Genomic DNA, 56,680 nt, shown 5'->3' on the forward strand with positions numbered 1-56,680 from the left:
CCTGCTGCTCGGACTGCCGTGCCTCCGCCAGCCCCGCGTACCGCTCGGCGTCGTAGTGCCACGGCCGACCGGTGGCCACCCAGCCACCCCGGACGCGCTGGACCGCGCCGTCGACGTCGAGGACCTTGAGCACCATCTCGAGCCGGTTGCGGCCGAGGTCGACGGCGGGTTCGAGCGCCTGCGTGCTCTGCGGTCGGTCGGGCTCCAGCGCGTCGAGGACCCGCCGCACCACCTCCTCGGGCGGGAACGCCAGGGAGGCGAAGTGATTCCAGATCGCGCGGTCCTCGGGCCCGGGCAGCAGGACCACCTCGGCGCGGTCGGCGGCACGCCCGGCGCGGCCGATCTGCTGGTAATAGGAGATGGGGGAGGGTGGGGCACCCAGGTGGACCACGAAGCCCAGGTCCGGCTTGTCGAAGCCCATGCCCAGCGCGGAGGTGGCGACCAGGGCCTTGACCTCGTTGTCGATCAGCGCGCGCTCCAGCTCCTCGCGTTCACCGGCGTCGGTGCGGCCGGTGTAGGAGCTGACACGGTGCCCGGCCGAGGTGAGTAGTTCGGCCATGTCCTCGGCCGCCGCGACGGTGAGGCTGTAGATGATGCCGCTGCCCGGCATCGACTCGAGGTTCTCCACGAGCCAGGCGGCGCGCTTCTCCGAGTCGTCGATAGCCACCACCGACAGCCGCAGCGACTCGCGGTCCAGTCCGCCTCGCAGGACGAGGGTGTCCTCCGAGGCGGACTCACCGACCCCGAGCTGCTGCGCGACATCGCGGACCACCCGGTCGTTGGCCGTGGCCGTGGTGGCCAGGACCGGCACGCCGTGGGGCAGATCGGCGAGCAGGGTGCGGATACGCCGGTAGTCCGGCCGGAAGTCGTGACCCCAGTCCGAGACGCAGTGGGCCTCGTCCACCACCACGAGGCCGGCGTCCGCTGCGAGCGCGGGCAGGACCGTGTCCCGGAAGTCGGGGTTGTTGAGACGCTCCGGGCTCACCAGCAGCACGTCGACCTCACCGGCCCGGACCGCCGAGCGGACCTCGTCCCACTCGGTCATGTTGGCCGAGTTGATGGTGGCCGCCCGCACCCCGGCCCGGGCGGCGGACTCGACCTGGTTCCGCATGAGTGCGAGCAACGGCGAGACGATCACGGTGGGGCCCGACCCCAGCTCGCGGAGCAACCGGGCGGCGATGAAGTACACCGCCGACTTGCCCCAGCCGGTGCGCTGGACCACCAGCGCGCGTCGCCGGTCCGCCACCAGGGCCTCGATGGCGACCCACTGGTCCTCGCGCAGGACGGCGCCCGGGCCGGCGAGGGCGCTGAGCAGTTCGTCGGCGCGGGCCCGGAGGGCGGCCCGGTCCCCGGTGGCCGGGTCGTCGGAAGTGGGACGGTCCGCTGTCGAGGTCATGGGCCCATCGTGCCCCACCGCTCCGACAGCTCACCTGCGGAGCGGAGCCCGGGAGCGTTTACTCGGCCCCGTGACCAGTGGTGGGCAGGGAATCGCGGGGCAGGTCGAGCGGGCGACGGACCGAGTGTCGCGGCGGCGGGTCGGGGTCGTGATGGCTGCCGGGCCACCGGGCGGCGTCCACACCGCTGCACGCGGGGACACCGGTCGGGGCGCCACGCCGGACGCCCACACGCTCTTCGAGATCGGCTCCGTCACGAAGGTGTTCACCGCCCTGTTGCTGGCCGACGGTGTCGTCCGGGGGCAGTGGCGCTTGGACACCCCGGTCCGGGACCTGCTCCCCACCGGCACGGACCTGCCGGGTGGCGACGACGACCCGATCACGTTGCAGCACCTCGCGACCCACACCTCCGGGCTCCCCAGGACGCCCGGCCGGCTGGGGCTCCGGGAGAACCTCGCCTACGTGCGCACGGGTGCGGATCCCTATGTGGACCTCACGGAATCGGACGTCCTCGCCGGACTCCGTGGCCTCCGCCCGCGTCGGCACCCGGGGCAGGACACGCCGAGGTATTCGAATCTCGGCTTCGGCCTTCTCGGCATCGCGATGACCAGCGCGACCGGGGCCGACTTCGGGGCGCTCGTCCGCGACCGGATCTGCGGACCACTGGGCATGCCCGACACCGTGACCGAGGATCAGATGACCGACGAGCAGCGGCGGCGAACGGCCCTCGGGCACCGCAGCCGCCGCCGCGGCGCCGAACCGTGGCCGCTGCGCGGAATGCCGGGCGCGGGAGCGCTGCGCTCCACGGCGGCCGACATGACGCGGTTCCTCGCCGCGCACCTCGATCCGTCGACCACCGACCTCGAGGACGCCGTCCGACTCACGCAGGCCACGCCGCCGTCCGGGCCCGAACGGATGGGGCTCGGGTGGCATCGCGCCGGCCCGGGCACCCTGTGGCACAACGGCGGCACCGGCGGGTTCCGGTCGATCGCCGTCGTCGACACCGTCGGCGGGACCCTTGCGGTCACCCTCGTCAACCAGACCAGGGGAGCCGATCTGCCCACCTTCCGCCTCCTCCGCGCCATCGGCCCGTGACCGCCGCGTTCCGCCGGCCCGGCGGCGGCCGCCCTCGTCGTCGTCGTCCTCCGCGACGTATGTCGCTCCCTGCGGCCATACTGGGCCGCATGGCTCAGACATGGAAGCAGATCGTGGAGGCAGACCCCGAGCACTCCCGGCGGTACGCCCGACGGTGGGACGACATGGTGGCCGAGGGAGTGGACATCGACGGCGAGGCGCGGCTGATCGACGCGATGGTCCCGCGCGGTGCCCGGATCCTCGACGTGGGTTGTGGTCAGGGGCGCACCGGCGCCTACCTGCACTCGCGTGGTCACCGTGTCACCGGCGTCGACCTCGACCCCCACCTGATTGAGCGGGCGCGGGAGCTGTGCCCGGAGGCATCGTGGGAGGTCGCGGACCTGGCGGACGAGGGCTGGCCCCGCGGGCCGTTCGATCTCGCCGTGTCGGCGGGCAACGTCCTGGCCTTCGTCGACCCCGCCGACCGCGGCACCGTGCTGACCAACCTCGCCGCGCGGCTCGCCACGGCGGACGAGGGCACCGAGGGTAGGGCCGGCCGCCTGGTCGTGGGCTTCGGGCTCGACCGGGGCTGGACCCGGGAGGAGTTCGACCGCGACGCCGACCGCGCCGGGCTGCGGGTGCAGCAGCGCTGGTCGACGTGGGATCTGTTGCCGTTCGACGACGACAGCGGCTTCATGGTCACCGTCCTCGTGCGCAGCGACGGGGCCGCCTCGTGAGCTCCGCGGCGTGGACCGTCGACGACCTGCCCGACCTGACCGGGAAGACCATCGTGGTCACGGGCGGCACCAGCGGCATCGGGAAGGAAGCCGCGCGTGAACTCGCGCGCCGGGGCGCCCACGTCGTGCTCCCGTCCATCACCCGCGCCGAGGGGGAGGCGGCGGCCGGGGAGATCGGCGGCTCCACCGAGGTCCACGAGCTGGACCTGAGTGACCTGCACGCCGTATGGGAGTTCGCGAGCTCGTACACGGACCCCGTCGACATCTTGTTGGACAACGCCGGACTGATGAGCAAGACCCGGCGGGAGACCGCCGACGGCTTCGAGCTGCACCTGGGGGTCAACGTCCTCGCGCCGTTCCTGCTCACCGAACTCCTGCTGCCCCGGATCCGGGAGCGGGTGGTGATCACGGCCTCGATGGCCCACGCCAAGGGGCGGATCGACTTCGACGACCCCCACTTCCGACAGCGCCCCTACTCGATGGCGGCGGCGTACGCCCAGTCGAAGCTGGCGTGCATGCTCTGGGGACTCGACCTGCAGACCCGTCTCGCCGCCGCGGGCTCCGCGGTGGACGTCCAGCTCGCGCACCCCGGGTTCGCCGCCACCTCGATCCTCGACCCGACCCCGTTCCCGCCGGTCAACGCCGTGCTCAACCTGCTCGGCCGGCGGATCGTGCCCACGGCCGCCGATGGGGCACGCCCGCTGCTGTTCGCGGCGACGGAGGATCTGCCGCCGGCGTCGTACATCGGACCGACGGGCTTCCGACAGATCGCGGGCCCGCCCGGACCCGGTGAGCGATCGGGCCCTGCCGGCGACCCGGACCTGGCCCGCCGATTCCGGGAGTTCGCCGTGCGCGAGACCGGAGCCGTCCCGACGGTCTGACTCGTCGGAGGTGGCTCCGCCGGCCGCATCGGTAAGCTGGAACGTATGACAGCCAGCCACCTCGACGCTTCCGACCTCACTGGCCAGACGGACGCCGGGCCCGCCGCGGACCCGACCCGCGACGCCGTCCACGACGCCGCCCGCCGGGCCCGGTCCGCCTCGCGCGAGCTGGCCCTGCTCACCGCGGACCGCAAGAACGCACTGCTGCAGGCCGCCGCCGACGCCCTCGTGGTGGCGGAGTCGACGATCCTCGAGGCCAACGCCCGGGACCTCGCCGAGCAGTCCGAGGCCGGAATGGGCGAGGCCATGCTCGACCGGCTGCGGCTCACCGCCGAGCGGATCGAGGGCATCGCCGGCGGTCTGCGCCAGGTGGCCGGCCTGGCGGACCCGGTCGGCACCGTCACACGTGGCTCGACCCGCCCCAACGGGCTGCAGTTGCGACAGGTCCGGGTCCCGCTCGGCGTGGTCGGGATGATCTACGAAGGTCGCCCCAACGTCACCGTCGACGCGTTCGGGCTCGCCTTCAAATCGGGCAACGCCGCACTGCTGCGGGGGTCGCGCTCGGCCCGCAACTCCAATGAGGCGCTGGTCGAGGTGCTCCGCGGTGTCCTCGCGGAGCACGGCCTGCCCGTCGATGCGGTCCAGCTCCTGCCGTCCGAGGACCGGTCGTCGGTCACCCACCTCATCCAGGCGCGCGGTCTGGTGGATGTCGTCATACCCCGCGGTGGTGCGGGGCTGATCCAGGCCGTGGTGGAGAACGCCAAGGTCCCGGCCATCGAGACCGGCACCGGCAACTGTCACCTCTACATCCACGGAGACGCGGACCTGGACGAGGCCATCAGCCTGCTGCTCAACGGGAAGACCCGTCGCTGCAGCGTCTGCAACGCCACCGAGACGGTGTTGCTCGACTCCGCTCTCGGCGACGCGGCCGTGGACCGCGTCGTGGGGGCGTTGAGGTCGGCCGGCGTCACCGTCCACGGCGACCGCGAGGGCCTCGTCCCCGCCGACGACGTCGACTGGGGCGAGGAGTACCTCAGCATGGACATCGCGCTCAAGGTGGTTGACGGGGTGGACGAGGCGATCGAGCACATCGACCGCTGGTCCTCGGGCCACACCGAGGCCATCTCCACCCGCAGCATCGACGTGGCCGACCGGTTCTGCGCCCGCGTCGACGCGGCGGCGGTGATGGTCAACGCCTCCACCGCCTGGACCGACGGGGAGATGTTCGGCTTCGGCGCCGAGATCGGTATCTCCACCCAGAAACTCCACGCCCGCGGCCCGATGGGGCTCGAGGAACTGACCAGCACGAAGTGGATCGCCCACGGCAAGGGGCACGTGCGGCCGTAGAGCACGCGCGCCCGGGCCACCCGCCGGCCCGCCACCGACGACCCCGAACCGAAAAGGACCCACCCGATGGACCGAGCCCGCACCGCCCAGCGACCCGCATTCGAGAGCATCGACCACGTCATCGAGGCCCTCGGTGGACAGGGGTACCTGGCCGACCGGTCGACCGCGACGGTGGTCTACCTCGCCGACCGGTTGGGCAAGCCGCTGCTCATCGAGGGCCCGGCCGGTGTCGGCAAGACGGAGCTGTCGAAGGCCGTCGCCGCCGCCACGGAGGCCGAACTCATCCGCCTGCAGTGCTACGAGGGCGTGGACGAGGCCCGTGCGCTCTACGAGTGGAACCACGCCAAGCAGATCCTGCGGATCCAGGCCGGTCAGGGCGAGGGGTGGGACTCCACGCGCGACGACGTGTTCGCCGAGGAGTTCCTGCTCTCCCGGCCGTTGCTCACCGCCATCCGGCGCAGTGAGCCCACCGTCCTGCTCGTCGACGAGGTGGACAAGGCCGACATCGAGATCGAGGGGCTGCTGCTGGAGGTCCTCAGCGACTTCGCGGTGACCATCCCCGAGCTCGGGACCATCGAGGCCTCCCGACGCCCGTTCGTGGTGCTCACCTCCAACGCGGCCCGCGAGCTGTCCGAGGCGCTCAAGCGGCGGTGCCTCTACCTGCACCTGGACTTCCCGACGCCCGAGCTCGAGCGCAAGATCCTGGCCTCGAGGGTGCCCGAGCTGGACGACCGGCTGGCCGAGCAGCTCGTGCGCGTGGTGGGCGTCCTGCGCGCGATGGCGCTGAAGAAGGTGCCGAGCGTGTCGGAGACGATCGACTGGGGTCGCACGCTCGTGGCGCTGGGCCTGGACACCATCGACGACGAGGTCGTCCTGCAGACGCTCGGCGTGGTGCTCAAGCACCAGTCCGACCAGCTGCGCGCGGCCGCCGAGCTCCGGCTCAACTAGGGCCGTGGGTGACAGGGAGGTGGGTGGAATGACCGACAGGGCCCCGGGCGGGATGTCCGGTCACCTCGTCGACTTCGTCGACGCATTGCGCCGCAAGGGCATCCCCGTCGGCCCGAGCGAGGCCGTGGACGCCGCCGCGGCGATGGTGCACGTCGACCTGCTCGACCGCGCCGCGCTGCGCGAGGCGCTGGCCTCGACGATCCTGCACAAGTCCACGCACCGTGGGGTGTTCGACCAGCTCTTCGACCTGTGGTTCCCGGCCGCCGTGGGGTCCCACACCGCGGGCGACGCGGTGACGCTCGAGGTGGAGATCCCGACCGACGACGACGGCAAGGTGGATCCGGACGCTCTGAACGAGCTCATCGCGTCGCTCCTGCTCGAGGACACCGTGGAGTCGCGGGCCAAGGCCCGGGCGTTGGCGGAACTCCTGGTCGAGCAGCTGGGCTCGTACGACTCGGTGAACGGACCGCGCTACTCCGCCTACCAGGCACTGAGCCCGCTCGACACCAACTCGATCATGAAGCGGATCCTGGACGGGCTGCTCGGCGCCGACCCCTTCGACCCGGACGGTTCCCAGCGGCACGCCGAGAAGACCGCGGCCGCCAATTCGGCCGCCGACCTGGTCCGTGGCTTCCTGCGGGAGGTCGCCGACGAGACCCGCCGCCGCACCGCCGAGACCGTGGGCCGCGACCGCGTCGCGCAGTACGCGGTGGGGCCCGCGGCCGAACAGGTCGACTTCCTGCGGGCCAACGACCAGGACCTGCAGGCACTGCGCCGCAGGGTGGGTCCGCTGGCCAGGCAACTGGGCAGCCGACTTGCGGCCCGCCGGCGTCGTCACCGGCACGGTGCGATCGACATGCGCAAGACCATGCGCCGGTCCATGTCCACCGGCGGCGTCCCCGTGGAACTGGTGCTGCGCAAGCCCCGCCCGGCCCGTCCGGAGCTGGTCGTGTTGTGCGACGTGTCCGGCTCGGTGGCCGGGTTCAGCCACTTCACCCTCCAGCTGGTGCACTCGCTCCGGGAGCAGTTCTCCCGGGTACGGGTGTTCGCGTTCGTCGACACCACCGACGAGGTGACCTCGTTCTTCGAGACCGGGTCGGACCTCGGATCCGCGATGAGCCGGATGGTCCGCGAGGCCGAGATCGTCACCTACGACGGTCACTCCGACTACGGCCACGCACTGGCGGGCTTCGCGGACAGGTACGCCCACACCCTGACCAGGACGGGGTCGCTGCTCATCCTGGGAGACGGCCGCAACAACTACCGGGATCCGTCCGTCGAGGCACTCGAGTTCGTCAGCGAGCGGGTCGGACACACCCACTGGCTCAACCCGGAGCCCAAGCGGCAGTGGGGGACCGGCGATTCGGCCGCCAGGCTGTACTCCCAGTACGTCCCCATGCACGAGTGCCGCAACGTCGAACAGCTCACGACGGTCGTCGCGAGCCTGCTCCCCGTGTGAGCGATAGCGGCGACGGGGCGCGGCAGACGACTGGGCGTCACCCCCGACCGATAGACTCACCGACCATGACCACGACGGGGACCTCCGACGGCGCTCGGCGCCGCATCGGAGTGATGGGCGGGACCTTCGACCCCATCCATCACGGTCACCTCGTCGCGGCCAGCGAGGTCGCCCACCGGTTCGGTCTCGACGACGTGGTGTTCGTCCCCACCGGCGAGCCGTGGCAGAAACGGGGCCGGGCGGTGTCACCGGCCGAGGACCGCTACCTGATGACGGTCATCGCCACGGCCTCCAACCCGCGCTTCTCGGTCAGCCGCGTCGACATCGACCGCGACGGGCCGACCTACACGCTCGACACGCTCAAGGACCTGCTGCGCCAGCACCCGGACACCGATCTGTACTTCATCACGGGCGCCGATGCGCTGGAGAAGATCCTCACGTGGCGCGGGTGGGAGGAGATGTTCGACTTCGCCACGTTCGTCGGGGTCTCCCGGCCCGGGTTCGAACTGTCCGACACACACCTCGCCGAGATCAGGGACGGGCGCGTCTACTTGCTCGAGATCCCTGCGCTGGCCATCTCGTCCACGGAGTGCCGCCGCCGGGCGGCCGAGGACGCGCCCGTGTGGTATCTCGTGCCGGACGGTGTCGTGCAGTACATCGCGAAACGCAATCTCTACCGGCCCGAGGGCTCGACCCGCCTGGACGGCACCCCCGCAGCGACGGCCCCGGTACACCGGGTGCCCGTCCCCACCGATCCCCACCCCGAGGAGAATTCCCAGTGACCGCAAGCCCCGAGGCCCTTGAGATGGCCGCCATCGCGGCCCGCGCCGCCGACGACAAACTGGCGACCGACATCGTCGTCATCGACGTCTCCGGCCAGCTCATCATCACCGACTGTTTCGTCCTGGCGTCCGCCGACACGGAGCGGCAGGTCAACTCCGTCGTCGACGAGATCGAGGACAAGCTGCGCGAGGCCGGCCGCAAGCCGCTGCGTCGCGAGGGCACCCGTGAGGGGCGGTGGGCACTGCTCGACTACAACGAGCTGGTCGTGCACGTCCAGCACGTCGACGAGCGTGACTACTACTCGCTCGACCGCCTGTGGAAGGACTGCCCGGTCGTCGAGATCGAGGGCGTCGAGACGTCGCGACGGTCCGCTGACGACGCCGGCAACGCCGACGACTCGCTCGCGCCGGAGGAGCCACAGCGGGATCAGGAGCTCTGAACCACCCGGTGACCCGACGTCTCATCCTCCTGCGTCACGGCCAGACGCACTACAACGCCTCGTTGCGGATGCAGGGACAGCTGGACACCGAGCTCAGTGAGCTGGGTGTGCGGCAGGCCCACGCCGTGGGCCGTGTGCTGGCGCCGCGTCGCCCGTGGACGATCCTGTCCTCGGACCTGCAGCGGGCGCACGAGACGGCGAAGGCGTTGGCCACCGAGGTGGGATTGGACGTCCGCACCGACCCGCGGCTGCGGGAGACGCACCTGGGCACGTGGCAGGGCATGAGCCACTCGGAGGTCGACGGGCAGTGGCCCGACGCCCGGGTCCGGTGGCGCAGCAGCCCGCGGTGGTCCCCGCCGGAGGGCGAGAGCCGTCTGGACGTGGCGCGGCGGACCCGAGAGGTCGTCGACGAGCTGGTCGAGTCGTCGCCGGATTGGAGCGAGCACCCCGCCGTGATCGTCGCCCACGGCGGCGCGATCGCGGCCCTGACCGCGTCGCTGCTCGAGCTGCCGGTGGAGCAGTACTCGGTGTTCAACGGACTGGGCAACACCTGCTGGGTGCAGCTGTCGGCGCACGTCCGCCCCGAGGGCACGGCCGCGCAGCCTCCCGAGTCCGAGGTCGGCCCCACCAGCGAGGCCGCCCGAGGTGTTCTGTGGCGCCTGGACCAGTGGAACGCCGGCATCACGCCTCCGGTGGGCTCGTCATGACGATCCGCCTGGTCACCGACTCGAGTGCCGACCTGCCGGCCGAGTGGGTCCGCGGGTTCGGCATCACGGTGGTGGGTCTGCACGTCGTGGAGGAGAACGACCGCGCGGTGTCCACGGCCGCGGTCACGCCCGACGAATTGGCGGAGATCTACGGAGAACTGCTCGCGGATCCCGACTGCACCGGCGTGGTGTCGGTGCACCTGTCCCGCGAGCTCTCGCGAACGTGGCAGTCGGCGGCCGACGCCGCGACCAGGTTCGGGGGCCGGGTCCTGGTCTCGGACTCCCGCGGAGCGGGCATGGCGTTCGGGGCCGCCGTCGCGCAGTGCGCGTGGGCGGCGGGGAACGGGCTCGGCCTGTCCGCGACCTACGAACTGGCCGAGCGACTCTGCCGGGGCGCCTCTACGTACGCCGCACTGGAGTCACTCGAGAACCTGCGCAGAGGCGGCCGGATCAGTGCGCTCGCCGCGCTCTTCGGTAGTGCCCTGGCCATGCGCCCGGTGATCGTGTTACGCAATGGATCGGTGGACCTGGCGGCCAAGGCCCGCACCACCACCAAGGCGCATGCGCGGCTGCGGTCCCTGCTGCGCGACGACGTGGCGCGCGGTGACGTGCTGGTGGTGGTCCACCACCACCAGGCGCGCGAGCGGGCCGAGGAGATGGCCACCGAGATCCGCAAGGAGACCCAGTTTCCGGAGCGGGTCATGATCGTCGAATTCGACGAGGTCCTCGCATGGCACCTGGGGCCGGGAACAGTGGGTGTCTCGGTGACGGACCTGGTCGACACCGAATTCCCCATCCTTCCCCCCTCTCCACAGCCGGCGGACTGACGGCCGCGATCGGGGCCACCGCGGAGGATGTGCCGGGCTAGCTTCGCGCCATGCGAACCGAGACCCCGGCACGATCCGGCGGCCCCGTCGACTCCCACCGGGACCCTGCGCGGGCGGCCGCCCTGCACCGACTCGCCAGCGCACTCTCGCCACCGGACGCCGACCGTCCTGCCGCGGTCGATCATCGTCCGGCCCCGGGCGACGCCCCTCCGGCAACCGGTGGTGAGCCCGGCCGGCTGGCCGCGGTGCCGTGGGCCGACCTCGACCCCGCGGGTGACCGGCCGGAGCGGATCCCGCCGCAGTACCCGGATGCGACCGCCTGGGCCGACCCGCCGTGGTGGGGTCGCATCCGGTGGGCGCCCGACCGGCTCGCCGGGATCGCCCTGGTGATGCTCGTGCTGGGTCTCGGCGCGTTCTCCGTGCACCGTCTGATCTCGTCCGTCCCCGAGGGGCCTGCGGTGCCCGACCTCCCGTTGGCGCAGGTGGGGGAGCCTGTCGCCGATCCCGCCGACGCGGCCACTGACGAGGGGGGCGCCGCGCTCCGGCCCGCCCCGCCGTCCCCGGGGTCGGTGGGCGGGGAACCGGTTCCCGCCGGGGAACCGCTCGTCGTCTCCGTCGTGGGGCTGGTCGGCCGCAGCGGACTGGTCACCCTCGCGCCCGGCGCGCGGGTCGCCGACGCGCTCGACAGCGCGGGGGGTGTCCTGGAGGGCGGGGACCGGGACGGGCTCAACCTGGCGCGTAAGGTCTCCGACGGCGAACAGATCCTCGTCGGGTCGGCCCCCGGCCCGGACGGGTCGGGAGGCCCGCGCAGCGACATCATCGGACCGGGCCCCGGCCCGGGGCCGGGTTCTGGTGCGGGGCCGGGAACGGCGGGGACCGGCGCGCCAGCGGGCGGCCCACCGGATCCGGGAGGAGGTGGGGGTCTGGTCGATCTCAACGCCGCCGACGCGGCGGCACTCGAGTCGTTGCCCGGCGTGGGGCCGGTGACCGCGTCGTCGATCCTGGCGTGGCGGGCCGCGAACGGGTCGTTTACCAGCGTCGATCAGCTGGTGGAGGTCGACGGTATCGGGCCGGCGACCCTGGCACGGCTCCGGCCGCTGGTCACGGTGTGAGCGACCCGGTCGACTCGTCACGGCGCCGGATTCCTGCGGCGCGGGATCTGCGGCTGGTCGTGCCGACGCTCGCGGTGTTCGCGGCCACGGCCGCGACGGGCGTGGTCCGCCCGGCTCTCGCCGCCGCCGTCGCGGTGGTGTTGGCGGCGGCCGCGGTGTTCGCCGCGCTGTGGTCCGTCGGCGGGTCGACCGGTTCCGGGCACGGGGTGCGTGAGCGACTCGACCGCGCCGCGCTGGGCGTCCTCGCGGTGGTGTGCGCGACGGGCGCGGTCGCGGCGGGGGTGCAGGCCGCGCGGGTGCACGCCCTGTCCGCGCACCCGCTGACCGAACTGGTGGGCGCGCGGACAGGGGTACAGGCGGTGGTGACCGGTTTCGACCGGCCGATCCGCGGCGGCGGGGTGATGGTGCCGGTCCGGGTGGAGTCCACCGGGTCGGGGAGCTCGGCGCGCGAGGCCGAACTCGACGTGGTGCTGCTGGCCCGCGACGGCTGGCGGGGGCTCCCGCCGGGAACCCGGGTGGAGGCATCGGTGGCAGTGGTGGAGCCGCGATCCGCGGGAGAACCACCCGCACTCCGGGCGCTGTCCCCGCCCCGCGTGACGGGCCCACCCGGATGGTCCGGACGGATCCCGGCGGCGGTGCGGGAGCGGCTCCGGCAGGTCTCCGGCCGCGCGCTCGAGGGAGAGGCCGCGGGGCTGCTCCCCTCCTTCGTCCTGGGCGACGAGGGAGGGGTCTCCGCCCGGACCCGGGACGAGTTCCGGGCGGCGGGGCTGGCGCATCTCGTCGCGGTCTCGGGCGCCAACACCACCTACGTCGTGGGGGCGGTCCTGCTCGCCGCGGCGGCCCTCGGGGTGGGGCGGCGCGGGCGGATCGTGGCGGCAGGACTCGCCCTGGCCGGGTTCGTGGCCGTGGTCGGCCCGGAGCCGGCGGTTCTGCGGGCCGCCGGCACCGGGGCCATCGGTCTGGCGGCGCTGGGCGCCCACCGCACCGGTCGCCCGCTGGCCGCCCTGGCGGCGGTGGTCCTCGTCGTCGCCCTCCTGGATCCCGCCACCGCCACCGGGACGGGCTTCGTCCTATCCGTCACCGCGACCGCCGCTCTCGTTCTGGCGGCGAGGCCGGTGGCCCAGCGGATCCGTCGACCGTGGATGCCCGGGCCGGTCGCCGACATCCTGGCGGTCTGCGTCGTCGCCCACCTGGCGACGCTTCCGGTGCTCGTGGCCTCGGGGCTGGGCCAGGGGCCGTGGGCCATGCCCGCGAACATCGCCGTCGCCCCGGCCGTTCCGTTGGTCACCGTGCTCGGTACGGCGGCGGCCGCGCTCGGTCCGGTGTGGGAGGGCGGTGCGGTCCTGCTCGCCGCGGCCTGCGCGCCCGCACTGTGGTGGCTCGAGACCGTCGCCGGAATCGCTGCCGGGCTGCCGGGCTCGCCACCCGTCATGCCCGGGTGAGAAGCTCCTGGTCGCGCACCAGGTCGAGCGACAGCGTCCGGTAGCCCTGTTCTTCGAAGAACACGGTGAGCCGGTCGTCGTCGACGCTCATGACGATCCCGGATCCCCACTCGCGGTGCACGACCGCGGACTGCAGGGGGAAGTCCGCCGCGTCGTGGGTGAGGTCGACCGCGGTGCCGGCGTCGCAGTTATCGCAGTTCCCGCACGGGTCCGCGAGCTCCTCGCCGAAGTAGCCGAGCAGGAACTGGCGGCGGCATCCGTCGGTCTCGGCGTATCCGCGCATCATCCCGATCCGCGAGCGATCGATCCGCTCGAACATCTCCGAGGTCTCCTCGGCCCGGCGGACCGCCTCCTTCGGCCGCACGTCCTCGACGAGTTCCAGTCCCTTCCGACCGGACTCAACGAGGGCCGCCGCCTCGAGCAGGTTGACCGCGCCCGTGACACGCCTCGGGCCGAAGTCGAGGGACTTCTTCAACCGGCTCAGCCGTACCGGGCCGTCGGCGCGACGCAGGTGCTTGATGACCGCGCGGATGACCTCCTCGTCGGCACTGTGCGACGAGAAGAAGCTGCGCAGGCCGAGGTCCTCGCTGCGGTAGTGGAGTTCGATCGTCGCCGGCTCGCGGTCGCGTCCGGCCCGTCCCGCCTCCTGGTAGTACGTGTCGACCGAGTCGGGGATGTCGGCGTGCAGGACGAACCGCACGTCCTCCTTGTCGATCCCCATCCCGAACGCGCTCGTCGCCACCACCACGTCGAGGTCACCGTCGAGGAAGGAGCCCAGCGTCTCCTCACGGTCGGCCGACTTCTGCCCGGCGTGGTAGGCACGGACCCTCAGTGGGCGATCCGAGTCGGCCGCTCGTGAAGCGATCCGCTCGGCGTACTCCTCGGTGGAGCGGCGGGTGGCGGTGTAGACCAGGCCGGGGCCGGCGAGTTCGACGGCCCGGTCCACGACCGCGTCCTTCTTGCCGTCGTCCTCGACGTGCCTTCTCACCGCGAGGTGCAGTTCCGACCGGTCGAACCCGCCGGCCAGCACCAGGGCGTCGGTCATGGCGAGTCGGTCGACGATCTCCTCGCGGACCGGGGTCGAGGCGGTGGCGGTGAGCGCGATGACGGTGGGTGACCCCATCCGGTGGCGGGCGGCGTCCAGCCGCAGGTAGTCGGGGCGGAAGTCGTGGCCCCAGGCGGAGACGCAGTGCGCCTCGTCGACCACGAGGAAGCTCGGCCCGGCCTCACGCAGCCGGTCGAGGACCTCGCGTTTGGCCAGCTGCTCGGGGGTGAGGAACACGAAGTGGACGCGACCGGCGACGACCTCGTCCCAGGCCTCGGCCTGCTGGCGTGCACCCATCGAGGAGTTGATCGCCAGCGACCGGGTGGGCGCGGAGTCCGCGACCGAATTCAGGCCCTCGCACTGATCGCTCTGCAACGCGATGAGCGGAGAGACCACCACACACGGCCCGTCCGCCATGATCCCGGCGAGCTGGTAGATGGCCGATTTGCCGTAGCCGGTGGGCAGCACCGCCAGCACGTCGCGACCACCCACCGCCGCCTCGATCGCCTCGGCCTGCAGCGGACGCAGGTCGTCCCAGCCGAACACGTGGTGCGCCACCTCGTGGGGATCGGTGGCCTCGGCCCGGGTCGTCGTCACGTGTGCGTCCTCTCGAGTCGCGGTCGGGCTGCCCGCGGTGGGATGGTCCCGGATCGTCGAGCGTAAGCGCACCAGGCGGGGTGCTCCCACCGGACGGGCCCCGGCCGGTCATGGTCGCACCCACCGGCCGCTCAACCGTCCCGGGGTGGGCCGTCGGGGGCATCCAGGTCGCCGGGGTGGTCGATGTCGCGCGGTGACCCGGTGTCGTCGCACGGCACATCGGTCACGAGGTGGGGGTGTGCCCGCAGGTAGTGGCGGGCGCCCGCGTCTCCGGCCGCCGTGGCGATGATCCCGGGGAGGTGTGGCGCACCGAGGAGGACCGGGTGCGCACGGGTCCCGCCGTAGGTGGCGACCGCCAGTGACGCCTCGGCGGCGAGGACCCGGCGGACCGACTCCGGTCCCAGCCACGGCATGTCGACGGGGACCACCACCACGTCCTCGTCCCCGACCGCGGTGAGCCCGACGCGCAGGGAGGAGCCCATGCCGGTGTCCCAGTCCGGGTTGTGCACCACCTCGGCGCCGGGCACCTCCAGCTCGACCGCGCCACTAACCACCAGCACGCGGTCGCATCCGCCCGCGCGGAGAAGGCCCACCGCGCGGTCCACCAGGCGGACACCGCGGAAGTCGACGAGGGCCTTGGGGCCGCCGAACCGTCTGCCGGCGCCCGCGGCCAGGACGAGGCCGGTCATCGGGGCACGGTCGCGTCGAGGCCGGTACCGGGCCCACCGTCCCGGGGCCGACGGCTCACGACCTCGAGCAGCGGACTCACGCCACCAGTATCCCCCGACGGCTAGGGCGTCGGCATGCCGCCGGTCACCGCGAGCGTCTCGCCGATCACGTAGCTGGACTCGGGCGAGGCGAGGAACACGTAGGCGGGTGCCAACTCGGTGGGCTGCCCGGCACGGCCGAGCGGGGTGGAGTGCCCGAACTCGGGCAGCTCGTCCTTGGGTTGCCCGTCCGACACCTGTAGAGGTGTCCAGATGGGGCCGGGTGCCACGGCGTTCACCCGGATGCCCTTGGGGGCGAGCTGCTGGGCCAGCCCCTTGGTGAAGTTGTTGATCGCGGCCTTGGTGGACGCGTAGTCCAGCAGGTTCGGCGGCGCCATGTAGGCGACCACGGAGGTCGTGTTGATGATCGTGGACCCGGGCTCCAGATGGCGCAACGCGGCCCTGGTCACCCGGAACATCCCCACGATGTTGACCTCGAAGGTGTCGGTGAGCTGCTCGTCGGGCAGGTCCTCGAGCGCGGGTGCGACGACCTGCTTGCCGGCGTTGTTGACGAGGATGTCGAGGCCTCCGAGCCGCTTGACGGCGGTGTCGGCGAGGCTCTCGCAGAACGCGCGGTCGGTGAGGTCGCCGGGGATGAGCGCGGCGGTGCGGCCCTCGCGTTCGATGATCTCGGCGACGGCACGGGCGTCGGGTTCCTCGTCGGGCAGGTGGTGGATGGCCACGTCGGCGCCCTCGCGGGCGAAGGCGATCGCCACCGCGGCCCCGATGCCCGAGTCGCCGCCGGTGATGAGCGCCCTGCGGCCGGTGAGCCGGCCGGTGCCGCGGTAGGAGTGCTCGCCGAGGTCCGCCTTGGGTTCGAGCCGCGCGTCGAGTCCCGGCTCGTCCTGGTGCTGGACCGGCGGTTCGATGGAGGGGTAGCGAGTCGCCGGGTTCTGGAACGTCAGCTGGTCGGTCGTCTCGGTGTCGGCGTCTTGGTTCTCGCTCATGTCATTCCCTTCGATCCTCGGACACCGCGCATGGTGGCGCTCCGCGTCGGCGTCGCTCGGTCGGACTGGCTCGTGGCCCCGAAAATACGTCGGGGAGCGGGCGGGGTCGACCGGTCGGGGCGCGGTGGTGGTGCGGGCCTGTCGGCGCGGCGTGGCACGATGACTGGGATAGACGACGACGAAGACGACGACGAGGAGCGCAGATGGCATCGGGGTCCGCACCGGCTGTGTTGCACCTGGTGTTGGGCGAGGACGAGTTCCTCACCGAACGCGCCACCACGGGCGTCGTCTCGACGGTGCGTGCGACGACCCCGGCCGGGCAGGACCCGCCGGTGGTCTCGAGGCTCGGTGGGCCCGAGGTCACCGCCCCGCAGTTGTTCGAACTGCTCTCGCCGTCCTTGTTCGGCGAGGCCCGCATCGTGGTGATCACCGGCGCGGCGGAGCTGGGCAAGGACGCCCAGTCCGCGGTGCTCGGCGCGGCCCGTGATCTGCCCCCCGAGACGGTTCTGGTCGTCCAGCACACCGGTGGCGGCCGCGCCAAGGCCCTGGTGGCGGACCTGCGCAAGGCGGGGGCCGAGGAACATGCGGCCGGCAAGCTCACCCGGCACATGGACGTGGTCGGCTTCGTCCGGTCCGAGTTCCGGACACTCGACGTGAGGGTCGCGCCCGAGGCCTGCGAGGCCCTGGTGGAGGCGGTGGGCACGGACCTGCGGCAGTTGGCGTCGGCGTGCGGTCAGCTCGTGGCCGACACCGGCGGCAAGGTCGACGTGGAGGCGGTGCGGCGCTACCACTCGGGGGTCGTGGGGGTCAGCGGGTTCACCGTGGCCGAACGCGCGGTCACGGGGGATGTGGCCGGCGCGATCGAGGCACTCGAGTGGGCCATGCACACCGGCGTCCCGCACGTCGTGCTCGCGGATGCCCTGGCCGACGCGGTGAACTCCATCGCCCTGGTCGGTACCCAGCGGGGCGTGCCGTCGGCCGACCTGGCCCGGCAGGGCCTGCCGCCGTGGAAGGTCAAGAAGGTCACCGCCCAGACCCGGTACTGGTCCATCGAGACCCTGGGCAGCGCGCTGCAGGTCGTCGCGACCCTCAACGGCGAGGTCAAGGGCGGGGCGGAGGACACGTCCTTCGCCCTCGAGCGCGCCGTCCGCGCGGTCGGAACGCTCGCGTCCGCCGGCTGACCGGGCCCGCACAGCGGGGACGTGAGCGGACCCGAATCGGGGACACGCCGGCCACGCACACGCCGGCCCCACACACGATAGCCACCCATACGACGAGGGCCCACCTCACGCACGTGGTGCGGGGTGGGCCCTCGGAGCCTCGTCACGTCAGGCGAGCAGACGTGGGGCTGGGTGCCTCCCGGTCAGGGGAGGGACCGGGGTGCTCAGAGGCTGTTGACAGCCTTGGTGAGCGCCGACTTCTTGTTGGCGGCCTGGTTCGGGTGGATGACACCCTTGCTGGCGGCCTTGTCGAGCTGACGGGAGGTGGCGACGAGCAGGGCGCCGGCCTTCTCCTTGTCACCGGCCGCGGTGGCCTCACGCAGGCTGCGGATGGCGGTACGCAGGCCCGACTTGGTCGACTGGTTGCGGAGGCGGTTGCGCTCGTTGGTGAGGTTCCGCTTGATCTGGGACTTGATGTTGGCCACTCGTCACACCTTTTTGTCGTGTGTCGACGGCTCCACGAGGGGATCCCGCCGATCGGATGTCTTGTCGTCTCGTCCGCGCGGACACGTGCACAACGTGCTCCGGTGGACACCGACGGCCCACTTTACCAGCGGGGGTGTCACCGGCCAAAACGTGCGACGACGCCTCCGTTGATCCCCGGGCCCGGAGGGCCGCTCGTGCTCAGCGCCAGCCGTAGTCCGCGCGGAGCCGCTCGGCGACAGCCTCGAACCTCGGCCGCGGGCAGATCGCGCCCTCGCGGCGGATGCCCTGTTCGGGAACGTCCAGCACCCGGTCGAGGCGCACCCAGCTCGGTCGGCCCTCGGGGTCCCAGGGGCCCGATCCGAGCCCGAGCCACCCCTCGTCGTCGTCCCTGGAGTCCTGGGACGAGAGCTGGAGGCCGAGCAGGCGGTCCCCGTCGCGCCCCACCACCAGGACCGGGCGGTCCTTGCCGCGGCCGTCGTTCTCCTCGAACTCGACCCAGGTCCAGACGATCTCGCCGGGGTCGGCGTGGCCGTCGAGGTCAGGGGCGTAGGCGATCCGGCGGGCCCGGCTCGAGGTGGGGGCGGTGCCGGTGGTGGCGGGCCGTCCCCCGCCACCGACCTCCGGGGACAGGGCAGGGGAGACCCCACGGTCGTCCAGCCGCCTACGTACCTCGCGTGCGACGGTCGGTCCGTACCTGCGGCCCACGCGGACCGCCGTTCGACCCACCCGGGCCCAGTCGATAGCCATGAGCGTCAGCGTAACCGCCCTATGATCTCGACATGGACATGCTGTTGGCAGTGGTGTGGGCGGACGACGACGCCCCGGTGGATCCTGCGGACGCCGCGGGCCTGCGGGCACGGATCGCGGACGCCGTCGATGGGCCGCTGGCCGCCCTCGGGGTGGAGGAGTACCTGCTCAACGTGCGCGACGAGGCGGTCGCGGGCGCGATGATCGACGTCCGGGTCACGCCGCGGCCGGTGCTGGCGGCGCTGCGCTCCCGCGTGCCGGTCGCCTCGGCTTCCGCGTGCGCCGACCTGCTGGAGGCACTGCGCGGGCTGGGGCCGGTGTCGGCCTGGTCGGTCACCGCCTCCGAGCCGCTGCCCGCGGCCGGACCGGGGCCGGACGGTCGGTGCGAGGGGATGGCCAACCTGGCGTTCCTGCGGCGGCCGGAGCGCATCGGCCGGGAGGAGTGGCTGCGCACCTGGCTCGAGGAGCACACACAGGTCGCGATCGACACCCAGTCCACCACCGCCTACACCCAGCACGTGGTGGTCCGCGCGTTGACCGCCGACGCCCCGGTGGTCGACGGGATCGTGGAGGAGGTCTTCCCCATCGAGGCCGCGACGGACCTCGGGGTGTTCTTCGACGCCGGCGGTGACGACGCGCGCATGGCGGCCAACATCGAGGCCATGACCGCCTCGACCGGACGGTTCCTCGACGACGGCACGGTGGACGCCGTCCCCACAGGGCGGTACGTGATGGGAGTTCCCGGCGCGGGCGTGTGACAATGGGGTGATCGCCCGGTCGGACCGCACCCAGCCACGCCCGGGCCCGCCCGAGGAGTGATCGAGATTCCCAACTTCGCAGAGACGACGTTCACCGATCCCGCCAGGATCAGGAACTTCTGCATCATCGCCCACATCGACCACGGCAAGTCGACGCTCGCCGACCGCATGCTGCAACTCACCGGCGTGGTCGAGGAGCGGCTCATGCGCGCCCAGTACCTCGACCGGATGGACATCGAGCGCGAGCGCGGCATCACCATCAAGGCGCAGAACGTCCGCCTGCCGTGGGTGCCGCGGTCCGGCCCCCACCAGGGCGAGGAGATCGTCCTGCACATGATCGACACCCCGGGCCACGTGGACTTCACCTACGAGGTCTCCCGCGCGCTCGAGGCGTGCGAGGGTGCGATCCTGTTGGTCGACGCCGCGCAGGGCATCGAGGCCCAGACTCTGGCCAACCTCTACCTGGCCATGGAGAACGACCTCGAGATCATCCCGGTGCTCAACAAGATCGACCTGCCGGCGGCGGATCCGGACCGGTTCGCGGAGGAGATCTCCCACATCGTCGGGTGCGAGCCGGACGACGTGCTGCGGGTCTCCGGCAAGACGGGCATGGGCGTCGAGGCGCTGCTGGACAAGGTGTGCGAGAAGGTCCCCGCGCCCGTGGGCGATCCGGACGCCCCGGCCCGCGCGATGATCTTCGACTCGGTGTACGACACCTACCGCGGTGTCGTCACCTACGTCCGGGTGTTCGACGGCTCGCTCAACCCGCGCGAGAAGGTCAGGATGATGTCCACGGGCAGCACCCACGAGGCGCTCGAGGTCGGCATCATCTCGCCGGAGCCCAAGGCCACGAAGGGGCTCGGGCCCGGCGAGGTCGGTTATCTCATCACCGGCGTCAAGGACGTCCGCCAGTCCAAGGTCGGCGACACCATTACCACCGCCCGCGGCGGGGCGGAGGAGCCGCTCGCGGGGTACGCCGAGCCCAACCCGATGGTCTTCTCCGGGCTGTACCCGATCGATGGGTCCGACTACCCGGTCCTGCGTGACGCGCTCGACAAGCTCCAGCTCAACGACGCCTCGCTGGACTACGAGCCGGAGACGTCGGTCGCGCTCGGGTTCGGCTTCCGCTGCGGCTTCCTCGGGCTGCTGCACATGGAGATCACCCGGGACCGGTTGGAGCGCGAGTTCAACCTGGACCTCATCTCCACCGCGCCGAACGTGGTGTACCGCGTGGTCGCCGAGGACGGCTCCGAGCACCAGGTCACCAACCCGTCGTACTGGCCCGAGGGCAAGCACCGCGAGATCTACGAACCGATCGTCAAGTGCACGATCATCGTCCCCAGCGAGTACGTGGGCACGGTCATGGAGCTGTGCCAGTCCAAGCGCGGCGAGATGAAGGGCATGGACTACCTGTCCGAGACCCGTGTCGAGCTGCGGTACGTCATGCCGATGGGCGAGATCATCTTCGACTTCTTCGACTCGCTCAAGTCCCACACCAAGGGTTACGCGTCGATGGACTACGAGGAGGCCGGCGAGCAGGTCTCCGATCTGGTCAAGGTCGACATCCTGCTGCAGGGCGAGGCCGTGGACGCGTTCAGCGCGATCGTGCACCGCGACTACGCCCAGGCCTACGGCAACAAGATGACGGGCAAGCTCAAGGAGCTCATCCCGCGTCAGCAGTACGAGGTGCCGATCCAGGCGGCGATCGGCGCGAAGATCATCTCCCGCGAGAACATCCGCGCGATCCGCAAGGACGTGCTCTCCAAGTGCTACGGCGGCGACATCAGCCGTAAGCGCAAGCTGCTGGAGAAGCAGAAGGAGGGCAAGAAGCGGATGAAGTCCATCGGGCGGGTGGACGTGCCGCAGGAGGCCTTCGTCGCAGCGCTGTCGGCGGATTCGAGCGCGGACAAGAAGTAGACCCCGACACCGTGCGCGTGACTCACTCCCGCGCGCGGTGTCGGCGGACGGCGCACCGGTTGGTGCACCGCGTCGAGCAGTAGGTCTTGCGTCCGTTGCGGGTGGTGTCGGCGAAGACGGCGTCGCAGTCGTCGGCGGCGCACCGCGCGAGCCGGTCGATGCCCCGCGAGGTCAGGTGGAGTGCGGTGCCCACTGCGAACATGGCGGTGAGCAGGCGGGCGAAGGAGACGTCGTCGGCGCGGTAGTGCACGTGCCAGTGGCCGTCGTGGTCGGTCAGGCGCGGCGGTGCCGAGTGCTCGGCCAGGAGGGCGTTGAGGGCGTCGGCGCGCCCGTGCGGCGCAGTGGTGTCGACGACGACGAGCCACGCGTCCAGGAAGGCGTCGACCTCGTCCAGGTCCGCGTCCGAGGCGCTCCGGTCGATGGTCACCCCCGCCTCGCGACAGCGGTCCACCAGTTCGCGGGTGGTGCGGGGGCGGCGATTGGCCAGGTCGGCGGCCAGGGTGACCGGATCGGCCCCGTAAGGGTTGATATACACAAACCGATTACAGCACAGTGATCGCCATGCCCTCATCGTTCGCGGCCGTCGCCGCGTCCCCCGCACTCGGTGTGTCCGTCTGGGTGCTCGCCGCGCTCGTCCTGGCGGCGTTCGTCGCCGGGTGGGTGGACTCGGTGGTCGGCGGGGGAGGGCTCATCCAGCTGCCGGCGCTCGTCATCGCGCTGCCGGCGGAGGCCTCGACGCCGGAGATCCTCGGCACCAACAAATTGTCCTCGGTCGCCGGCACCCTGGTCGCGACCCTGACCTATCTCCGGAAGATCCGTGTGCCGGTGGCGATGGTGCTCCCACTGGTGGTGGCGGCTTTCGCGGGATCCGCGGCCGGGTCCTCGGTGGCCCGGTTCATCCCCAAGGAGCTCCTCACGCCGATCGTCCTGGTGGCCGTCGTGGCGGTGGGCGCCTACACCTACTTCACGCCGACCATGGGGCGGGTCCACGAGGAACGGCACACCGGTTGGTCGCGGACGTGGCGCTCGGCGCTCATCGGTGGGGTGATCGGGTTCTACGACGGGGTGCTCGGCCCGGGGACGGGGTCGTTCTTCGTCATCGCGATCGTCGCGTTCCTGGGGTTCGGGTTCCTCCAGGGCACCGTGGCGGCCAAGCTCGCCAATCTCACCACGAACATCGCCTCGATCCTGGTGTTCGGCCTCCACGGTGAACTGCTGTGGATCATCGGCGGGTGCATGGCGGTGGCCAACCTGGCCGGCGGGTTCCTCGGGGCGCGGATGGCGATGCGGCACGGCAACGAGTTCATCCGCACCGTGTTCCTCGTGGTCATCAGCATCCTGGCGGTGAGACTGGCCTGGGAGACCGCCACGCAGTGGCTGTGACCCCGGGGCCCGCCGCGGCGGGCGCCGACGCGACCGCCGGCGGACGTAGACTCCCGCACATGACCCTTCCGACCCCCGAGGCCTCCCGTCATCCGCTGCTCGACGAGTCGCCGTTGCCGTACGGCCTGCCGGACTTCGCCGCCATCCGGGAGGAGGATCTGGAGCCGGCCATCCGGACCGCGATCGACGACCACGCGGCCGAGGTCGCCGCGATCGTCGCCAACCCGGAGTCGGCGACCGTGGACAACACCGTGGTCGCCCTCGAGCGCTCGGGCCTGGCCCTGGACCGGGTGCTGTCGGTGTTCTACGGCCTGCTCGGCCCGGACGCCACCAAGGCCCGCCTCGACGTGGACCGGGTCGTCTCGCCGCTGCTGGCCGCGCACCATTCCGCGGTGATGACCAACCCGGTTCTGTTCGGCCGGGTGGACGCGGTGCTCTCCGCTCTGGAGGCGGGGGAGTTGGAGGTCGACGACGAGACGGAGCGGCTCGTGCGCCGCCACCACCGCGACCTGCTGCGCGCGGGCGCCGCCCTCGACGACGCCGGCCGGGCCCGACTCACCGCCATCGACACCAGGCTGGCCGAGTTGACCACCGAGTTCGGCGAGAACCTGCTGGCCTCGACCACGGAAATGGCCGTCCCGGTCTCCGACGAGGCCGAACTCGCGGGCCTGTCGGAGTCCATGCGGTCCACGCTCGCCGCGGTCGCCGCCGAGTCGGGGCGAGAGGGGTGGCTGATCCCACTGGGGCTTCCCACCGTGCAGCCGATCAGCGCCCTGCTCGACGACGCCGGTCTGCGCCACCGCGTCATGGAGGCCTCACTCGGTCGGGGCGCGACGCCGGGCCACGACAACACCCCGGTCGTGCTGGAGATCGTCCGCCTACGCGCCGAGCGGGCGCGGCTGCTCGGGCTGGGATGCCACGCGGAGCATGTCCTCGCGGTGGAGACCGCCGGATCGCCCGAGGCGGCTCGCGGGCTGCTGCTCGACGTGGTCGACGCGGCCGTGACCAACGCCCGCAACGAGGCCAAGGACCTGCTCGGCGGCGACGACCGTGACCTGAACCCGGCCGACTGGGCCTGGGCGTCCGAGCGGCTGCGGGCCGAGCGGTTCCGGGTCGACGACGCGACCGTCCGTCCCTACTTCGAGCTCGAGCGGGTGCTGCGTGACGGGGTGATGCACGCGGCATCCGAGCTGTACGGGCTGCGCTTCGCCGAGCGGAACGACCTGCGCGGGTTCCTGCCAGACGTCCGGGTCATCGAGGTGTTCGACGACGAACGGGCCGAGCCCGACGCCGGCGTGGGGCTCCTGCTGTTGGACTACTACGCCCGCCCGACCAAGCGCGGCGGGGCGTGGATGAGCTCGTTCCGCGACCAGTCCCGGCTCCTGGATTCGCGGCCCGTCGTCGTCAACGTCATGAACCTGGCCCGTCCCGCGGCGGGGCAGCCCACGCTGCTCACGATGGACGAGGTCACCACGATGTTCCACGAGTTCGGGCACGCCCTGCACGGGCTGCTGTCGGACGTGGAGTACCCGGTGTTTTCCGGCACCTCCGTGCCCCGGGACTTCGTCGAGTTCCCCTCCCAGGTCAACGAGATGTGGGCGCGTCGACCGGAGATGCTCGCGCACTACGCCCGGCACGTGGAGACGGGGGCGCCGATCGCCGAGGACCTCGTCGAGCGGATGCGGGAGGCCGAGCGCTTCGGTGAGGGGCAGGCGACCGTGGAGTACCTCGGGGCGGCACTGCTCGACCTGGCCTGGCACTCCCTGTCGCCGGAGGAGGCCGACGCCGTCACCGACGTCGACGAGTTCGAGGCCCGCGTCCTCGCCGAGGCAGGTCTCGACGTCCCCGGCATCGAGCCGCGTTACCGGTCCCGGTACTTCCAGCACATCTTCGCGGGCGGGTACTCCGCCGCGTACTACTCCTACTTCTGGGCCGAGGTGCTCGACGCCGACGCCACCGAGTGGTTCGTCGAGAGCGGGGGCCTGACGCGGTCCTCGGGCGAGCGGATGCGGCGCGAGGTGCTGACCCGGGGCGGGGCCATCGACTTCCTCGACGCCTACCGCCGCATGCGGGGGTCGGAGCCGAGCACCGCCGCGCTGCTGCGTCGGCGTGGGCTCGACTCCTCGGTGGTGGGAGGCCACGGGGTCGCCACCGCCGGGCGGTCGTAGGATCGGGACGTGACGGCGTTCCTGCAGTTCTGGGACAGAGTCGAGCTCTGGCTCGCCACCCTGCCGTTCCCGTTGCAGGTGATGCTCCTGCTCGTGATGGGGCTCCCGCTGTTCTTCCTCGTCGCGGTGGCGGTCGAGAAGGGCGCGGATGTCCTCGTCCACCGGTTCCGGGCGCTCGTCGCCCCGAGAACCGTCGAGACCCGGAAGGAGGTCCGTTGATGCCCCGGTCGCGTGTGACACTCGCCCTGGTCCTGCTGATCGCGCTCGTCGTGATCGCATGGGTCCTCGTCGAGGTGCTCTGACCCCCGTTCCACGGCAGGAATTCCGCGATCGCCGCGGAATTCCAACCACCGCCACGCGGCGCCGTCCGGCCGTACACTCCTCGACATGCAGCGCTTGAGTGGGCTCGATGCCAGCTTCCTCTACTTCGAGACCAGGTCGCAGCTCCTGCACGTGTGCGGGCTGATCGTCCTGGACGTCTCCGGGATGGAGGACGGGTACTCCTTCGAGGCCCTGCGAGCCGAGCTCCGACGTCGGATCACCGCGATGCCGCCGTTCCGGCGCAAGTTGCACGACTCGCTGCTCAACGTGGACCATCCGGTGTGGGTCGAGGCCGAGGACTTCGACATCGACCACCACCTCCACCGCGTCGGTATACCGGAGCCCGGCGGGGACCACGAGCTCGCCGAACTGTGCGCCCACCTGGGCAGTCAGCCGATCGACCGGTCCATGCCGCTGTGGCAGATGTACGTCATCGAGGGACTGCCGGACGGCCGGGTCGCGGTCTTCGCCAAGATGCACCACTCGACCGTCGACGGCGTCACCGGCGCCAACATGCTCTCGCAGCTGTGCACCCTCTCCCCGGACGAGCCGGAGCTCGACGAGGAGCTGGTCGAGGAGACCGCCGGTGGATCCGGCGCCCTGGAGCTCGCCGTCGGTGGTGCCCTGTCGCGCCTGGCCACGCCGTGGCGACTCGCCTCCCTGTTGCCAGGGACGGTCGGGGTGCTCCCCTCGTGGATCAACCGCGCCCGCAAGGGACTGGCGATGCCCGCGCCGTTCACCGCCCCGCGCACCCCGTTCAACCGCACGATCACCGGACACCGGTCGATCTCCTACGCGAGCGTGGACCTGGCGGACATCAAGCGGGTCAAGAACGCGTTCGGCACCACGGTCAACGACGTGGTGCTCGCCGTCTGTTCGACCGCCCTGCGCAAGTACCTCGACGACCGCGACGCACTGCCACGCAAGCCGCTCATCGCCATGGTCCCCATGTCGGTGCACGCCGCGGAGTCGCGCCCCGGCACCAATCGTGTCTCGGGCATGTTCATGTCCCTGGCCACCGACATCGACGACCCGGTCGGTCGGCTCGAGGCGATCCGCGACGCCAACACCGTCGCCAAGGACCACACCGACGCACTGGACGCCAACCTGCTCACCGACTGGGCGCAGTTCGCGGCGCCCTCGGTGTTCGGTTCCGCGGTCCGCATGTATTCGCGACTCCGGCTGTCCGAGCGCCACCCCGTGGTGCACAACCTCGTCATCTCGAACGTGCCCGGCCCCAACTTCCCGCTGTACTTCCTCGGCGCGAAGATCGAGAAGATGCTGCCCCTGGGCCCGGTCTTCCACGGCGCGGGCCTCAACTGCACCGTGATGTCGCTGGACGGCAGTCTGCACTTCGGGTTCATCGGGTGTCGTGACCTCGTCCCGGATCCCTGGCCGTTGGCGAACGCGGTCGAGGACGCCCTGGCGGAGTTCGTGGTCGCGGCGGAGGAGCGGGAGAAGAGCGGCACCCCCACCGCCGCGCGCAAATCGGCGGGCGAGTTGGCGCAGGAGCGCAAGGAGCAGCGCAGTGCTGCCCGCCAGGCGTCCAAGGAGTCCGCGAAGTCGGGGTCCAAGGCCACGGCGGTGACCGGACGCGATCGCGCTTCGACCCGGGCGGCCACGCAGGACGAGTCCGGCGCGGACGCGGCCTCGCGGCCCGCCGCCGGAGAGGCGGGTGCCACGACGGCGCCGGCCAAGAAGGCGCCCGCGAAGAAGGCTCCGGCCAAGAAGGCGGCCGCGAAGAAGGCCCCGGCCAAGAAGGCGGCCGCGAAGAAGGCCCCGGCCAAGAAGGCGGCCGCGAAGCAGACCTCGGCGACGAAGACCCGGGCCGAGAAGGCGCCTGCGAAGAAGGCCTCGGCAAAGAAGACCCCGGCCACGACGAGTTCACGTCAGAAGCGGGCGGCGAAACCGACGGGGTCCAAGCCCGCAGGCACCACACCGGCGGGATCCGAGCCCACCGAGCAGGCGGGGGCGGGCCCGACGACCGGGACGCCGACGTACAGCGCACCGGCCGCGACCACGCAGACCGCGCCCACGCAGACCGCGGCCGGGCCCGATCGTCGGACAACCGCGCCGGAGGCTCCCGCGGGACCGGGTACCCCCGCCGATGCCGCCCAGGCACCGACCTACAGCGCGCCCGCGGCTACAGTCCTTGGCGACGACGAGATCTCGGCGACGCCGACCCCGCCGATCGAGACCCTGCCCGCCCCGGACCCGACTGGAGATGAGACCTCATCGGACACCCAGACCGGTCAGGTGTGACCGCCGCGCCCCACGACCCCGCCACACTGGCGAGCGCGCCCCCGACCCGCGATCCGCGGGCGCCCTTCGGCATCTACCTCCACGTGCCGTTCTGCTCCACCCGGTGCGGATACTGCGATTTCAACACCTACACCGCCGGCGAACTCGGCTCGGCGACCTCCCCGGTCGACTGGGAACGGGCCGCGGCCATCGAGATCGACCGGGCCGCGCAGGCCCTGGCCGCGACGGGCACGCCCCCACAGGTCGACACGGTCTTCATCGGCGGCGGCACCCCGTCGCTGGTCGGCGCGGACGTCCTCGTGGGCCTGCTCGAGCGCATCGACTCGACCTTCGGGCTGGCGCCCGGCGCGGAGGTCACCACCGAGAGCAACCCGGAGTCCACCTCGCCGGAGTTCTTCGCCCGACTGCGCGAGGGCGGATTCACCCGCATTTCGCTGGGCATGCAGTCGACGGCCGCCCACGTCCTGCGCGTCCTCGACCGGACTCACACCCCCGGACGCCCGCAGGAGGCGGTGGCCGAGGCCCTGCGGGCCGGGTTCGAGCACATCAACCTCGACGTCATCTACGGCACCCCGGGCGAGACAAATGACGACCTGGCGCGGACACTCGACGCGGTCGTCGACGCCGGGGTCGACCACGTCTCCGCCTACTCGCTGATCGTGGAGGACGGCACCGCGCTGGCCCGCCGCATCCGCCGCGGTGAGATGCCGGGCACGGTCGACGACGTCCTGGCCGACCGTTACGAGCAGGTGGCCGAGCGTCTGGCCCGTGCCGGGTTCCACTGGTACGAGGTCTCCAACTTCGCCACCGACTCCTCGGGATACTGCCGCCACAACATGGGTTACTGGCGCGGCGGCGACTGGTGGGGCATCGGGCCGGGCGCGCACTCGCACGTCGCCGGGGCCCGGTGGTGGAACGTCAAGCATCCCGCCCGCTACGCCGCCGAGTGCGACGCGGGCCGGCTGCCCGTGGACGGCGGGGAACTCCTCACCGACACCGACCGCCACATCGAGCGCATCATGACCGGGCTCCGCCTGGCCGAGGGGCTCGACGACGGCGCCTTCACCGCCGACGAGCGGATCCGCGCCGACACCCAGGTGGCGGCCGGACTGCTCCGGCGACGGTCGGCCGGCGATCCCGCGGGCCCCGGTTACGCGCTCACCGAGGCAGGCCGGTTGTTGGCCGACGGGGTCGTGCGCGACGTCCTCGTCTGAACCGTCGGCCCGGGAAGTGGCATAGAATCGCCACGACGAGCACAGGGAGGAGCGAGTATGTCGAGTACGGCCGATCGTAGGACCGACGTCTTACGGGCGATCGTCTCCGACTACATCGCCTCCCACGAACCGGTCGGGTCCAAGGCCCTCGTCGACCGGCACTCGCTGGGCGTGTCCAGCGCCACCATCCGCAATGACATGGCCGTACTCGAGGCCGAGGGGTTCATCGTCCAACCCCACACCAGTTCCGGTCGGGTCCCCACGGAGAAGGGCTACCGGCACTTCGTCGACTCCATCGAGGAGATCACCCCGCTGTCGCGCGCGGAACGCCGGGCGATCCAGGCCTTCCTCGAGGGCGCCGTCGACCTGGACGACGTCCTCCGGCGGGCCGCACGGCTGCTGTCCCAGCTCACCCGTCAGGTCGCCGTCGTCCAGTACCCGGTCCTCGGTCGCTCCACGGTGCGCCACCTCGAGGTGGTGAGCCTGAGCCCCACCCGCCTGCTGCTGGTCCTCATCACCGACACCGGCCGCGTCGATCAGCGGACGGTGGAGCTGGCCGCGCCGTTGACCGACGAGCTCCTCGCGGAACTGCGGACCCTGCTGTCCGAGGCCGTCGCCGACAAACGTCTTCCCGACGCCTCCGAGGCCCTGGCCGGCACAGGAGACCGGGCCCGTCCCGAGATCCGCGACGCGGTCGAGCGCTGCGTCACGGTCCTGGTCGGCACGCTCGTCGAACACCCCGACGACCGGATCGTCCTCGGCGGCACGGCCAACCTCACCCGCAGCGCCGCCGACTTCGACGGCTCCCTGCGCTCGGTTCTCGAGGCGCTCGAGGAGCAGGTCGTGATCCTGCGGCTGCTCACCGCGGCCCACTCGGTGGGCCGGGGAGGGCCGGGGGGTGTCTCCGTCCAGATCGGGGCGGAGACCCAGGCCGCCGAGATCCGCGGCGCCTCCGTGGTGTCCTCGCAGTACGGGGCGGAGGGCCAGACATTCGGTGGGATGGGGGTGCTCGGGCCCACACGGATGGACTACCCGGGAACAATCGCCTCGGTCGCCGCTGTTGCCCACTACGTGGGCGAGCTCATCACCGGGCGCTGACGTCCGTACGCTCCTTCCCGGAGCCAGATCTTCCTCTCGACGAAAGGCCACACGTGTCACGCGACTACTACGGGACCCTCGGGGTCGATAGGGGCGCCTCGGAATCCGAGATCAAGCGCGCCTACCGCAAGCTCGCCCGGGAGCTCCACCCCGACGTCAACCCGTCGGACGAGGCGCGTGAGAAGTTCAGTGAGATCACCGCGATCTACGAGGTGCTCACCGACCCCGAGAAGCGCCGGGTCGTCGACATGGGCGGCGACCCGCTGGACACCTCGCCCGGCGCCGGTTACGGCGGCGGCGGCTTCGGTGGTGGCTTCGGCAGCGGCGGCCTCGGTGACGTGTTCGAGGCCTTCTTCGGCGGCGGCGGGGGAGGCGGCGGCGGCCGCGGTCCGCGCAGCCGCGTGCAGCCCGGCTCGGACGCCCTCATCCGCGTGACCCTGGGCCTGGACGAGTGCGCCACCGGAGTCACCAAGGAGATCCAGGTCGACACCGCCGTGCTGTGCGAGAAGTGCCACGGCAAGGGGTCGGCCACGGACACGCCGCCGGCCACGTGTGGCATGTGTCAGGGCCAGGGCGAGATCCAGTCCGTCCAGCGGTCGCTGCTCGGCAACATCATGACCAGCCGCCCGTGCCCCACCTGCGCGGGCACCGGCGAGATCATCACCGACCCGTGCGGTGAGTGCACCGGCCAGGGCCGCGTCCGCAAGCGCCGCACCGTCTCGGCCAAGATCCCCGCCGGCGTCGGCGGCGGCATGCGCATCCGCCTGTCCGGGCAGGGTGAGGTCGGTCCCGGTGGCGGTCCCGCCGGCGACCTGTACATCGAGGTCAACGAGCGCAACCACCCGGTGTTCGTCCGCGACGGCGAGGACCTGCACTGCACCGTCCGCGTGCCCGTCGTCGACGCCATGCTGGGCGGCGAGGTCGAACTCGAGACCGTCGTGGGCGAGCCCCTGACGATCGACATCCCGTCCGGTACCCAGCCCGGTCACACCGTCACGCTGACCGGCCGTGGGATGCCCCGCGTGCGCGGCGGCGGCGCCGGCGACCTCACGGTCCACATGGAGGTCGTGGTCCCGGAGAAGCTGGACCGCAAGCGCCGCGACCTGGTCGAGCAGCTGCGCCGCCTCGACGGCGACTCGGCCGAGGTCGTCAACGAGGACACCGCCCGCCGCGGTGGCCTGTTCTCCCGCCTGCGCGACGCCGTCGCGGGGCACTGAGGCGCCCGTGACCCCGTCGTTGTTCCGGGCCGGGACGGTCCCCGGTGTCGGCGAGACACTGGTGCTCGACGGGCCGGAGGGCCGGCACGCCGGATCCGCGCTCCGCGTCCGGGTGGGAGAGGCCGTGCGGGTCGGTGACGGTCGGGGAGTGGTGGCGGACTGTGTGGTGATGACGACGAGTTCCGGCAGGGTCGAGGCGGAGGTCGTCACCCGGGTCGACGTCCCACGCCCCACCCCGGAGGTCACCGTCGTGCAGGCCCTGCCCAAGTCCGAGCGGTCCGAGCTGGCTGTCGAGCTGGCCACCGAGGCCGGAGCCGACCGGATCGTGCCGTGGCAGGCCGACCGCTGCGTGAGCCGCTGGACCGGCCCCAAGGTCGACAAGGGCCGCACCAAGTGGACCAACGCCGCCCGCGCCGCGGCCAAGCAGTCGCGGCGGGCGTGGGAGCCCGAGATCGGCGACCTCGTCGGCTCGACCGCCCTCGCCGCCCTGGTCGCCTCCGAGGTCGACGCCGGCGCCTGCGCACTCGTCCTGCACGAGGACGGCGCCGCCGGTTTCGCCGACGCGGTCACCGCGGGCCCGCCGGCGACACGGGTCCTCGTCGTCGTCGGCCCCGAGGGCGGGGTCTCCGACGCCGAACTCGACGCGCTGACCGCGGCAGGCGCCCGGCCCGTCGTCCTGGGCCCGGAGGTGCTCCGCACCTCCACCGCCGCCACCGTGGCGCTCGCCGCACTCGGCGTTCTCACACCGAGATGGTCGCCCGCGGGGTCTACACTCGATCCAACCTCACCATGACACGGGAAGTGATCCACGTAAGCACCGCAGGAAACGACAGCGCCACCGGAAACGACAGCGCCACCGGGAACGACCGTCCCACCGGGAACGACCGGGGTCCCGCCACGGCCACCGACACCGGTGGCGTCCGACGCGACACCGGCGACTCCTCCGCCCGCACGGCCGTCCAACTGGACCCGGACCTGGCGATGGCGGTGCTCGGCACCGCCGACGCCAACCTCCGCGCCCTCGAGGACCTGCTCGACGCGGACCTGCACGTGCGGGGTGGCACCATGACCATCTCGGGCGATCCGCCCCACGTGGACCGTGCCTCCCGGGTCGTGTCCGACCTGCTGCGGCAGGCCCGCAGGGGAGTGGAGATCACCCCCGCCTCGGTGCGGCGCTCGGTGGAGATCCTCGCCGACTCGGGGCCGCTCACGCCCGAGGAGGTGCTCGGCACCGACGTCCTGTCCCGCCGCGGCGGCATGATCCGGCCCAAGACCCTCGGCCAGAAGCGATACGTCGACGCCATCGACGACCACACGATTGTGTTCGGACTGGGCCCGGCCGGCACCGGTAAGACCTACCTCGCCATGGCCAAGGCCGTCGCCGCGCTCCGCGCCAAGGAGGTCAGCCGCATCATCCTCACCCGGCCCGCGGTCGAGGCCGGTGAACGTCTGGGCTACCTGCCCGGCACCCTGCACGAGAAGATCGACCCGTACCTGCGGCCGCTGTACGACTCGCTGCACGACATGATGGACCCCGAGGCCATCCCGAAGCTCATGGCGGCCGGGGTGATCGAGGTGGCGCCGCTGGCGTACATGCGTGGGCGGACCCTCAACGACTCGTTCATCATCCTCGACGAGGCGCAGAACACCACGCCCGAGCAGATGAAGATGTTCCTGACGAGGCTCGGCTTCGGCTCGAAAATCGTCGTGACCGGGGACATCACGCAGATCGACCTCCCCGGCGGCCAGCGCTCGGGACTGAAGGTCGTCCGCGACATCCTCACCGGGGTCGACGACATCCACTTCTCCGAACTCACCTCCCGCGACGTCATCCGTCACGCGCTGGTCGGGCGGATCGTCGACGCCTACGCCAAGCACGAAGCGCGCCTCGAACGAGGCGAGCGACCCACCATCCACAAGAACAGGGAGCAGCGCCGCCGATGAGCATCGAGGTCGCCAACGAGTCGGGCGTGGAGGTCGACGAGGCAGAACTCATCGACGTGGCCGCGTTCGTGATCGCCCGGATGGACGTCCACCCGGCCGCCGAACTGTCGATCACCCTCGTCGACAAGGACACGATGGCCGATCTCCACGTGACGTGGATGAACCTGCCCGGCCCCACCGACGTCATGAGCTTCCCCATGGACGAGCTCACGCCCGGAGGCCGCCCCGACCTGCCCGAACCCGGACCGGCCATGCTCGGCGACATCGTCCTGTGCCCGGCGTTCGCCGCCGACCAGGCCGCCAGCTCCGGCCATCCCCTCGCGCACGAGCTCGCGCTGCTCACCGTCCACGGGTGCCTGCACCTGCTGGGGTACGACCACGCGGAGCCCGCCGAGGAGCGGGAGATGTTCGGCCTCCAGAACGAACTGCTGGGCGAGTGGTACGACCACCGAGACGAGTCCCCGAGAGTGGACGCCTGAGACGTGGACACCACCATCCTCACGGCCATCGCGGCCGTGGTGCTCATCCCCGTCGCCGGACTGTTCGCCGCCCTCGACGCCGCCCTGAGCACGGTCTCGGTGGCCCGCGTCGAGGAGATGGCCAAGGAGAACCGTCACGGCGCGACGCGGCTGTCGAAGATGCTCGCCACCCGGCCGCGGTACATCAACGTCACCGTCCTGCTCCACATGCTGAGCCTGGTGGCCGCGGCGGTGTTGTTCACCGTCGTTTTCAACGACCTCATCGACTCCACGGGCTGGGCGCTGGCCGTCGCCGTCGTGGTGACCACCGTCGCCGCCTACATCGTGGCCGGGGTCGGACCCCGCACCCTCGGCCGACAACACGCCTACTCCCTCGCCCTGGGCGCCGCGACCCCGCTGACCGTGACCGGGTTCGTCCTGGGCCCCGTCGCCACCCTGCTCGTCGGCCTGGGCAACGCCGTCACCCCCGGCGGCGGTTTCCGCAACGGTCCCTTCGCCTCCGAGATCGAGCTGCTCGAGATCGTCGACATGGCCCGCGAACGCGGGGTCGTGGCCGACGACGAATCCCGAATGATCCAGTCGGTGTTCGAACTCGGCGACACCACCGCGCGCGAGGTGATGACCCCGCGCACCGAGATGGTGTGGATCGAGTCGGACAAGACGGTCGGCCAGGCCGCGCGACTCACCGTGAAGTCCGGGTACTCGCGTATCCCGGTGGTCGACGGGGACAACTCCGACGACGTGGTGGGCGTCGTCTACCTGCGCGACATCGTCGCCCGGCTCGACGACCCGGACGGGCGCGCCGCCCCGGTGGCCGACGTGATGCGCCCCGCGGTGTTCGTGCCCGACGCCAAGCGGATCGACGACCTGCTGAGCGAGATGCAGCGGGACCACAATCACCTGGCGATCCTCGTCGACGAGTACGGCGGGACCGCCGGGCTGGTCTCCATCGAGGACATCCTCGAGGAGATCGTCGGGGAGATCGTCGACGAGTACGACACCACCGAGGTGCCGCCCGTCGAGGACCTCGGCGACGGACGCTACCGCCTGTCCGCCCGGCTCGGGCTGGACGAGGTGGCCGAGCTGTTGGACGTCGAGTTCGCCGACGAGGTGACCGAGGAGGTCGAGACCCTGGGCGGGTTGCTCGCCCTGGAGCTCGGGCGCGTCCCGCTGCCCGGCGCGCACGTCGTGTCCACCGGGCTCGACCTGCGCGCCGAGGGCGGCCACGACCGGCGCGGACGGGTCAAGGTGGTCACCGTGGTGGCCGAGCGGACCGAGAAGAACGACGACAACGACGACGACCCCCAGCGCGAGGACAACCGATGAGCACTCCCGAGAACTTCCGTAGCGGGTTCGTCAGCTTCGTGGGCCGCCCCAACACGGGCAAGTCCACGCTGACCAACGCGCTCGTGGGGGAGAAGATCGCCATCACCTCCTCGCGGCCCCAGACCACCCGGCACGCGATCCGCGGGATCGTGCACCGGCCGGACGCCCAGATCATCCTCGTGGACACCCCGGGCCTGCACCGGCCCCGGACCCTGCTCGGCGAGCGTCTCAACGCGCTGGTCGAGGACACCTACTCCGACGTCGACCTCATCGGCCTGTGCATCCCCGCCGGGGAGCGCATCGGCCCCGGGGACCGCTGGATCCTCGAGCAGGTCCGCAAGCTGTGCCCCACCACGCCGGTGCTCGGGCTGGTGACCAAGATCGACACCGTCTCCAAGAAGAAGGTCATGGAGCAGCTCGTGGCCGTATCGAAGTTCCTCGGACCGGACTCGGAGGTCGTCCCGGTGTCGGCCGCGTCCGGCGAGCAGGTCGACGTGGTGGCCGACGTCATCGCCACCCTGCTGCCCGAGGGGCCCCAGTTCTACCCCGACGACATCATCACCGAGGAGTCCGACGAGAGCCGCATGGCCGAGCTCATCCGCGAGGCGGCCCTCGAGGGCGTCCGCGACGAGCTGCCCCACTCGATCGCCGTGTCGATCGAGGAGATCCTGCCGCACGAGGGCCGCGACGACATGGTGGACGTCCACGCCACCGTGTACGTGGAACGACAGAGCCAGAAGTCGATCGTCCTGGGCAAGGGCGGCTCGCGGATGCGCGAGGTCGGCACCACCGCCCGGGCCGGCATCGAGAAGCTGCTCGGCACCAAGGTGTACCTCGACCTGCACGTCAAGGTCCTCAAGGAGTGGCAGCGCGACCCCAAGATGCTGGGACGCCTGGGCTTCTAGCCTCTCCACGGCTCGTGGCCCGTGGGACAATGGACACCTGAGCGCGCACGCACCCGCGTGCGCGCCCGCCCGGACATCGCCCCGGAAGGAGGCCCGGATGCATCCCTTCACCGACACGGGCCTCGTCGTGCGCACCTACGACCTCGGGGAAGCCGACCGGATCGTCACCCTGCTGACCGAGCGGCACGGGCTCGTCCGCGCCGTCGCCCGGGCCGTGCGACGCACCCGGTCCCGGATGGGCGCGAGCCTCGAGCCGTTCGCGGTGGTGGAGATGCAGATCGCCCCGGGCCGTGGTCGCAGTGGGCTCGGGACCGTCCGCCAGGCCAGCAGTCGTGAGTCCCTGGCTCGTCCGCTGGTGGCGGACTACCCGGCGTACACCTCCGGGTGCGTGGTCCTGGAGACCGCCGAGCGCCTCGCGGGCGAGGAGGGGGCGCCCACCCCGCGGCTGCTCGGCCTCGCCGTGAACGCCCTGCGCTCACTGGCCGAGCACCGCCGCGAGCCCGGACTGGTCGCCGACGCGTTCCTCCTGCGCGCCATGTCCGCCTCCGGCTGGGAGCCCGTCCTGGACTGCTGCGTGCGCTGCGGCGTGGTGGGCCCGCACCGGGCCTTCCACGTCGCGTCCGGCGGGACCGTGTGCGTGCACTGCCGCCCGCAGGGATGCGCGATGCTCTCACCCGGCGTCGCCGAGCACCTGTCCGCGCTGCTGGCGGGGGAGTGGGACGCCGTCGGGGTGTCCTCGCCCGCCGTCGTGCGGCAGGCCTCCGGCATCGCCGCCGCACACCTGCAGTGGCATCTCGAACGAGACCTGCGCAGCCTGCCCCTGGTCGACCGCGGCACGGTCGGCCCCGTCGAGCCAGTAGAGGAGTCCCGTGCCCGGACTACCCAGATTCCGTAAGCGTCCCGCCCCTCAGGCGACCACGGTCCGGCCACCCACCCCGCACGCGTCGGGTGCCCGCCCGCCGGCCATCCCGGCCGAGTTCGTGCCCCGCCACGTCGCGCTGGTCATGGACGGCAACGGCCGCTGGGCGCAGGAGCGCGGTCTGCCCCGCACCGAGGGGCACAAGCGCGGCGAGGCCGTGCTCATGGACGTTGTCCAGGGCTGCATCGAGATGGGCATCCCGTACCTGTCCGCGTACGCCTTCTCCACTGAGAACTGGAAACGCAGTCCCGAGGAGGTCCGGTTCCTCATGGGCTTCAACCGGGACGTCCTGCGCCGCCGCCGGGACGAGATGCACTCGCTGGGCGTGCGGGTCCGGTGGGCGGGGCAGCGACCCCGGTTGTGGCGGTCGGTGATCTCGGAACTCGAGGAGGCCGAGGAGCTCACCCGCGACAACACGGTCATGACCCTGGCCATGTGCGTGAACTACGGGGGTCGCGCCGAGATCGTCGACGCCGCCCGCGACTTCGCCCGCCGCGTGGCCGCCGGCGAACTCTCGCCCGACGACCTCACGGAGGACAACTTCTCCCAGTTCCTCGACGAGCCGGACATGCCGGACGTCGACCTCTTCCTGCGCCCGTCCGGGGAGCTGCGCACGTCCAACTTCATGCTGTGGCAGGCCGCCTACGCCGAGTTCGTCTTCCAGGACACGCTGTTCCCGGACTTCGACCGCCGCGACCTGTGGGCGGCGTGCCTGGAGTACGCCGAGCGTGACCGGCGCTTCGGCGGCGTCACCAGCCCCTGACTCGCGGAGGCCCGGTCAGTCAGGCAGGCCAGCCCCGCCCGCCTGGCCCGCCGCGCACTCCGCGCACTCCGCGCACAGGCCGAACAGCTCGACGGTGTGGCTGACGTCGGTGAACCCGTGTGCCCGGCCCGCGCGATGGGCCCACACCTCGACCCCCGGCTCCTCGACCTCCACGGTGAACCCGCACACGCGGCACACGAGGTGATGGTGGTGCGAGTCGGAGCACTTGCGGAAGATCAGTTCCCCGGAGTCGGTCCGCAGCACGTCGACGGCCTCCGCGTCGGCCATCGACTGCAGGGTCCGGTACACGGTGGTCAGTCCGATCGTGTCGCCGCGCTCGCGAAGTTCGGCGTGCAGGTCCTGGGCGGAACGGAAGCCCTTGGACTCGTCGAGCAGAGCGGAGATCGCGCTGCGTTGACGAGTCGACCGCACGCCGATCGGCTTGTCCGGTGTCGTCATGGATCTACTGCTCCCCGGCGTGCCCGACGGCCGCCTCGACGATGTCGAGCAGATGCTCGTCCAATAGTTCGTAGCGCATCTCCCGACCCTGCCGGTGGGAGGAGACCACGCCGGAGGACTTGAGGATGCGCAGGTGCTGACTGACCAGCGGCTGGGTGACGCCGAGTGCGTCGACCAACTCGTGCACGCACCGGGGACCGTCCCGTAGCTGCAGCACGATCGCGATACGCAGCGGGGCGGACAGGGCCCGGAGCAGTTCCCCGGCCGCGGACACCACCCGCTCGGGCGGCAGGGGGACCGGGGAGGCCCGGTGGTCGGCGTCGTGGACGTCCGTGACCGGGTCGGATCCGGTCGATCGGGGTCCGCTGTGCATCGTCTCCACCTTCCGGGCTCGCTCCCGGGCTCGGTCGCCGCCGGCGTCGTATCGGGTAGGAGACCCCAGTATCCCAGACCCGGGGGGCCGACCGGATACCCTGGTGAAAGTGCCCGGGCGCCGGCCCGCGCCGAGGTGGTCCACCCGACGCCTCCGCCAACCGACTCACCAAGGGAGAACCCCCGACGTGGCAGCCTCAGCTTCCGTCATCGACACCGTCGTCAACCTCTGCAAGCGCCGAGGACTGGTGTACCAATGTGGCGAGATCTACGGCGGTACGCGCTCGGCGTGGGACTACGGCCCCCTGGGTGTGGAGCTCAAGGACAACATCAAGAAGCAGTGGTGGCGCACCTTCGTCACCGGCCGGGACGACGTGGTGGGCCTGGACTCGTCGATCATCCTGCCCCGCCAGGTGTGGCAGGCCTCCGGCCACGTCGAGACGTTCACCGACCCCCTGGTCGAGTGCAGGTCCTGCCACACCCGGCTGCGTCAGGACCATCTCCAGGAGGCGTACGCCGCCAAAAAGAAGCTGGACCACCCGTCCGAGGCCCCGATGTCGGAGATCGCCTGCCCCAACTGCGGGAACAAGGGCCAGTGGACCGAGCCCCAGCTGTTCTCGGGCCTGATGAAGACCTTCCTCGGCCCCGTGGACAACGAGACCGGCCTGCACTACCTGCGTCCGGAGACCGCGCAGGGCATCTTCATCAACTACAAGAACGTCATGACCACCGCGCGTCGCAAGCCGCCGTTCGGTATCGGCCAGATCGGCAAGGCGTTCCGCAACGAGATCACCCCCGGCAACTTCATCTTCCGCACCCGCGAGTTCGAGCAGATGGAGATCGAGTACTTCGTCAAGCCCGAGGAGGCGGACGAGCACTTCACGACGTGGGTCGAGGACTGCTGGGACTGGTTCGTGGACCTGGGGATCGACCCGCAGAACCTGCGTCGCTTCGACGTCCCGGAGGACGAGCGCGCCCACTACTCGGCGGGCACGATCGACTTCGAGTACAAGTTCGGGTTCACCGGCAACGAGTGGGGCGAACTCATGGGTATCGCCAACCGCACGGACTACGACCTCACGCAGCACCAGACCCACTCCGGTGAGGACCTGCAGTACTTCGACCAGGCCTCGGGCGAGAAGTACATCCCCTACGTCATCGAGCCGAGCTTCGGCCTGACCCGCTCGCTCATGGCGTTCCTCGTCGACGCCTACACGGAGGACGAGGCCCCCAACGCCAAGGGCGGGGTGGACACCCGGACCGTGCTCAAGCTCGACCGCCGGCTCGCGCCGGTCAAGGCCGCGGTGCTGCCGCTGTCGCGCAACGCGGACCTGTCGCCCAAGGCCCGTGACCTGGCGGCCCAGTTGCGCAAGAACTGGAACGTCGACTTCGACGACGCCCAGGCCATCGGTCGCCGCTACCGCCGCCACGACGAGATCGGCACCCCGTTCTGCATCACGGTCGACTTCGACACCCTCGAGGACCAGGCCGTGACCATCCGTGAGCGCGACACCATGGCGCAGGAGCGCGTGGCGATCGACCAGGTCGAGGGGTACCTCGCGCAGCGCCTGATCGGGTGCTGACGGACTCCCCTGGCACACTGGTCGGGTGAGTAGAACAACCCGGTCCCCGGTCCGTGCGGTGTCCAGGGCCGTCGGCTGGCTCCTGGCCATCGCACTGCTGTTGTGCCTGGTCATACCCGGATTCATCTCGTTCCGGGTGTGGTCCGTGGCGCGTGTCGACGATCGATCTCCGGCCGACGCGATCGTGGTGCTGGGCGCGGCGCAGTACAACGGCATCCCCACCCCCGTGTTCCAGGCCCGGCTGGAGCACGCGGCCCTGCTCTTCGAGGAGGGGGTCGCGCCCCAGGTCATCACGGTCGGTGGTAGCCAGCCGGGTGACCTGTACACGGAGGCCGGGTCGGGGCGGGCCTATCTGACCCGCCTCGGCGTGCCCCCGGAGGTGATCCTGGCGGTGGAGACCGGGACCAACACCGAGGGCAGTCTGGACGCCGTGGCGCAGACCGTGCGCGACCAGGGCGGGCAGTCGGTGGTGCTGGTCAGCGACCCCACGCACTCGTATCGCTCGCGCATGATGGCGCGGGACGCGGGGCTGGACGCGTGGACCTCGCCGACCCGCCACGGGCCGGCGGTGTGGACCCGGGAGAACCAGATCATGGGCATCATCCGGGAGACGGGCGCGGTGCTCTGGTACCAGTACCACCGGCTCGCCGGGAGCAGTGTGGACTTCCCGGACTGAACCGCCGGGGCGGGTCGCGCGAGCGGATGCGGCCTGCCGCAGGGATGACGGGGCGGTGACGCCCGGAGGAGAAGTGGATGACGGGATACGCGTACGACGCCGCGGACGCCGAGCGCCGGGTCGACGAGGGTTCCGGCCGCGCCCGCGGGAAGGCGAGTGAACGCAGCCCGTTCGACCGGGACCGCGCCCGCGTCCTGCACTCGGCCGCATTGCGCCGGCTCGCCGACAAGACCCAGGTGGTCGGCCCCGGGGACGGCGACACCCCGCGGACCCGCCTCACCCATTCGCTCGAGGTCGCCCAGATCTCCCGCAGTATCGCGGCCGGGCTGGGGTGCGACCCGGACCTGGCGGACCTGGCGGGCCTGAGCCACGACATCGGGCACCCGCCCTACGGCCACAACGGCGAGCGGGCGTTGGACGAGGTCGCGCGCGGGTTCGGCGGTTACGAGGGCAACGCCCAGACCGTCCGGATCCTGTCGCGGCTCGAGCCCAAGGTCGTCGACGCCTCCGGCCGTGGGGTGGGGTTGAACCTCACCCGCGCCGCGCTGGACGCCGCCACCAAGTACCCGTGGCTGCCGCGGGAGGGGACGCGGAAGTTCGGCGCCTACACCGATGACGCGGACACCCTCGCGTGGATCCGGCAAGGCGCTCCCGGGGACACCCGGTGCCTCGAGGCCCAGATCATGGACTTCTCCGACGACGTCGCCTATTCGGTCCACGATGTCGAGGACGCGATCGTCGCCGGCCGGCTGGACCTGCGCTCGCTGTCCGACCGGTCGGAGGTCGCCGCGCTCGCGGAACTGGGCGCGGAGGAGTTCCGCGGTCCGGACGCCGATCAGCTGGAGCAGGCCGCCGGGCGTCTCGGTGCGCTCGAGGTGGTCCGCGCCGTGCAGCCGTTCTCCGAGAGCTTCACCGGGTTCGTGGCGCTCAAGGCCCTGACCAGTGAGCTGGTCGGTCGGTTCGTCATGCCCGCCATCCACGCCACCCGCGAGGTGCACGGGGCCAAACCACACGGCCGCTACAGCGCGGGTCTCGAGGTGCCGGTGGAGGTCGAGGCCGAGGTGGTGATGCTCAAGACGATGGCGGTGCGCTACGTCATGAGCGACCCCGGCCACCGCCTCAGGCAGGACCGCCAGCGGGACCGGATCCACCGGGTGGCGGAGTTCCTCGCCCAGTCCGCGCCCGCGGGCCTCGACCCGGTCCTGCGCCCGCTGTGGGATTCGGCCCCGGACGACGCCGCGCGGATGCGGGTGATCGTCGACCAGATCGCCCTGTACACCGAGAGCCGGCTCGAACGGGTCGACCGGGCGAGCGCCGGCATCCAGGCCGCCTGGGGCTGAGCAGCTCGCCCCCACCCCCGCGACCGCCGGCCCCCGTCAGCCGACCGCGCGCACGACCGCGCCGACCAGCCGGTCCACGCCCACCGCGTCGAGTGTCGAGCCGGGGGAGAAGCCGGTGCGGACCACCACGAGGTCGGCGGAGGGGACCACCACGACGTACTGCCCGTCGTGCCCGGAGGCCCAGAACGCGTCGGTCGGCATGCCCGTGAACCGGAGCGGGGTCCCGTCACCGGCCGTGTTGAGCCACCACTGGGCGCCGTACGGTTCGGGCTCGCCGCCCGCCGGGACCCCGGTCGTCGCGTAGTCCATCCATCCCGCGGGCAGCAGCCGCTGTCCGTCCACCTCGCCGTCGTCGAGCACGAACTGACCGAACCGCGCCCAGTCGCGCGGGCTCGCCCACAGGTACGAACTACACACCGACCCGCCCGAGGCGTCGGCCTCGAGGACTGCGCTGCGCATCCCGAGCGGGCGGAAGAGCAGTTCCTCGACCATCTCCGGCCCCAGCCCGGTGCGTTCGTGCAGCAGGTCGCAGACGATGTTGCTCGTGCCGGACGAGTACTGGCGGAACTCGCCGGGGGCGTGGGCGGGCGGCTGTGAGGCGGCGAAGGCGGCCATGTCGGGTTCGAGGAAGAGCATCCGGGTGATGGGCGTGCCCAGGTCGTACTCCTCGTCCCACTCAAGGCCGGAGGTCATGCGCAGCAGGTGGTCCAGGGAGATCTGCGACCGCTCGTCGGTCCATTCGGGACGCAGGCCGGTGGCGGCGGGGTCGAGGTCGGCGTCGGGGAACTCGACCTGCGCGCGCCCCACGAGGGTGGCGGCGACGCTCTTGGCCATGGACCAGCCGAGCTGGCGGGTGTCGGGGCCGAAACCGTCGGCGTACCGCTCGCCGAGGATCTCGCCGCGATGGACGACGACGAGGCCCCGCGTCCCCTCCTGCGCCGCGGCCTCATCCAGTGCCGACGAGACCTCGTCCGGGGCGTCGGTCGCCTCGGCCAGGCGGACACCCTGGGCGCCGTCCTCGCGCAGCGGCGGGGGCGGCTCACTGCCCTGCGATCCCGCCGCGCGGTCACCGAGGGCGCAGCCGTGCTCGGAGACGTGGGCGGTCTGCCGGAAGCCCACCCCCAGCACCGAGGCGGTCGCGGTCCCGGCCTCCTCGTCGACCGACGTCCGCATGACGGGGACCAGCGGATTGGGCGGGAGGTCGGTGTCGTAGTCCTCGCGGCCCACGAGGTAGTGCAGGGCGCAGGCGTTGTGGGCGGCGTACCCGGTGCCGGTGAGCAGCATCGGCCGGTACCAGACGCCCACCGCGACCACGGCTGCGACGAGGAGCGCGACCACCGCGACCACCGCGATGAGAGCTTTCCGACGACGTGTCATGGGGTCAGAACCGCCCGCCCGCGCCGCCGCCTCCGAAGCCACCGCCGAAGCCGCCACCGAGGCCGCCGCCGCCGAAGCCGCGGGCGGATCCGAAACCGCCACCGCCGCCGCGGAGCATCCCCTGGATGAGCGCGCCGGCGACCATGCCGCCGACCATCGCGCCGGTGCTGGACCCGCGTCGTCCGCCGCGTCCGTACGGGCCGCCCCGGCCGCCGTACCCGCCGTAGCCGCCGGAGTACTGGGGCCGGGAGGCGTCGCTCTGTGCGAGACGGAGCGCCTCGCGGGCGAGGTTGAGCGCGCGCTCGGCGGCGGGGAACGCGGCCGGTCCGACCGTGCCCTCGGCGGTCGCCAGCGAGCTCTTCGCGGCCGCGAGGCGGGTGCGGGCGGCCTGGCCGATCACGTACGAGCGGCTGCCGATGAAGTCGTCGGCCTCGCGCACCGCCCCCGCGGCGCGGGTGATCGCGGCCCGGCGGGCGGCCCGGGCGCGGTTGGCGGCCTCGGCCTCGTGCCCGGCGGCGGCCAGGGCCTCGTCGAGGTCGCGGTCCACGTCGATGAGGTGGGAGAACGTCCCCAGCGGATCGGTCTGACCGTCGCGCCGGGCCGCGTCGACCGCCTCGCGCGCCGCGGCGGCCACCTGCGTGAGGGTCTGGCTGGAGGTGTCACTGACGTCGGTCGACGCCAGCAGCCGCGAGGCCATGGTCAGTTCCTCCTCGACCTCCTCGATCAGCGGGTCGAGGTCGCGGCGCGCGGTCGCGATGTCGTCGGCGGCGTGTTCGACGCCGTTGACCAGCTTCTCGGCCCGGGACAGCTCGCCTTCGGCGGAGGTGATGGCGTCCACGGCCTCGCCCTGTTCGCCCACCGGCCGGGCCAGTGCCGCGCGGGCGCGTACGGTCTCGCCCTCCGCGGCGTCGAGCAGTTCCCCGGCCAGCGAGAGGTTGTCGGAGATGGAGGAGAGCACGGCCGACGGGAACCGCTCGCGCAGGTCCGCCATGGTCTTCTCGGCCTCGGGGAGCCGGGCGCGCAGGGAGACCGCGCGGCGGGTGAGCGTGTCGACGGAGGCCGTGCCGTTGATGAGCAGGTCGCGCATCTCGGCGAAGGCCGTGGCCTGTCCCTCGAGGCCCCGTTCGGCGCGTTCGGCGCGGGCGGCCACCTCCAGCAGCATGGCCTTGCGCTGGTCGGGCGTCTCGGGGATGTCGTCATCGAGCCGCTGGACGAGTGCGTGCGCGGCGGCGACCTCGGCCCGTGCCGAGTCGAGCGCGGAGCGGAACGGCCGGGTACGCAGCTCGCCGAACTCGCCTGCGGCGGTCTCGAGGGCGTCCGTGGAGGCGTCCACCGACTGGTCGGCATCGGCCAGCCCGGAGCGGGCGCGCGCGTCGAGGACCTCCACCGGCAGGGCGGACATCCGGGCGGTGTCGTCGCCGGGGATGTCGCGGGCGTCCTCGGCCTGCCTGGCCGTCCGCGTGGCGCGGCGCCGGCGGGCGAACAGGACCACGGCCGCGACGAGGGCGATGATCACCACGATGATGGCCAGGATGGCGAACGGCGAGATCTCCGAGCCGGAGCCCTGGCGTTCGAGCCCGTCGGCCGCGCCGGTGACGGCTCCGGCCCAGTCGCCGGTGGCAAGGCGCGGTTCGATGTCGCGATCGGCGATTTCTTGCGCGGTCAGCTGATCGGCAGTGGGCGAGGCCTCGGGGTCGTCGAACTCGAACCAGTACCTGCCCTCGTCCACGGCCACTACGAGCAGCGCGTCGGACGCGCCCAGGTCGGACAGTTCCCGGGTCTGCTGCGTCCACTGCTCGACCGGGATGCCGTCGAGGGTGTCGACGAACGTCACCCACAGCTGGATCTGGTCGGACGAGCGCAGTTCGGCCAGTCGGCTCTCCACCTCGCTGGTGTCACCGCCGAGGACCCCCGCGGAGTCGGTGAGCTGCTGCTGCAGGTTCGACGGGGGCTCGGCCGAGGCGCCGGGGGCGGCCCACACCAGCGCGCAGGCCAGGAACGCGACCACCGTCGCGAGCGCTGTCACCGGGGCCTGGCTGAACCGGGAACGGGGTCGCCGGGCGGCGGCGGGCAGGAGTTGGGCGGCGATCATGGCCCCAGCGTATCGGCCCCGAACAGGGGGCACGCCGGTCCTCGCCGGAGGCGGCTACTCTGGGCGTCATGGCAGGGCGGATTCCGGAGCAGGACATCGCCGCGATCCGCGAACGCACCCGTATCGAGGAGATCGTCGGCGAGTACGTCGCGCTCAAACCAGGTGGCGCGGACTCGCTCAAGGGGCTGTCCCCGTTCAAGGACGAGAAGACCCCCTCGTTCCACGTGCGTCCGCAGCACGGCTACTTCCACTGCTTCTCGACGGGTGAGGGTGGCGACGTCTTCGCGTTCCTCATGAAGATGGAGCACATCAGCTTCGTCGAGGCGGTGGAGCAGCTGGCCGACCGGCTGGGCTACCGCATCTCCTACGAGGGTGGCGGGCAGGTCATCCAGCGCGATCGCGGCACGCGGTCCCGGCTGGCGCAGGCGAACGCGGCCGCGCAGAAGTTCTACGCCGAGCGGTTGGCGCAGGACCCGGAGGCGGAGACGGCGCGCACCTTCCTCACCGACCGCGGGTTTGACATGGCCCAGGCCCAGCACTTCGGCTGTGGGTACGCGCCCGCCGGCTGGGACACCATGAGCAAGCACCTCATGCGCCAGGGGTTCGAGCCCAAGGAGCTGGAGGCGGCCGGGCTGTCCAAGACGAGCTCGCGCGGCACCCTCATCGACCGTTTCCACCGCCGGTTGCTGTGGCCCATCCGCAATCTCGGCGGCGAGGTGATCGGGTTCGGCGCGCGCAAGCTGTTCGAGGACGACACGCTGGGCAAGTACATGAACACCCCCGAGACGATGCTCTACAAGAAGTCGCAGGTGCTGTTCGGTCTGGACCTGTCCAAGCGGGAGATCGCCTCGCAGCGCCGCGCGGTGGTGGTCGAGGGGTACACCGACGTCATGGCCATGCACGCGGCCGGCGTCACGACCGCGGTCGCCGCGTGTGGCACCGCGTTCGGCGAGGACCACCTGTCGACGCTGCGGCGCCTGATGTTGGACGACAACTACTTCCGCGGCGAGATCATCTACACGTTCGACGGCGACGAAGCCGGCAAGAAGGCCGCGCTCCGGGCGTTCTCGGGGGACCAGCAGTTCTCCGGCCGGACGTTCGTGGCGGTGGCCCCGCCGGGGACGGATCCGTGCGACCTGCGTCAGAACAAGGGCGACGCGGCGGTGCGGGATCTCGTGTCCGCGCGGGTGCCGATGTTCGAGTTCGCGATCCGCTCGATGCTGGAGGACTACGACCTCGACCACGCCGAGGGGCGCGTGGAGGCCCTGCGGCGCACGGTGCCGGTGGTGGCCGACATCCGCGATTCGACGCTGCGTGACGAGTACGCCCGCCAGCTCGCCGGCTGGGTCGGTTGGGACGACCCGGCGACGGTGGTGCGTCGCGTCCGCGAGGAGGCGCGCAAGAAGGGCCGCGCGCGGTCGGCAGGGTCGGGTCCCGGGTTGCGCAAGCGTGCCCCCGGTGGACCGGGCGGGGGAGCCCGACCGGGGTGGGACGCCGCCGAGCGTGGGGGCGGCGCGGGTCGTGGCCGTGGGGGATACGACGACGACGAGGTCGGCGGCCGCGAAGCTCCGCAGACACCGGAGGTGCCGTCGGGCGTTCCCATCCCCGCCGCGGCGGACCCGGTGCTGTGGCCCCAGCGGGAGGCCGTGAAGGCGGCCCTGCAGTACCCGGGCCTGGCGGGTCCGCTCTTCGACTCGCTGCCGGAGGAGTGCTACACCCACCCCGCCTATGCCACGATCGCGCAGGCGCTGTCGAAGGCCGGGGGGTGCGCGGCCGGCAAGAGCGGCGCGAACTGGGTCTCCGAGGTCTCCGAGGGGCTGGGCGACGACGGGCTGCGCCGACTGGTCGGGAGCCTCGCGGTGGAGACGCTGCGCGTGTCCGAGGAGGCGTTGCCCCGCTACATCTCCGGTGTCCTGGCGCGTCTGCAGGAGGTGTGGGTCTCGGGTCAGATCGCGGACCTCAAGTCCAAGGTGCAGCGGATGAGCCCCGCGGAGGATCCCGAGGGCTACTCGGCGTTGTTCGGTGATCTGGTGGCTCTGGAGGAGTACCGGCGCGGCCTGTTGAACCAGGCGGTCGGCGCGACTCCGGACATCGCCTGACCAGCCGATTTGGTTCGTCGGCCTGCGGCGCACTAAGGTGGGTTCTCGGTATCCGGCATCACCGCCGGGCGCCAGCAGTGATCCCCCATAGCTCAATTGGCAGAGCATTCGACTGTTAATCGAAGGGTTATTGGTTCGAGTCCAATTGGGGGAGCTCAGCAACCAGGTCAGTGGCTTCCGAGCCCTGACCTGGTCTGCATTTCAGGGTGGTCAGCCGGGTGGGCCGGTAGATCAGCTCCTGGATCCGGCCGTCGAGGGTGCGGCTCTCGAGCAGTTCGAGGTCATACTCCGCTCACCCCACGGCCCGGGACACTCTCGCCCGGCTCTGCGACGAGGTCGCGGTCGAGCACACCTCGGCGGCCGATTCCGGGCGCACGGTCCGCGTCTCCGCCGTCCACCGCGTGGGCGTGCTGCCGGTGGGCGAGGTCGCGGTGGTGGTGGTCGCTGTGGCTCCGCATCGGGCCGAGGCGTTCGCGGCGTGTTCGGAGCTCATCGAGCGTCTCAAGCACGGGGTGCCCATCTGGAAGCGGCAGCGCTTCACCGACGGCGTCTCCGAATGGGTGGGCGTCGGCGACTGCTGAGTTGGTCAGGCCGGCCGTCTGCGGGGTCGGTACCTGTCCTGACCCGGCGGATTGATGAGTGTGCCGTCGTCGGCGACGATGCGGTCGGCGAAGGCGTTCCACTCGCGTTCCCAGATGGCGTCACGGGCACGGGCCAAGGGGCCCTTGGGTCTGGTGCGGTGTTCGTGTCCGGTGTCGGTGATGATGACGAGTTCACCCAACGGCCCGGACCGGTAGGCATTGGTTCCGAACGTCTTCTCCCGGTGGTGTTTGCGGCACAGGCAGACGAGGTTCCACTCGGTGGTCGGCCCGCCGAGCTCGGGGTCCTTCGTGTTGAACGCGATCACATGGTCCACGTCGCAGGCCTCGGCGGGAACCGAGCACCCGGGGTGGCGGCAGGTGCCGTCGCGCATGCGGATTCGCTCGGCCATCGCGGGGGTGATCACGTACCGCAGGGCGTGTTCCGGGGAGTCGAGCACGCCGGGGGCGGGGTCGATGAGCTCGAACCGCACGCTCGCGTCGTCGCCCTCGAGCAGTTCCGTGCAGAGCCATTCGACGCTGCTGTAGGTGCCGTGGACGAACTCGACACGGTTGGGCAGGCCCCGGGCCGCGGAGGCGATCACGCTGATGCGGATCGGCTGACCGGCCCGCGCGGCGTTGCCCAGCGTGGGCCGGGGGAGGTCCGCCCCGAGCCTGATGTCGCCGAGTGCGATGCCGTCGTGCTCGGACGCAGGGGCCGGGTCGGAGCCGGAGCCTGAGCCGGGGCCGGGGCTGGTCGTGGACGGGTCACCAGCAGGCGGATAGACGGCGAGCGCGGCGAGGGCGTCGGCGCGGAGCTGATCCAGGGAACCGTCCAGTCCGTCCGCCGAGGCGGCCGACGCATCGGTCTCGATGCGACGACGAAGGAGCTCGGCATCGGCGGCGGTGAGCCTGGCCCACATCGTGGCCATGCCGTTCCGGTCGCCGCGGAAACGGACCGAGCGGGTGGCGGCCGCCGCTGCGGCGGCGTCCTGCGCGGCAGCCGGGTCGTGTCGCTCCACGGCGTCATCGATCGCCGAGTCCACCGCGTTGCGGGTCGGCCGGTCGCCACCGTCGAGATCGCCTGTGAAGCGCGCGACCACCTCGTCCTCCACGGCCGACACGATCGCGTCCGGCACCTCCGCCAGGCGACACGCGATATCGACCGCCAATTGCTCGGGCAGTAGCCCGCGGTCGACCGTGGATCGCAGACGGGGCAGCCGCCGGTGGATCTGCGTCCCGGCCGTCACCAACCGCGCGGCGTGCCAGCACGTGAGCTGGCACGCCGCCACGAGGTGATCGCGGGCCCTGGCCTGCGGATCCAGCCGGGCGTACGCGGGTCGGCGCGAACCGGCGCCGGCCTCGTCGGCCTCCTCCGCCTGTGCCTGGGCGGACCGGGCGAACTGGTCGACCAGGACATGCGCCGCCTCCAGCCGTGTGGCCCCGGCACGGTTCTGCGCCAGCGTCGCGGCACGGGCCGCCTCGCTGACGGCCTCCATGTCGACCATGCCGAGGGGCTCGGGTACGGCGAACAGCGAACTCGTCGTCGTCACCATTCCACCCCCTCCGCCACCGACATCGAACCTACATTCGACAATACCCGCACCGTCTCACTAGTACAAGGGTTCGATCATCTTCGATCACTCATCCCAACCGGGTACCGACCCACTGCGCCAGGGAAACACCGTCACCTGCACCGGTCGACCAGACCGGCGGCCATCAGCGCCCGGTTCATCGACAAGCTGCCGTGCGAGCGCAACGACACGTCGGATTGCTGCTTCAAGCGAGCGACCACCTCGACGGCGTCTCCGCTGACGATGGCCGCGTCCGGCCAGTCGAGGGGACCATCCAGCGTCGTTGACACCACCGTGGTCAGCAGCGTGGTCATCTGGGTGACCCAGGGGTCGAACACGCCGGAATCGTCAGTAGCCGCCCCAATCACCGTTGTCGTTGTACGACCCGAAGCCGCCTCCCATGGGAGGCAGTCGGCGATCAGCCCGGTTGGAGTGTCCGGAAATCGCCTCGGTCGAAGCTGATGTGGAACCTCCTCGAGTCGATCCGCCAGCCGTCCGGCGTCCGGGTCCACAGGTCCGAGTACTCGCCGAAGCACTCGTAGGACAGATCGGACTGGCCCCCGGCGCCGAGGTGGAGGACCCGCGCATACGTGAGGCTCCGCGCCCGGTCCTCGTCTCCGTGGAAGGCGAGCTGCACCCGATGGTTGCCCAGCAGATGCTGGGACGGTCCGCAGCCCCCGAGGTGCTCCCTGACCCTCTCGACGATCGCCTGCCGACCGGTCGCGCCGTACCCGGTCGCGGACTCGGTGAACAGCTCGCCCAGCCCGTCCCAGTCACGTGAGTCCAACGCTGAGGCCACGTCGGCCAGACGCTCGATGATCAGGTCCCTATCACTTGTCATCTCCTCTTGGTAGCAGGGATCGCCGGGGGATCTCAGCTGTCGCCGCTAATCTGGCCGCCATGACCGACGTCGAGATCGCGCTGTCCACCGGCCGCGTCAAGGGCACCGATCTGGGGGATGTGGTCCGCTACTACGGCATCCCCTACGCCGAGGACCCCGTCGGCGACCTGCGGTTCGCCGCCCCGATCCGCCGCGAACCGTGGCCGGGCGTCCGTGACGCGACCCGGCCAGCCGCCACCGCGCAGCGGCTGCGCTTCGACCCCGACCCGGCGATCCCCGAGCCGATCGTCGCCGGCACGGACATCCTGCACGTCGACGTGTGGGCTCCCACCGAGGGCGCGGGCCACCCGGTGCTGGTGTGGATCCACGGCGGCGGGTGGGAGTCCGGGTCGTCGCACCAGCCCTGGTTCGTCGGGACCGCCTTCGCGCGCGCCGGGATCGTCGTGGTCTCGGTGGGCTACCGCCTGGGCGTCGAGGGGTTCACCGCGTTCCCCGACGCCCCGGACAACCGCGGGGTGCGGGATTGGATCATGGCCCTGGAGTGGGTCCGCGACGAGATCGCGGCGTTCGGCGGCGACCCCGGGCAGGTCACGGTGTCGGGTCAGTCGGCGGGCGGCGGGGCGGTGCTCTGCCTGCTCGCCTCGCCGTTGGCGGCCGGCCTGTTCCACCGGGGGATCGCCTCGTCGCCGGCGGTCCTGCGGTCCCCGGCCGCTCAGGCCCCCAAGGGTACGACTGCGGCGGGACTGGCTGCCGGCGGTCGGGGCGCCGTCGACGAATTCCACCGGCGCCTGCGCAAGGACAATCCGTTCCTCATGCCGTTCCGGCCGACGGTCGGCGACGACACCGTCCCGGTCCCGCCCCTGGAGGGCATCGGGAGCGGTCCCGGGCTCGACCTGCCACTGCTCATCGGCTCCACGGCCATGGAGTTCGAGGGGGTCGTCCGGGCCCTGCCCGGGGCCGCGTTGGTGCCGGGTGCCGCGATGATCCTGCGGTCCCAGGAGCTGCCCACCACCGGACTGTGCGCGCTGGCCAGACAATCGGCGGGCAAGTCGCTGCGCCGGGCGGTGGGGGCGGTGGTCGACGCCGCGACCATCCACTCGACCGTCGTGCGGGCGGCCGAGACCCGGGTGGCCGCCGGCGCGCCCACCTGGGTGTACGACTTCCGCTGGGCCGAGGGCCGCGGCGCCGTCCACTGCGCGGACCTACCGTTCTTCTGGTCGGTCCCGGAAGCCGCGAACGTGCGGGCCTACCTCGGAGCGGATGCGCCGCCGGATCTCGTCGACGCGATGCACCGGTCGTGGGTCGACTTCGTCCGCTCCGGGGACCCGGGGTCCCCGCCCTATGCGCCCCCCGGGAGGCGCGTGCAGGTGTGGGATGACCCTCCCGCTGTCGTCGAGGACGGACTGGCCGACGTCCGCGCGGTCTGGTGGCCCGCCGGAGGCTCCTGACGCCTTGCTACGATTGCGCCGCGCGTGCCGGTGACGTTCCCGGCGCGTGCTGGGGGCTATAGCTCAGTTGGTTAGAGCCGCGGACTCATAATCCGCTGGTCGCGGGTTCGAGCCCCGCTGGCCCCACCACTGCTCGACCCGCCACTACTCTGCGACGCCACCTCGGACGTGAGTCGGCCAGTCGGCCCGGTCAGGCGGGTCCGGAACGCCCGACTAGGATCGATCTCCATGGTCGCCTCCCTGCTCGTCGCCGGTACGACCTCCGATTCCGGGAAGAGCGTCGTGACCACCGCGCTGTGTCGGGCGTTCGCCCGCCGCGGCATCGACGTGGCCCCGTTCAAGGCCCAGAACATGTCCAACAACTCGATGGTGGTCGCCGCCCCTCGCCGCACAGGTCCGCACGGCACAGGCCCGGACGGGACAGGCCCGGACGGCACCGCCGAGATCGGGCGCGCGCAGTGGATCCAGGCCCTGGCTGCGGGCGTGGCCCCGGAGCCCGCCATGAACCCGGTGCTCCTCAAGCCCGGCGGGGACCGGCGAAGCCACGTGGTGGTGATGGGACAGCCGGCCGGGTCGGTGTCCTCGCGGGACTTCGTGGACGGACGGGCCCACCTGGCCGAGGCCGCGTACGCCGCCTACTCCGACCTCGCCTCCCGCCACGAGCTCGTCATCTGCGAGGGCGCCGGCAGTCCCACCGAGATCAACCTGCGCTCCAGCGACTACGTCAACATGGGGCTGGCCCGGCACGCGGACATGCCGGTCGTCGTGGTGGGGGACATCGACCGCGGCGGGGTCTTCGCCGCCCTCTACGGCACGGTCGCCCTGCTCGAGCCCGCCGATCAGCGGCTGGTCGCGGGGTTCGTCATCAACAAGTTCCGCGGCGACCCCACGCTCCTGGCCCCGGGGTTGCGGCAGATCGAGGACCTCACCGGCCGGCCGGTCCACGGGGTGCTGCCCTGGAATCCCGACCTCTGGCTGGACTCGGAGGACGCCCTCGCGGTGGGTCCCCGCGCCGCCGACGCCGCCGCCACCCTGCGGGTGGCCGTGATCCGTCTGCCGCGCATCAGCAACTTCACCGACGTCGACGCCCTCGGCCTGGAGGCGGACGTCGATCTGGAGTACGTCACGGAGCCCCGCGACCTCGCGGGGGCGGACCTAGTCGTCGTCCCCGGGACCCGCGCCACCCTCGACGACCTCGCCTGGCTCCGCGCCCGGGGCCTCGACCGGGCGCTCACCTCCCACGTCGAGCGCGGCGGCGCGGTGCTGGGGATCTGCGGCGGCTTCCAGATGCTCGGCGGGGAGATCTCCGACCCGGACGGCATCGAGGGCGAGCCCGGCGCGCGGGTGACCGGCCTCGGACTGCTTCCCACCACCACTCGCTTCGGCGCCGAGAAGGTCCTGCGACTGCCGACCGGACGCGCGCTGGGTCAGGACGTGGGCGGGTATGAGATCCACCACGGCAGGGTGAGCGTCGGCGGCGGGGCCGAGCGGGTCGACGACGACGAGGAGTTCCCCGGCGGAGCCCGGCGGGGCCGCGTGTTCGGCACCATGTGGCACGGAACCCTCGAATCGGACGGCTTCCGGTCGGCGCTGCTGGCCGAGGTCGTCGGCGGCTCCGGCGGCGTGGGGGAGGGCTCCGGCGGCGCGGGTCGTGTGCGTCCGGCCTCCGGGGTGAGTTTCGCGCGGGCCCGCGAGGCGCGGCTCGACCTGCTGGCCGATCTCGCCGAGGAGCACCTCGACCTGGATGCGCTGCTCGAGCTGGCCCGCTCGGGTGCTCCGGAACTGCCGCTGCTGCCGCCGGGGGCGGACCGATGAGCGTGCTGATCCTCGGCGGCACCGCCGAGGCCCGCGACCTCGCCGTCCTGCTGCAGGAGGGCGGCCTGCGGTTCTCCTCGTCTCTGGCGGGCCGGGTCGCGCGGCCGCGGTTGCCGGTGGGGGAGGTGCGCGTCGGCGGGTTCGGCGGCATCGACGGGCTCCGGCGGCACCTCACGGAGGCCGGCGTGGCCGCGGTCGTGGACGCCACCCACCCCTTCGCCGCCGGCATCTCGGCCAATGCCGCCGCAGCCTGCGCCGCCGCGGAGGTCCCGCTGCTGCGCCTCGAGCGACCGGGGTGGGCCGCCGCCCCCGGTGCGGACGGCTGGCACTGGGTAGACGACCACGACGAGGCCGCCGCTACCGCGTCCCGCGTGGGCCGGCGGCCGTTCCTCACGATCGGCCGGCAGTCGCTGGACAGGTTCGTCGGCCCGCTCGCCGAGCACCACGCGCTGGTCAGGGTGGTGGACCCGCCCGAGGTGGGGCTGCCCGCGTCGTGGCGACTGCTGCTGAACCGCGGCCCCTACTCGGTGGAGGGTGAGCGCGAACTCTTCGCCGACCACGGCGTGGACGTGCTGGTCACCAAGGACTCGGGCGGCGGTCACACGTGGTCGAAGATGGCCGTGGCCGACGAGCTCGGCGTACCGGTTGTGGTGGTGCGGCGGCCCGGGTCCGCGCCGGGCGTTCCGGTGGTGGACGGGGCGGCTGCCGCGGCGGAGTGGGCTCGCAGCCTGGATTGAGGATGTCGCCCACGCGCAGAGCGTGCCACAATTGTGTACATGTCTACCGAGCCGCTCCGTGATGTCCGGGCCAACTTCAGCGACGTGGTCGACCGTGTCTCCAAGCACCACGAGCGCGTCACCGTGACCAAGAACGGACGCCCGGTGGCCGTAGTCATGAGCCCGGACGATCTCGCCGCTCTCGAGGAGACCCTCGATGTCCTCTCCGACCCGTCAGCGTTGGCGGATATCCGGGAGGCCGATGCGGCGAGGGCGCGCGGAGAGGTCGTGCGCGGCGTCGATGCCGTCCGGGCCCTCCGCCCGTAGGCCGCGCGGTGGAAGGCTACGGGCTCGTCGTCGCCCCACCCGCGGCTCGGGCGATCCAGCGGGGCCTTCCGGAGAACATCGCCGCGGCGGTTGTCGAATTCCTCACCGGACCACTGATCGCGAACCCGCGGCGAGTGGGCAAGGAACTGCGGAGGGAGCTGAGCGGCGTGTACTCCGCCCGTCGCGGGACCTATCGCATCCTGTATCGGATCGACGACGACGCCAGAGAGGTCCTCGTTCTCAGGAACGAGCACAGACGGGATGTGTATCGGCGAGCGCGGTCTGAGCGGCTGGTGTCGTCGGATAGCGCGCTCGTCGTCGCGGAGTCAGACCAACTCGGCGGCCGTGCCCATTCCGCGGTCCGCTAACCGGGCGAACTGCCGAGCCTGCGCCGCGAACCGGGCCGCCAGCGCCGGATGCCCCGCCCAGTGCGTGTGCAGGTAGGACGCGTGGACCGACCCGTGGACGAAGCCCTCCGGTCCGGCGATGCTGGTCCAGGCGGGAGCCGCTCCCGGTCCGCCCGTGCTGGGTACGCCCGCGTGAGAGCCCGCCGCGCCCGCCGCGCCGGCGGGCGGGTTGACGGCCGTGCGGTGGAACTCGTGGCCGGTGACCTCGGTGCCGGCGGTCGCCAGGACGCTGTCGGCGACCGCGGTCGACCGGCGGTAGGCCAGCGTGAGCCGCGGGGCCATGGCCGCGTCGGCGTCAACAGCATCGACCATGGGGACACCGTCGAGGGTGCGACAGAGGTAGAGCAGGCCCGCGCACTCGGCGACGGTCGGCGTCCCGGCGGCCGTCGCCGCGCGCAGCGCCCGCAGCATCGGCTCGTTGGCGGCGAGGTCCGCGGCGTGGACCTCCGGGAACCCGCCCCCGAGGTAGATCCCCCCGGCGGTGTCGGGCAGTGCCTCGTCGGACAGCGGGTCGAACGGCACGACCGAGCAGCCGGCCGCCTCGAGCAGCTCGACCGTCTCGGCGTAGCGGAAGGTGAAGGCCCGGCCACCGGCCACGGCGATGAGGGGGCGCACCTCGTCGTCGTCGACCCCAAGCGCCCGGCCATCCCCCGGGGCGCCACGGCAGGCGCCCCCATGACCAGTGCCGACGCCCTCCAGCGCCGCGCGCGCCGACCACGCCCCGCCCGCCAGCGGCGGCGCCTCACGCGCGATCCGCATGACGGCCTCCAGGTCGATCGACGCGGCCACCTTCCCGGCCAGGTGGTCGAGCGAGCGCGCGGCCTCCGGGCGTTCGGCGGCGGGGACCAGGCCGAGGTGTCGGGAGGGGGCGGTGACGTCGTCGTCGCGCTGGAGGACGCCCAACACCGGGATGCCGAGTGGGGCGAGCGCGCGGCGGACCTCATCGGAGTGGCGGACGGAGCCGGCCTTGTTGAGCACCACCCCGGCGATGCGCACGGCCGGGTCGTAGGAGGCCATCCCCAGCACCACCGCGGCGATGCTGCGCGAGGCGTGGGAGATGTCCACGACCAGCACGACGGGGGCCCCGGTGAGCGCGGCGACGTGGGCCGTGGAGGCGAACCCGTCGCCGCCGATGTGCCCGTCGTACAGGCCCATGACGCCCTCGATCACCGCGACGTCGGCGGGCCGCCCCCCGGGCCGGTTGACCGCCCCCGCGCCGTGCAGCAGCAGCGGCACGATCCGCTCCGCGCTCACCAGGTGCGGGTCGAGGTTGCGGCCTGGCCGCCCGGTGGCCAGGGCGTGGTACCCGGGGTCGATGTAGTCGGGGCCCACCTTGTGCCCCGAGACCTCCAGCCCGGTGCGGCGCAGCGCGGCCATGAGGCCGGTCGCGACGGTGGTCTTGC

51 protein-coding genes, 2 tRNA genes and 4 pseudogenes (2 of these 57 cut by a window edge) are annotated in these 56,680 nt (G+C 71.9%); 41 read left to right on the forward strand and 16 right to left on the reverse strand.

The annotated features are described in order from the left end of the window. Positions 1-1,396: the 5' portion of a RecQ family ATP-dependent DNA helicase gene (locus AB5G72_RS06090; protein WP_440221236.1), read on the reverse strand. Its footprint begins 746 nt before the window's first position; the window shows 1,396 of its 2,142 coding nt (coding positions 1-1,396); its start codon is at positions 1,394-1,396; the stop codon falls past the left edge of the window. A gap of 70 nt (positions 1,397-1,466) precedes the next feature. Between AB5G72_RS06090 and AB5G72_RS06095 the strand changes: the two genes are divergently transcribed. From AB5G72_RS06095 to AB5G72_RS06150, 12 genes are all read left to right on the forward strand, one after another. Beyond that, the gene (locus AB5G72_RS06095; RefSeq protein WP_440221237.1) at positions 1,467-2,489 is read left to right on the forward strand and encodes a serine hydrolase domain-containing protein; all 1,023 of its coding nucleotides are present in this window, start codon (positions 1,467-1,469) and stop codon (positions 2,487-2,489) included. Positions 2,490-2,578: 89 nt separating this feature from the next. After that, complete coding sequence (locus AB5G72_RS06100) at positions 2,579-3,205, forward strand: class I SAM-dependent DNA methyltransferase (RefSeq protein WP_182633926.1); 627 nt, start codon at positions 2,579-2,581, stop codon at positions 3,203-3,205. Continuing rightward, on the forward strand, positions 3,202-4,086 hold the full coding sequence (locus tag AB5G72_RS06105) for an SDR family NAD(P)-dependent oxidoreductase (RefSeq protein ID WP_440221238.1): 885 nt from the start codon (positions 3,202-3,204) through the stop codon (positions 4,084-4,086). Before AB5G72_RS06100 ends, AB5G72_RS06105 begins: the two co-directional genes overlap by 4 nt. A 45-nt stretch (positions 4,087-4,131) precedes the next feature. Continuing rightward, the gene (locus AB5G72_RS06110; RefSeq protein WP_440221239.1) at positions 4,132-5,433 is read left to right on the forward strand and encodes a glutamate-5-semialdehyde dehydrogenase; all 1,302 of its coding nucleotides are present in this window, start codon (positions 4,132-4,134) and stop codon (positions 5,431-5,433) included. Between the two features lie 66 nt (positions 5,434-5,499). Continuing rightward, positions 5,500-6,381 (forward strand): AAA family ATPase, encoded by an 882-nt coding sequence (locus tag AB5G72_RS06115; RefSeq protein WP_096905768.1) that lies wholly within the window; start codon positions 5,500-5,502, stop codon positions 6,379-6,381. 28 nt (positions 6,382-6,409) lie between these two features. Further along, positions 6,410-7,840 (forward strand): vWA domain-containing protein, encoded by a 1,431-nt coding sequence (locus AB5G72_RS06120; protein ID WP_440221240.1) that lies wholly within the window; start codon positions 6,410-6,412, stop codon positions 7,838-7,840. A gap of 65 nt (positions 7,841-7,905) precedes the next feature. Further along, the gene (nadD, locus tag AB5G72_RS06125) at positions 7,906-8,622 is read left to right on the forward strand and encodes a nicotinate-nucleotide adenylyltransferase (protein ID WP_096905766.1); all 717 of its coding nucleotides are present in this window, start codon (positions 7,906-7,908) and stop codon (positions 8,620-8,622) included. Further along, positions 8,619-9,062 carry a ribosome silencing factor gene (gene rsfS, locus AB5G72_RS06130; protein ID WP_440221241.1) on the forward strand — a complete coding sequence of 148 codons (444 nt, stop codon included), beginning with the start codon at positions 8,619-8,621 and terminating at the stop codon, positions 9,060-9,062. The genes nadD and rsfS overlap by 4 nt, the downstream gene beginning before the upstream one ends. 8 nt (positions 9,063-9,070) lie before the next feature. Then, the gene (locus tag AB5G72_RS06135) at positions 9,071-9,769 is read left to right on the forward strand and encodes a histidine phosphatase family protein (protein WP_440221242.1); all 699 of its coding nucleotides are present in this window, start codon (positions 9,071-9,073) and stop codon (positions 9,767-9,769) included. Continuing rightward, positions 9,766-10,596 carry a DegV family protein gene (locus AB5G72_RS06140; RefSeq protein WP_096907294.1) on the forward strand — a complete coding sequence of 277 codons (831 nt, stop codon included), beginning with the start codon at positions 9,766-9,768 and terminating at the stop codon, positions 10,594-10,596. The genes AB5G72_RS06135 and AB5G72_RS06140 overlap by 4 nt, the downstream gene beginning before the upstream one ends. A 50-nt stretch (positions 10,597-10,646) precedes the next feature. Next, complete coding sequence (locus tag AB5G72_RS06145; RefSeq protein WP_440221243.1) at positions 10,647-11,708, forward strand: helix-hairpin-helix domain-containing protein; 1,062 nt, start codon at positions 10,647-10,649, stop codon at positions 11,706-11,708. Next, positions 11,705-13,150, forward strand: coding sequence for a ComEC/Rec2 family competence protein (locus tag AB5G72_RS06150; RefSeq protein ID WP_440221244.1), 1,446 nt, complete (start codon positions 11,705-11,707; stop codon positions 13,148-13,150). Before AB5G72_RS06145 ends, AB5G72_RS06150 begins: the two co-directional genes overlap by 4 nt. Here AB5G72_RS06150 and AB5G72_RS06155 read toward each other — a convergent pair. From AB5G72_RS06155 to AB5G72_RS06165, 3 genes are all read right to left on the reverse strand, one after another. Next, positions 13,137-14,792 carry a RecQ family ATP-dependent DNA helicase gene (locus AB5G72_RS06155; protein WP_440221245.1) on the reverse strand — a complete coding sequence of 552 codons (1,656 nt, stop codon included), beginning with the start codon at positions 14,790-14,792 and terminating at the stop codon, positions 13,137-13,139. The two genes, AB5G72_RS06150 and AB5G72_RS06155, sit on opposite strands and share 14 nt — an antisense overlap. 131 nt (positions 14,793-14,923) lie before the next feature. Then, entirely contained in the window at positions 14,924-15,481 is a 558-nt protein-coding gene (locus AB5G72_RS06160; protein WP_396467388.1) for a nucleotidyltransferase family protein, read from the reverse strand. Between the two features lie 101 nt (positions 15,482-15,582). After that, entirely contained in the window at positions 15,583-16,506 is a 924-nt protein-coding gene (locus AB5G72_RS06165; RefSeq protein WP_067719668.1) for an SDR family oxidoreductase, read from the reverse strand. Between the two features lie 203 nt (positions 16,507-16,709). On the opposite strand from AB5G72_RS06165, the gene holA reads away from it, so the two are divergent. Continuing rightward, entirely contained in the window at positions 16,710-17,687 is a 978-nt protein-coding gene (gene holA / locus AB5G72_RS06170; protein WP_440221246.1) for a DNA polymerase III subunit delta, read from the forward strand. A 203-nt stretch (positions 17,688-17,890) separates the two neighbouring features. Here the strand turns inward: holA and rpsT are convergent, their stop codons facing one another. Continuing rightward, entirely contained in the window at positions 17,891-18,151 is a 261-nt protein-coding gene (gene rpsT / locus AB5G72_RS06175; RefSeq protein WP_067719663.1) for a 30S ribosomal protein S20, read from the reverse strand. Positions 18,152-18,350: 199 nt separating this feature from the next. After that, positions 18,351-18,899, reverse strand: coding sequence for a type II toxin-antitoxin system PemK/MazF family toxin (locus tag AB5G72_RS06180; RefSeq protein ID WP_440221247.1), 549 nt, complete (start codon positions 18,897-18,899; stop codon positions 18,351-18,353). A gap of 32 nt (positions 18,900-18,931) precedes the next feature. Between AB5G72_RS06180 and AB5G72_RS06185 the strand changes: the two genes are divergently transcribed. Continuing rightward, a complete protein-coding gene (locus AB5G72_RS06185; RefSeq protein ID WP_440221248.1) occupies positions 18,932-19,657 on the forward strand; it encodes a hypothetical protein in 726 nt (241 codons plus the stop codon). A 57-nt stretch (positions 19,658-19,714) separates the two neighbouring features. After that, entirely contained in the window at positions 19,715-21,574 is a 1,860-nt protein-coding gene (lepA, locus tag AB5G72_RS06190; RefSeq protein ID WP_440221249.1) for a translation elongation factor 4, read from the forward strand. Positions 21,575-21,596: 22 nt separating this feature from the next. Here lepA and AB5G72_RS06195 read toward each other — a convergent pair whose 3' ends face one another. After that, positions 21,597-22,109 (reverse strand): CGNR zinc finger domain-containing protein, encoded by a 513-nt coding sequence (locus AB5G72_RS06195; RefSeq protein WP_440221250.1) that lies wholly within the window; start codon positions 22,107-22,109, stop codon positions 21,597-21,599. Between the two features lie 26 nt (positions 22,110-22,135). Between AB5G72_RS06195 and AB5G72_RS06200 the strand changes: the two genes are divergently transcribed. The 14 genes and pseudogenes from AB5G72_RS06200 to AB5G72_RS06265 all read left to right on the forward strand — a co-directional run bounded on the left by AB5G72_RS06200 (position 22,136) and on the right by AB5G72_RS06265 (position 37,573). Then, on the forward strand, positions 22,136-22,957 hold the full coding sequence (locus tag AB5G72_RS06200; protein ID WP_120286382.1) for a TSUP family transporter: 822 nt from the start codon (positions 22,136-22,138) through the stop codon (positions 22,955-22,957). Positions 22,958-23,016: 59 nt separating this feature from the next. After that, on the forward strand, positions 23,017-25,125 hold the full coding sequence (locus tag AB5G72_RS06205) for a M3 family metallopeptidase (RefSeq protein ID WP_440221251.1): 2,109 nt from the start codon (positions 23,017-23,019) through the stop codon (positions 25,123-25,125). Between the two features lie 9 nt (positions 25,126-25,134). Next, complete coding sequence (locus AB5G72_RS06210; RefSeq protein WP_069389696.1) at positions 25,135-25,344, forward strand: hypothetical protein; 210 nt, start codon at positions 25,135-25,137, stop codon at positions 25,342-25,344. A 168-nt stretch (positions 25,345-25,512) separates the two neighbouring features. After that, positions 25,513-26,901: pseudogene (locus tag AB5G72_RS06215) on the forward strand (WS/DGAT/MGAT family O-acyltransferase); the annotation flags it as partial. Positions 26,902-27,734: 833 nt separating this feature from the next. Then, the gene (gene hemW, locus AB5G72_RS06220; RefSeq protein ID WP_440221473.1) at positions 27,735-28,922 is read left to right on the forward strand and encodes a radical SAM family heme chaperone HemW; all 1,188 of its coding nucleotides are present in this window, start codon (positions 27,735-27,737) and stop codon (positions 28,920-28,922) included. Between the two features lie 57 nt (positions 28,923-28,979). Continuing rightward, complete coding sequence (gene hrcA, locus AB5G72_RS06225; RefSeq protein WP_096905750.1) at positions 28,980-30,020, forward strand: heat-inducible transcriptional repressor HrcA; 1,041 nt, start codon at positions 28,980-28,982, stop codon at positions 30,018-30,020. Positions 30,021-30,073: 53 nt separating this feature from the next. Next, positions 30,074-31,237 carry a molecular chaperone DnaJ gene (gene dnaJ / locus AB5G72_RS06230; protein ID WP_253003402.1) on the forward strand — a complete coding sequence of 388 codons (1,164 nt, stop codon included), beginning with the start codon at positions 30,074-30,076 and terminating at the stop codon, positions 31,235-31,237. A gap of 7 nt (positions 31,238-31,244) precedes the next feature. Then, on the forward strand, positions 31,245-32,030 hold the full coding sequence (locus AB5G72_RS06235) for a 16S rRNA (uracil(1498)-N(3))-methyltransferase (protein ID WP_440221252.1): 786 nt from the start codon (positions 31,245-31,247) through the stop codon (positions 32,028-32,030). After that, positions 32,027-33,181 carry a PhoH family protein gene (locus AB5G72_RS06240; RefSeq protein WP_440221253.1) on the forward strand — a complete coding sequence of 385 codons (1,155 nt, stop codon included), beginning with the start codon at positions 32,027-32,029 and terminating at the stop codon, positions 33,179-33,181. The genes AB5G72_RS06235 and AB5G72_RS06240 overlap by 4 nt, the downstream gene beginning before the upstream one ends. Further along, positions 33,178-33,660, forward strand: coding sequence for an rRNA maturation RNase YbeY (ybeY, locus tag AB5G72_RS06245; RefSeq protein ID WP_007626431.1), 483 nt, complete (start codon positions 33,178-33,180; stop codon positions 33,658-33,660). The genes AB5G72_RS06240 and ybeY overlap by 4 nt, the downstream gene beginning before the upstream one ends. 3 nt (positions 33,661-33,663) lie before the next feature. Next, on the forward strand, positions 33,664-34,986 hold the full coding sequence (locus AB5G72_RS06250; protein ID WP_069389265.1) for a hemolysin family protein: 1,323 nt from the start codon (positions 33,664-33,666) through the stop codon (positions 34,984-34,986). Next, entirely contained in the window at positions 34,983-35,891 is a 909-nt protein-coding gene (gene era, locus AB5G72_RS06255; protein ID WP_069389266.1) for a GTPase Era, read from the forward strand. The genes AB5G72_RS06250 and era overlap by 4 nt, the downstream gene beginning before the upstream one ends. Before the next feature lie 97 nt (positions 35,892-35,988). Continuing rightward, positions 35,989-36,786: a DNA repair protein RecO gene (gene recO, locus AB5G72_RS06260; RefSeq protein ID WP_440221254.1), complete on the forward strand. Its 798-nt coding sequence runs from the start codon at positions 35,989-35,991 to the stop codon at positions 36,784-36,786. Continuing rightward, on the forward strand, positions 36,761-37,573 hold the full coding sequence (locus AB5G72_RS06265) for an isoprenyl transferase (RefSeq protein ID WP_096905745.1): 813 nt from the start codon (positions 36,761-36,763) through the stop codon (positions 37,571-37,573). The genes recO and AB5G72_RS06265 overlap by 26 nt, the downstream gene beginning before the upstream one ends. A gap of 15 nt (positions 37,574-37,588) precedes the next feature. Here AB5G72_RS06265 and AB5G72_RS06270 read toward each other — a convergent pair whose 3' ends face one another. Further along, on the reverse strand, positions 37,589-38,032 hold the full coding sequence (locus tag AB5G72_RS06270; protein ID WP_440221255.1) for a Fur family transcriptional regulator: 444 nt from the start codon (positions 38,030-38,032) through the stop codon (positions 37,589-37,591). Between the two features lie 4 nt (positions 38,033-38,036). Beyond that, positions 38,037-38,405 carry an ArsR/SmtB family transcription factor gene (locus AB5G72_RS06275; RefSeq protein WP_067719606.1) on the reverse strand — a complete coding sequence of 123 codons (369 nt, stop codon included), beginning with the start codon at positions 38,403-38,405 and terminating at the stop codon, positions 38,037-38,039. Between the two features lie 187 nt (positions 38,406-38,592). Between AB5G72_RS06275 and AB5G72_RS06280 the strand changes: the two genes are divergently transcribed. The 3 genes from AB5G72_RS06280 to AB5G72_RS06290 all read left to right on the forward strand — a co-directional run bounded on the left by AB5G72_RS06280 (position 38,593) and on the right by AB5G72_RS06290 (position 42,003). Then, a complete protein-coding gene (locus tag AB5G72_RS06280) occupies positions 38,593-39,987 on the forward strand; it encodes a glycine--tRNA ligase (protein WP_069388956.1) in 1,395 nt (464 codons plus the stop codon). Positions 39,988-40,045: 58 nt separating this feature from the next. Next, positions 40,046-40,663: a YdcF family protein gene (locus AB5G72_RS06285; protein WP_096905743.1), complete on the forward strand. Its 618-nt coding sequence runs from the start codon at positions 40,046-40,048 to the stop codon at positions 40,661-40,663. Positions 40,664-40,740: 77 nt separating this feature from the next. Continuing rightward, complete coding sequence (locus AB5G72_RS06290; protein WP_313314074.1) at positions 40,741-42,003, forward strand: deoxyguanosinetriphosphate triphosphohydrolase; 1,263 nt, start codon at positions 40,741-40,743, stop codon at positions 42,001-42,003. Between the two features lie 36 nt (positions 42,004-42,039). Here the strand turns inward: AB5G72_RS06290 and AB5G72_RS06295 are convergent, their stop codons facing one another. Further along, positions 42,040-43,380, reverse strand: a complete 1,341-nt coding sequence (locus AB5G72_RS06295) for a serine hydrolase domain-containing protein (protein WP_440221256.1) — start codon at positions 43,378-43,380, stop codon at positions 42,040-42,042. Positions 43,381-43,384: 4 nt separating this feature from the next. Beyond that, positions 43,385-45,472, reverse strand: coding sequence for a TPM domain-containing protein (locus AB5G72_RS06300; protein WP_440221257.1), 2,088 nt, complete (start codon positions 45,470-45,472; stop codon positions 43,385-43,387). A 68-nt stretch (positions 45,473-45,540) separates the two neighbouring features. On the opposite strand from AB5G72_RS06300, the gene dnaG reads away from it, so the two are divergent. Next, on the forward strand, positions 45,541-47,571 hold the full coding sequence (dnaG, locus tag AB5G72_RS06305) for a DNA primase (RefSeq protein ID WP_363425278.1): 2,031 nt from the start codon (positions 45,541-45,543) through the stop codon (positions 47,569-47,571). An 81-nt stretch (positions 47,572-47,652) separates the two neighbouring features. Further along, positions 47,653-47,725: transfer RNA gene (locus AB5G72_RS06310), tRNA-Asn, on the forward strand. Between the two features lie 63 nt (positions 47,726-47,788). Here AB5G72_RS06310 and AB5G72_RS06315 read toward each other — a convergent pair. Further along, positions 47,789-47,863, reverse strand: a pseudogene (locus tag AB5G72_RS06315) (dihydrofolate reductase family protein); the annotation flags it as partial. On the opposite strand from AB5G72_RS06315, the pseudogene AB5G72_RS06320 reads away from it, so the two are divergent. After that, positions 47,838-48,152, forward strand: a pseudogene (locus AB5G72_RS06320) (molybdenum cofactor biosynthesis protein MoaE); the annotation flags it as partial. The pseudogenes AB5G72_RS06315 and AB5G72_RS06320 sit on opposite strands and share 26 nt — an antisense overlap. A 5-nt stretch (positions 48,153-48,157) precedes the next feature. Here the strand turns inward: AB5G72_RS06320 and AB5G72_RS06325 are convergent. The 3 genes and pseudogenes from AB5G72_RS06325 to AB5G72_RS06335 form a co-directional block, all read right to left on the reverse strand. Next, a complete protein-coding gene (locus AB5G72_RS06325; RefSeq protein WP_440221258.1) occupies positions 48,158-49,705 on the reverse strand; it encodes an HNH endonuclease signature motif containing protein in 1,548 nt (515 codons plus the stop codon). A gap of 108 nt (positions 49,706-49,813) precedes the next feature. Continuing rightward, positions 49,814-50,070 (reverse strand): annotated as a pseudogene (locus AB5G72_RS06330) (dihydrofolate reductase family protein); the annotation flags it as partial. A 71-nt stretch (positions 50,071-50,141) separates the two neighbouring features. Continuing rightward, positions 50,142-50,564, reverse strand: a complete 423-nt coding sequence (locus tag AB5G72_RS06335; protein WP_440221259.1) for a nuclear transport factor 2 family protein — start codon at positions 50,562-50,564, stop codon at positions 50,142-50,144. 59 nt (positions 50,565-50,623) lie between these two features. Here AB5G72_RS06335 and AB5G72_RS06340 point away from each other — a divergent pair, with 59 nt between their 5' ends. The 6 genes from AB5G72_RS06340 (at position 50,624) to AB5G72_RS06365 (ending at position 55,238) form a co-directional block, all read left to right on the forward strand. Beyond that, positions 50,624-52,012, forward strand: a complete 1,389-nt coding sequence (locus AB5G72_RS06340) for a carboxylesterase/lipase family protein (RefSeq protein ID WP_440221260.1) — start codon at positions 50,624-50,626, stop codon at positions 52,010-52,012. A gap of 52 nt (positions 52,013-52,064) precedes the next feature. Continuing rightward, a tRNA-Ile gene (locus AB5G72_RS06345) sits at positions 52,065-52,141 on the forward strand. 99 nt (positions 52,142-52,240) lie between these two features. Further along, entirely contained in the window at positions 52,241-53,827 is a 1,587-nt protein-coding gene (locus AB5G72_RS06350) for a cobyric acid synthase (RefSeq protein WP_440221261.1), read from the forward strand. Beyond that, positions 53,824-54,564 (forward strand): cobalt-precorrin-6A reductase, encoded by a 741-nt coding sequence (locus AB5G72_RS06355; protein ID WP_440221262.1) that lies wholly within the window; start codon positions 53,824-53,826, stop codon positions 54,562-54,564. Before AB5G72_RS06350 ends, AB5G72_RS06355 begins: the two co-directional genes overlap by 4 nt. A 39-nt stretch (positions 54,565-54,603) precedes the next feature. Continuing rightward, the gene (locus tag AB5G72_RS06360) at positions 54,604-54,870 is read left to right on the forward strand and encodes a type II toxin-antitoxin system Phd/YefM family antitoxin (RefSeq protein ID WP_313315498.1); all 267 of its coding nucleotides are present in this window, start codon (positions 54,604-54,606) and stop codon (positions 54,868-54,870) included. An 8-nt stretch (positions 54,871-54,878) separates the two neighbouring features. Next, positions 54,879-55,238 (forward strand): type II toxin-antitoxin system RelE family toxin, encoded by a 360-nt coding sequence (locus tag AB5G72_RS06365; RefSeq protein WP_440221263.1) that lies wholly within the window; start codon positions 54,879-54,881, stop codon positions 55,236-55,238. Here AB5G72_RS06365 and AB5G72_RS06370 read toward each other — a convergent pair. Beyond that, positions 55,197-56,680, reverse strand: partial view of a cobyrinate a,c-diamide synthase gene (locus tag AB5G72_RS06370; RefSeq protein ID WP_440221264.1) — the 3' portion only. 52 nt of this gene lie beyond the right edge of the window; 1,484 of the gene's 1,536 nt are visible here — the last part of the coding sequence; its start codon lies off the right edge, out of view; the stop codon is at positions 55,197-55,199. The genes AB5G72_RS06365 and AB5G72_RS06370 overlap by 42 nt on opposite strands.

The organism is Dietzia sp. MNB45, from assembly GCF_051994785.1.
GTDB classification, from domain to species: Bacteria; Actinomycetota; Actinomycetes; order Mycobacteriales; family Mycobacteriaceae; genus Dietzia; species Dietzia kunjamensis.

Coding starts and splice junctions, on each gene's coding strand:
- AB5G72_RS06100 (WP_182633926.1), top strand. CDS start 2,579: ATGGCTCAGACATGGAAGCAGATCGTGGAGGCAGACCCCGAGCACTCC.
- AB5G72_RS06110 (WP_440221239.1), top strand. CDS start 4,132: ATGACAGCCAGCCACCTCGACGCTTCCGACCTCACTGGCCAGACGGAC.
- AB5G72_RS06115 (WP_096905768.1), top strand. CDS start 5,500: ATGGACCGAGCCCGCACCGCCCAGCGACCCGCATTCGAGAGCATCGAC.
- AB5G72_RS06120 (WP_440221240.1), top strand. CDS start 6,410: ATGACCGACAGGGCCCCGGGCGGGATGTCCGGTCACCTCGTCGACTTC.
- nadD (WP_096905766.1), top strand. CDS start 7,906: ATGACCACGACGGGGACCTCCGACGGCGCTCGGCGCCGCATCGGAGTG.
- AB5G72_RS06140 (WP_096907294.1), top strand. CDS start 9,766: ATGACGATCCGCCTGGTCACCGACTCGAGTGCCGACCTGCCGGCCGAG.
- AB5G72_RS06145 (WP_440221243.1), top strand. CDS start 10,647: ATGCGAACCGAGACCCCGGCACGATCCGGCGGCCCCGTCGACTCCCAC.
- AB5G72_RS06160 (WP_396467388.1), bottom strand. CDS start 15,481: ATGACCGGCCTCGTCCTGGCCGCGGGCGCCGGCAGACGGTTCGGCGGC.
- AB5G72_RS06165 (WP_067719668.1), bottom strand. CDS start 16,506: ATGAGCGAGAACCAAGACGCCGACACCGAGACGACCGACCAGCTGACG.
- holA (WP_440221246.1), top strand. CDS start 16,710: ATGGCATCGGGGTCCGCACCGGCTGTGTTGCACCTGGTGTTGGGCGAG.
- AB5G72_RS06180 (WP_440221247.1), bottom strand. CDS start 18,899: ATGGCTATCGACTGGGCCCGGGTGGGTCGAACGGCGGTCCGCGTGGGC.
- AB5G72_RS06185 (WP_440221248.1), top strand. CDS start 18,932: ATGGACATGCTGTTGGCAGTGGTGTGGGCGGACGACGACGCCCCGGTG.
- AB5G72_RS06200 (WP_120286382.1), top strand. CDS start 22,136: ATGCCCTCATCGTTCGCGGCCGTCGCCGCGTCCCCCGCACTCGGTGTG.
- AB5G72_RS06205 (WP_440221251.1), top strand. CDS start 23,017: ATGACCCTTCCGACCCCCGAGGCCTCCCGTCATCCGCTGCTCGACGAG.
- hrcA (WP_096905750.1), top strand. CDS start 28,980: ATGTCGAGTACGGCCGATCGTAGGACCGACGTCTTACGGGCGATCGTC.
- AB5G72_RS06240 (WP_440221253.1), top strand. CDS start 32,027: ATGACACGGGAAGTGATCCACGTAAGCACCGCAGGAAACGACAGCGCC.
- ybeY (WP_007626431.1), top strand. CDS start 33,178: ATGAGCATCGAGGTCGCCAACGAGTCGGGCGTGGAGGTCGACGAGGCA.
- era (WP_069389266.1), top strand. CDS start 34,983: ATGAGCACTCCCGAGAACTTCCGTAGCGGGTTCGTCAGCTTCGTGGGC.
- recO (WP_440221254.1), top strand. CDS start 35,989: ATGCATCCCTTCACCGACACGGGCCTCGTCGTGCGCACCTACGACCTC.
- AB5G72_RS06270 (WP_440221255.1), bottom strand. CDS start 38,032: ATGACGACACCGGACAAGCCGATCGGCGTGCGGTCGACTCGTCAACGC.
- AB5G72_RS06275 (WP_067719606.1), bottom strand. CDS start 38,405: ATGCACAGCGGACCCCGATCGACCGGATCCGACCCGGTCACGGACGTC.
- AB5G72_RS06290 (WP_313314074.1), top strand. CDS start 40,741: ATGACGGGATACGCGTACGACGCCGCGGACGCCGAGCGCCGGGTCGAC.
- AB5G72_RS06295 (WP_440221256.1), bottom strand. CDS start 43,380: ATGACACGTCGTCGGAAAGCTCTCATCGCGGTGGTCGCGGTGGTCGCG.
- AB5G72_RS06300 (WP_440221257.1), bottom strand. CDS start 45,472: ATGATCGCCGCCCAACTCCTGCCCGCCGCCGCCCGGCGACCCCGTTCC.
- dnaG (WP_363425278.1), top strand. CDS start 45,541: ATGGCAGGGCGGATTCCGGAGCAGGACATCGCCGCGATCCGCGAACGC.
- AB5G72_RS06325 (WP_440221258.1), bottom strand. CDS start 49,705: ATGGTGACGACGACGAGTTCGCTGTTCGCCGTACCCGAGCCCCTCGGC.
- AB5G72_RS06335 (WP_440221259.1), bottom strand. CDS start 50,564: ATGACAAGTGATAGGGACCTGATCATCGAGCGTCTGGCCGACGTGGCC.
- AB5G72_RS06340 (WP_440221260.1), top strand. CDS start 50,624: ATGACCGACGTCGAGATCGCGCTGTCCACCGGCCGCGTCAAGGGCACC.
- AB5G72_RS06350 (WP_440221261.1), top strand. CDS start 52,241: ATGGTCGCCTCCCTGCTCGTCGCCGGTACGACCTCCGATTCCGGGAAG.
- AB5G72_RS06355 (WP_440221262.1), top strand. CDS start 53,824: ATGAGCGTGCTGATCCTCGGCGGCACCGCCGAGGCCCGCGACCTCGCC.
- AB5G72_RS06360 (WP_313315498.1), top strand. CDS start 54,604: ATGTCTACCGAGCCGCTCCGTGATGTCCGGGCCAACTTCAGCGACGTG.